The 56,842-nt window shown below is 33.1% G+C and carries 65 protein-coding genes, 1 tRNA gene and 1 pseudogene (1 of these 67 cut by a window edge); 16 read left to right on the forward strand and 51 right to left on the reverse strand.

The genetic code is table 11. The features are described 5' to 3' along the window. Both IJL02_RS08640 and IJL02_RS08645 read right to left on the reverse strand, forming a co-directional pair. Nucleotides 1-302: hypothetical protein (locus IJL02_RS08640; RefSeq protein WP_292815042.1), on the reverse strand; the 302-nt coding region annotated here is incomplete at its 3' end. Nucleotides 303-319: 17 nt separating this feature from the next. Beyond that, the gene (locus IJL02_RS08645; RefSeq protein ID WP_292815046.1) at nucleotides 320-514 is read right to left on the reverse strand and encodes a hypothetical protein; all 195 of its coding nucleotides are present in this window, start codon (nucleotides 512-514) and stop codon (nucleotides 320-322) included. Nucleotides 515-882: 368 nt separating this feature from the next. Between IJL02_RS08645 and uppS the strand changes: the two genes are divergently transcribed. Then, on the forward strand, nucleotides 883-1,647 hold the full coding sequence (gene uppS / locus IJL02_RS08650; protein ID WP_292815051.1) for a polyprenyl diphosphate synthase: 765 nt from the start codon (nucleotides 883-885) through the stop codon (nucleotides 1,645-1,647). 3 nt (nucleotides 1,648-1,650) lie between these two features. Beyond that, nucleotides 1,651-2,412: a TatD family hydrolase gene (locus IJL02_RS08655; protein WP_292815054.1), complete on the forward strand. Its 762-nt coding sequence runs from the start codon at nucleotides 1,651-1,653 to the stop codon at nucleotides 2,410-2,412. Here IJL02_RS08655 and IJL02_RS08660 read toward each other — a convergent pair. From IJL02_RS08660 to IJL02_RS08680, 5 genes are read right to left on the reverse strand one after another with little or no spacing between them, the layout of a single operon-like run. Continuing rightward, a complete protein-coding gene (locus tag IJL02_RS08660; protein WP_292815057.1) occupies nucleotides 2,409-2,777 on the reverse strand; it encodes a hypothetical protein in 369 nt (122 codons plus the stop codon). The two genes, IJL02_RS08655 and IJL02_RS08660, sit on opposite strands and share 4 nt — an antisense overlap. Further along, on the reverse strand, nucleotides 2,778-3,101 hold the full coding sequence (locus IJL02_RS08665; protein WP_292815060.1) for a hypothetical protein: 324 nt from the start codon (nucleotides 3,099-3,101) through the stop codon (nucleotides 2,778-2,780). Next, complete coding sequence (locus tag IJL02_RS08670) at nucleotides 3,094-3,480, reverse strand: carboxymuconolactone decarboxylase family protein (protein WP_292815062.1); 387 nt, start codon at nucleotides 3,478-3,480, stop codon at nucleotides 3,094-3,096. Before IJL02_RS08670 ends, IJL02_RS08665 begins: the two co-directional genes overlap by 8 nt. A 16-nt stretch (nucleotides 3,481-3,496) precedes the next feature. After that, complete coding sequence (locus IJL02_RS08675) at nucleotides 3,497-3,994, reverse strand: hypothetical protein (protein WP_292815065.1); 498 nt, start codon at nucleotides 3,992-3,994, stop codon at nucleotides 3,497-3,499. Beyond that, nucleotides 3,991-4,386, reverse strand: a complete 396-nt coding sequence (locus tag IJL02_RS08680) for a hypothetical protein (protein WP_292815068.1) — start codon at nucleotides 4,384-4,386, stop codon at nucleotides 3,991-3,993. The genes IJL02_RS08675 and IJL02_RS08680 overlap by 4 nt, the downstream gene beginning before the upstream one ends. A 95-nt stretch (nucleotides 4,387-4,481) precedes the next feature. On the opposite strand from IJL02_RS08680, the gene cobM reads away from it, so the two are divergent. Next, nucleotides 4,482-5,234 (forward strand): precorrin-4 C(11)-methyltransferase, encoded by a 753-nt coding sequence (gene cobM, locus IJL02_RS08685; RefSeq protein ID WP_292815071.1) that lies wholly within the window; start codon nucleotides 4,482-4,484, stop codon nucleotides 5,232-5,234. Between the two features lie 25 nt (nucleotides 5,235-5,259). Here the strand turns inward: cobM and IJL02_RS08690 are convergent, their stop codons facing one another. The 9 genes from IJL02_RS08690 to hypA form a co-directional block, all read right to left on the reverse strand. Continuing rightward, complete coding sequence (locus IJL02_RS08690) at nucleotides 5,260-5,799, reverse strand: zinc ribbon domain-containing protein (RefSeq protein ID WP_292815073.1); 540 nt, start codon at nucleotides 5,797-5,799, stop codon at nucleotides 5,260-5,262. A 17-nt stretch (nucleotides 5,800-5,816) separates the two neighbouring features. Continuing rightward, nucleotides 5,817-6,761, reverse strand: a complete 945-nt coding sequence (locus IJL02_RS08695) for a methionine synthase (protein ID WP_292815076.1) — start codon at nucleotides 6,759-6,761, stop codon at nucleotides 5,817-5,819. Further along, complete coding sequence (locus IJL02_RS08700) at nucleotides 6,758-7,072, reverse strand: DUF1894 domain-containing protein (protein WP_292815079.1); 315 nt, start codon at nucleotides 7,070-7,072, stop codon at nucleotides 6,758-6,760. Before IJL02_RS08700 ends, IJL02_RS08695 begins: the two co-directional genes overlap by 4 nt. Further along, the gene (locus tag IJL02_RS08705; RefSeq protein ID WP_292815082.1) at nucleotides 7,073-7,531 is read right to left on the reverse strand and encodes a DUF1890 domain-containing protein; all 459 of its coding nucleotides are present in this window, start codon (nucleotides 7,529-7,531) and stop codon (nucleotides 7,073-7,075) included. Between the two features lie 12 nt (nucleotides 7,532-7,543). Beyond that, entirely contained in the window at nucleotides 7,544-8,626 is a 1,083-nt protein-coding gene (locus IJL02_RS08710; protein ID WP_292815085.1) for a hypothetical protein, read from the reverse strand. A gap of 38 nt (nucleotides 8,627-8,664) precedes the next feature. Next, nucleotides 8,665-8,737, reverse strand: a tRNA-Ala gene (locus tag IJL02_RS08715). Nucleotides 8,738-8,788: 51 nt separating this feature from the next. After that, entirely contained in the window at nucleotides 8,789-9,820 is a 1,032-nt protein-coding gene (locus IJL02_RS08720; protein ID WP_292815088.1) for a DUF354 domain-containing protein, read from the reverse strand. Between the two features lie 19 nt (nucleotides 9,821-9,839). After that, entirely contained in the window at nucleotides 9,840-10,496 is a 657-nt protein-coding gene (hypB, locus tag IJL02_RS08725; protein WP_292815092.1) for a hydrogenase nickel incorporation protein HypB, read from the reverse strand. 16 nt (nucleotides 10,497-10,512) lie between these two features. Beyond that, nucleotides 10,513-10,890, reverse strand: coding sequence for a hydrogenase maturation nickel metallochaperone HypA (gene hypA / locus IJL02_RS08730; protein WP_292815096.1), 378 nt, complete (start codon nucleotides 10,888-10,890; stop codon nucleotides 10,513-10,515). A 187-nt stretch (nucleotides 10,891-11,077) separates the two neighbouring features. On the opposite strand from hypA, the gene IJL02_RS08735 reads away from it, so the two are divergent. Next, the gene (locus IJL02_RS08735; RefSeq protein WP_292815097.1) at nucleotides 11,078-12,226 is read left to right on the forward strand and encodes an aldo/keto reductase; all 1,149 of its coding nucleotides are present in this window, start codon (nucleotides 11,078-11,080) and stop codon (nucleotides 12,224-12,226) included. Nucleotides 12,227-12,912: 686 nt separating this feature from the next. Here IJL02_RS08735 and IJL02_RS08740 read toward each other — a convergent pair. Beyond that, nucleotides 12,913-15,099 (reverse strand): annotated as a pseudogene (locus IJL02_RS08740) (DEAD/DEAH box helicase); the annotation flags it as partial. Between the two features lie 326 nt (nucleotides 15,100-15,425). Here IJL02_RS08740 and IJL02_RS08745 point away from each other — a divergent pair. The 3 genes from IJL02_RS08745 to IJL02_RS08755 are packed head-to-tail and all read left to right on the forward strand — an operon-like array spanning nucleotide 15,426 to nucleotide 19,829. After that, entirely contained in the window at nucleotides 15,426-17,900 is a 2,475-nt protein-coding gene (locus IJL02_RS08745; protein ID WP_292815099.1) for a DEAD/DEAH box helicase, read from the forward strand. Nucleotides 17,901-17,911: 11 nt separating this feature from the next. Next, nucleotides 17,912-19,129, forward strand: coding sequence for a PD-(D/E)XK nuclease family protein (locus IJL02_RS08750; RefSeq protein WP_292815101.1), 1,218 nt, complete (start codon nucleotides 17,912-17,914; stop codon nucleotides 19,127-19,129). Nucleotides 19,130-19,154: 25 nt separating this feature from the next. After that, nucleotides 19,155-19,829, forward strand: a complete 675-nt coding sequence (locus IJL02_RS08755; protein ID WP_292815103.1) for a DUF169 domain-containing protein — start codon at nucleotides 19,155-19,157, stop codon at nucleotides 19,827-19,829. On the opposite strand, the gene IJL02_RS08760 is transcribed toward IJL02_RS08755, so the two are convergent. The 3 genes from IJL02_RS08760 to IJL02_RS08770 all read right to left on the reverse strand — a co-directional run bounded on the left by IJL02_RS08760 (nucleotide 19,821) and on the right by IJL02_RS08770 (nucleotide 23,033). After that, the gene (locus IJL02_RS08760; RefSeq protein WP_292815106.1) at nucleotides 19,821-20,474 is read right to left on the reverse strand and encodes an NTP transferase domain-containing protein; all 654 of its coding nucleotides are present in this window, start codon (nucleotides 20,472-20,474) and stop codon (nucleotides 19,821-19,823) included. The genes IJL02_RS08755 and IJL02_RS08760 overlap by 9 nt on opposite strands. A 22-nt stretch (nucleotides 20,475-20,496) precedes the next feature. Continuing rightward, a complete protein-coding gene (locus tag IJL02_RS08765; RefSeq protein ID WP_292815108.1) occupies nucleotides 20,497-21,684 on the reverse strand; it encodes a hypothetical protein in 1,188 nt (395 codons plus the stop codon). A 65-nt stretch (nucleotides 21,685-21,749) separates the two neighbouring features. Then, the gene (locus IJL02_RS08770; protein ID WP_292815110.1) at nucleotides 21,750-23,033 is read right to left on the reverse strand and encodes a Mur ligase family protein; all 1,284 of its coding nucleotides are present in this window, start codon (nucleotides 23,031-23,033) and stop codon (nucleotides 21,750-21,752) included. A 119-nt stretch (nucleotides 23,034-23,152) separates the two neighbouring features. Between IJL02_RS08770 and IJL02_RS08775 the strand changes: the two genes are divergently transcribed. Further along, complete coding sequence (locus IJL02_RS08775) at nucleotides 23,153-23,548, forward strand: nuclease (RefSeq protein WP_292815113.1); 396 nt, start codon at nucleotides 23,153-23,155, stop codon at nucleotides 23,546-23,548. A gap of 26 nt (nucleotides 23,549-23,574) precedes the next feature. Here IJL02_RS08775 and IJL02_RS08780 read toward each other — a convergent pair whose 3' ends face one another. The 9 genes from IJL02_RS08780 to IJL02_RS08820 form a co-directional block, all read right to left on the reverse strand. Then, nucleotides 23,575-26,325 carry an SMC family ATPase gene (locus tag IJL02_RS08780; RefSeq protein ID WP_292815115.1) on the reverse strand — a complete coding sequence of 917 codons (2,751 nt, stop codon included), beginning with the start codon at nucleotides 26,323-26,325 and terminating at the stop codon, nucleotides 23,575-23,577. Further along, complete coding sequence (locus IJL02_RS08785) at nucleotides 26,322-27,581, reverse strand: DNA repair exonuclease (protein WP_292815139.1); 1,260 nt, start codon at nucleotides 27,579-27,581, stop codon at nucleotides 26,322-26,324. Before IJL02_RS08785 ends, IJL02_RS08780 begins: the two co-directional genes overlap by 4 nt. A 226-nt stretch (nucleotides 27,582-27,807) precedes the next feature. After that, nucleotides 27,808-29,310, reverse strand: a complete 1,503-nt coding sequence (locus IJL02_RS08790; RefSeq protein WP_292815144.1) for an ATP-binding protein — start codon at nucleotides 29,308-29,310, stop codon at nucleotides 27,808-27,810. Then, on the reverse strand, nucleotides 29,304-30,374 hold the full coding sequence (locus IJL02_RS08795) for a DNA double-strand break repair nuclease NurA (RefSeq protein ID WP_292815147.1): 1,071 nt from the start codon (nucleotides 30,372-30,374) through the stop codon (nucleotides 29,304-29,306). The genes IJL02_RS08790 and IJL02_RS08795 overlap by 7 nt, the downstream gene beginning before the upstream one ends. Before the next feature lie 64 nt (nucleotides 30,375-30,438). Continuing rightward, complete coding sequence (locus IJL02_RS08800) at nucleotides 30,439-31,191, reverse strand: geranylgeranylglyceryl/heptaprenylglyceryl phosphate synthase (RefSeq protein ID WP_292815152.1); 753 nt, start codon at nucleotides 31,189-31,191, stop codon at nucleotides 30,439-30,441. 97 nt (nucleotides 31,192-31,288) lie between these two features. Further along, nucleotides 31,289-31,435 carry a 50S ribosomal protein L40e gene (locus tag IJL02_RS08805; RefSeq protein ID WP_292741479.1) on the reverse strand — a complete coding sequence of 49 codons (147 nt, stop codon included), beginning with the start codon at nucleotides 31,433-31,435 and terminating at the stop codon, nucleotides 31,289-31,291. Between the two features lie 259 nt (nucleotides 31,436-31,694). Beyond that, on the reverse strand, nucleotides 31,695-32,492 hold the full coding sequence (locus IJL02_RS08810; RefSeq protein WP_292815157.1) for a 4Fe-4S binding protein: 798 nt from the start codon (nucleotides 32,490-32,492) through the stop codon (nucleotides 31,695-31,697). Between the two features lie 140 nt (nucleotides 32,493-32,632). Further along, the gene (locus IJL02_RS08815) at nucleotides 32,633-33,166 is read right to left on the reverse strand and encodes a DUF367 family protein (RefSeq protein WP_292815160.1); all 534 of its coding nucleotides are present in this window, start codon (nucleotides 33,164-33,166) and stop codon (nucleotides 32,633-32,635) included. Between the two features lie 2 nt (nucleotides 33,167-33,168). Beyond that, nucleotides 33,169-33,825: a hypothetical protein gene (locus IJL02_RS08820; protein ID WP_292815163.1), complete on the reverse strand. Its 657-nt coding sequence runs from the start codon at nucleotides 33,823-33,825 to the stop codon at nucleotides 33,169-33,171. Between the two features lie 129 nt (nucleotides 33,826-33,954). Between IJL02_RS08820 and IJL02_RS08825 the strand changes: the two genes are divergently transcribed. From IJL02_RS08825 to IJL02_RS08835, 3 genes are read left to right on the forward strand one after another with little or no spacing between them, the layout of a single operon-like run. Next, nucleotides 33,955-34,662 (forward strand): hypothetical protein, encoded by a 708-nt coding sequence (locus IJL02_RS08825; RefSeq protein ID WP_292815166.1) that lies wholly within the window; start codon nucleotides 33,955-33,957, stop codon nucleotides 34,660-34,662. Nucleotides 34,663-34,671: 9 nt separating this feature from the next. Beyond that, entirely contained in the window at nucleotides 34,672-35,205 is a 534-nt protein-coding gene (locus tag IJL02_RS08830; protein ID WP_292815169.1) for a nicotinamide-nucleotide adenylyltransferase, read from the forward strand. A gap of 50 nt (nucleotides 35,206-35,255) precedes the next feature. Next, nucleotides 35,256-35,693: a molybdenum cofactor biosynthesis protein MoaE gene (locus IJL02_RS08835; RefSeq protein ID WP_292815172.1), complete on the forward strand. Its 438-nt coding sequence runs from the start codon at nucleotides 35,256-35,258 to the stop codon at nucleotides 35,691-35,693. A 157-nt stretch (nucleotides 35,694-35,850) separates the two neighbouring features. Here IJL02_RS08835 and IJL02_RS08840 read toward each other — a convergent pair whose 3' ends face one another. From IJL02_RS08840 to IJL02_RS08850, 3 genes are read right to left on the reverse strand one after another with little or no spacing between them, the layout of a single operon-like run. Beyond that, nucleotides 35,851-36,057, reverse strand: a complete 207-nt coding sequence (locus IJL02_RS08840) for a molybdopterin-binding protein (protein WP_292815175.1) — start codon at nucleotides 36,055-36,057, stop codon at nucleotides 35,851-35,853. Between the two features lie 24 nt (nucleotides 36,058-36,081). After that, a complete protein-coding gene (locus IJL02_RS08845) occupies nucleotides 36,082-36,288 on the reverse strand; it encodes a molybdopterin-binding protein (RefSeq protein WP_292815178.1) in 207 nt (68 codons plus the stop codon). A 24-nt stretch (nucleotides 36,289-36,312) separates the two neighbouring features. Further along, entirely contained in the window at nucleotides 36,313-36,519 is a 207-nt protein-coding gene (locus IJL02_RS08850; RefSeq protein WP_292815179.1) for a molybdopterin-binding protein, read from the reverse strand. A 413-nt stretch (nucleotides 36,520-36,932) separates the two neighbouring features. Here IJL02_RS08850 and tsaA point away from each other — a divergent pair, with 413 nt between their 5' ends. Then, nucleotides 36,933-37,418, forward strand: a complete 486-nt coding sequence (tsaA, locus tag IJL02_RS08855; protein WP_292815181.1) for a tRNA (N6-threonylcarbamoyladenosine(37)-N6)-methyltransferase TrmO — start codon at nucleotides 36,933-36,935, stop codon at nucleotides 37,416-37,418. Between the two features lie 34 nt (nucleotides 37,419-37,452). Here tsaA and IJL02_RS08860 read toward each other — a convergent pair whose 3' ends face one another. Then, nucleotides 37,453-38,481, reverse strand: a complete 1,029-nt coding sequence (locus IJL02_RS08860) for a M42 family metallopeptidase (RefSeq protein ID WP_292815184.1) — start codon at nucleotides 38,479-38,481, stop codon at nucleotides 37,453-37,455. A gap of 150 nt (nucleotides 38,482-38,631) precedes the next feature. Here IJL02_RS08860 and IJL02_RS08865 point away from each other — a divergent pair, with 150 nt between their 5' ends. Next, nucleotides 38,632-39,390: a ferredoxin gene (locus tag IJL02_RS08865; RefSeq protein ID WP_292815186.1), complete on the forward strand. Its 759-nt coding sequence runs from the start codon at nucleotides 38,632-38,634 to the stop codon at nucleotides 39,388-39,390. Here IJL02_RS08865 and IJL02_RS08870 read toward each other — a convergent pair. Both IJL02_RS08870 and IJL02_RS08875 read right to left on the reverse strand, forming a co-directional pair. After that, on the reverse strand, nucleotides 39,385-40,890 hold the full coding sequence (locus tag IJL02_RS08870) for a HEAT repeat domain-containing protein (RefSeq protein WP_292815188.1): 1,506 nt from the start codon (nucleotides 40,888-40,890) through the stop codon (nucleotides 39,385-39,387). The two genes, IJL02_RS08865 and IJL02_RS08870, sit on opposite strands and share 6 nt — an antisense overlap. Nucleotide 40,891: 1 nt before the next feature. Continuing rightward, nucleotides 40,892-41,938 carry a ribonuclease H-like domain-containing protein gene (locus IJL02_RS08875; RefSeq protein ID WP_292815190.1) on the reverse strand — a complete coding sequence of 349 codons (1,047 nt, stop codon included), beginning with the start codon at nucleotides 41,936-41,938 and terminating at the stop codon, nucleotides 40,892-40,894. Between the two features lie 311 nt (nucleotides 41,939-42,249). Here IJL02_RS08875 and IJL02_RS08880 point away from each other — a divergent pair, with 311 nt between their 5' ends. The 3 genes from IJL02_RS08880 to IJL02_RS08890 are packed head-to-tail and all read left to right on the forward strand — an operon-like array spanning nucleotide 42,250 to nucleotide 43,934. Beyond that, nucleotides 42,250-42,633 carry a hypothetical protein gene (locus tag IJL02_RS08880; protein WP_292815193.1) on the forward strand — a complete coding sequence of 128 codons (384 nt, stop codon included), beginning with the start codon at nucleotides 42,250-42,252 and terminating at the stop codon, nucleotides 42,631-42,633. Between the two features lie 12 nt (nucleotides 42,634-42,645). Then, complete coding sequence (locus IJL02_RS08885; RefSeq protein WP_292815196.1) at nucleotides 42,646-43,383, forward strand: 4-phosphopantoate--beta-alanine ligase; 738 nt, start codon at nucleotides 42,646-42,648, stop codon at nucleotides 43,381-43,383. Between the two features lie 11 nt (nucleotides 43,384-43,394). Next, entirely contained in the window at nucleotides 43,395-43,934 is a 540-nt protein-coding gene (locus IJL02_RS08890; protein WP_292815198.1) for a nucleoside monophosphate kinase, read from the forward strand. On the opposite strand, the gene IJL02_RS08895 is transcribed toward IJL02_RS08890, so the two are convergent. The 16 genes from IJL02_RS08895 to IJL02_RS08970 all read right to left on the reverse strand — a co-directional run. Further along, nucleotides 43,935-44,615 (reverse strand): diphthine--ammonia ligase, encoded by a 681-nt coding sequence (locus IJL02_RS08895; protein WP_292815201.1) that lies wholly within the window; start codon nucleotides 44,613-44,615, stop codon nucleotides 43,935-43,937. 6 nt (nucleotides 44,616-44,621) lie between these two features. Then, on the reverse strand, nucleotides 44,622-45,428 hold the full coding sequence (locus IJL02_RS08900) for a hypothetical protein (RefSeq protein WP_292815204.1): 807 nt from the start codon (nucleotides 45,426-45,428) through the stop codon (nucleotides 44,622-44,624). 77 nt (nucleotides 45,429-45,505) lie between these two features. After that, the gene (locus tag IJL02_RS08905) at nucleotides 45,506-45,934 is read right to left on the reverse strand and encodes a class III signal peptide-containing protein (protein ID WP_292815207.1); all 429 of its coding nucleotides are present in this window, start codon (nucleotides 45,932-45,934) and stop codon (nucleotides 45,506-45,508) included. Beyond that, nucleotides 45,934-46,800, reverse strand: a complete 867-nt coding sequence (locus IJL02_RS08910) for a prepilin peptidase (protein ID WP_292815210.1) — start codon at nucleotides 46,798-46,800, stop codon at nucleotides 45,934-45,936. The genes IJL02_RS08905 and IJL02_RS08910 overlap by 1 nt, the downstream gene beginning before the upstream one ends. 93 nt (nucleotides 46,801-46,893) lie before the next feature. Beyond that, nucleotides 46,894-48,531: a CTP synthase gene (locus IJL02_RS08915; protein ID WP_292815339.1), complete on the reverse strand. Its 1,638-nt coding sequence runs from the start codon at nucleotides 48,529-48,531 to the stop codon at nucleotides 46,894-46,896. A gap of 65 nt (nucleotides 48,532-48,596) precedes the next feature. After that, entirely contained in the window at nucleotides 48,597-48,998 is a 402-nt protein-coding gene (locus IJL02_RS08920) for a hypothetical protein (RefSeq protein WP_292815213.1), read from the reverse strand. A gap of 9 nt (nucleotides 48,999-49,007) precedes the next feature. Then, nucleotides 49,008-49,784 carry an alpha/beta hydrolase family protein gene (locus IJL02_RS08925; RefSeq protein WP_292815216.1) on the reverse strand — a complete coding sequence of 259 codons (777 nt, stop codon included), beginning with the start codon at nucleotides 49,782-49,784 and terminating at the stop codon, nucleotides 49,008-49,010. 8 nt (nucleotides 49,785-49,792) lie between these two features. Beyond that, a complete protein-coding gene (locus IJL02_RS08930) occupies nucleotides 49,793-49,960 on the reverse strand; it encodes a hypothetical protein (RefSeq protein WP_292815219.1) in 168 nt (55 codons plus the stop codon). Nucleotides 49,961-49,970: 10 nt separating this feature from the next. Next, a complete protein-coding gene (locus IJL02_RS08935) occupies nucleotides 49,971-50,378 on the reverse strand; it encodes a GNAT family N-acetyltransferase (RefSeq protein ID WP_292815223.1) in 408 nt (135 codons plus the stop codon). Further along, nucleotides 50,378-51,733 (reverse strand): MATE family efflux transporter, encoded by a 1,356-nt coding sequence (locus IJL02_RS08940; RefSeq protein WP_292815228.1) that lies wholly within the window; start codon nucleotides 51,731-51,733, stop codon nucleotides 50,378-50,380. The genes IJL02_RS08935 and IJL02_RS08940 overlap by 1 nt, the downstream gene beginning before the upstream one ends. 3 nt (nucleotides 51,734-51,736) lie before the next feature. Next, nucleotides 51,737-52,375, reverse strand: a complete 639-nt coding sequence (locus IJL02_RS08945) for a flavodoxin family protein (protein WP_292815231.1) — start codon at nucleotides 52,373-52,375, stop codon at nucleotides 51,737-51,739. Then, complete coding sequence (locus IJL02_RS08950) at nucleotides 52,376-53,587, reverse strand: cofactor-independent phosphoglycerate mutase (protein ID WP_292815236.1); 1,212 nt, start codon at nucleotides 53,585-53,587, stop codon at nucleotides 52,376-52,378. Between the two features lie 28 nt (nucleotides 53,588-53,615). Continuing rightward, nucleotides 53,616-54,635 carry a homoserine dehydrogenase gene (locus IJL02_RS08955; protein ID WP_292815240.1) on the reverse strand — a complete coding sequence of 340 codons (1,020 nt, stop codon included), beginning with the start codon at nucleotides 54,633-54,635 and terminating at the stop codon, nucleotides 53,616-53,618. An 8-nt stretch (nucleotides 54,636-54,643) separates the two neighbouring features. Next, nucleotides 54,644-55,129: an amino acid-binding protein gene (locus IJL02_RS08960; RefSeq protein WP_292815243.1), complete on the reverse strand. Its 486-nt coding sequence runs from the start codon at nucleotides 55,127-55,129 to the stop codon at nucleotides 54,644-54,646. A gap of 12 nt (nucleotides 55,130-55,141) precedes the next feature. Further along, nucleotides 55,142-55,357, reverse strand: coding sequence for an Asp-tRNA(Asn) amidotransferase subunit GatC (gene gatC, locus IJL02_RS08965; protein WP_292815245.1), 216 nt, complete (start codon nucleotides 55,355-55,357; stop codon nucleotides 55,142-55,144). A gap of 117 nt (nucleotides 55,358-55,474) precedes the next feature. After that, nucleotides 55,475-56,842: the 3' portion of an asparagine synthase-related protein gene (locus tag IJL02_RS08970; protein WP_292815250.1), read on the reverse strand. The gene runs 27 nt beyond the window's last position; only the last 1,368 of its 1,395 coding nucleotides appear in the window; its start codon lies off the right edge, out of view; its stop codon occupies nucleotides 55,475-55,477.

The following is a 56,842-nucleotide window of genomic DNA, read 5'->3' on the forward strand; positions in this document are numbered from 1 at the left end:
AACCATCTGCCATTTTCTTTTAAAAGTGTTGCTTCTTTGATTTTACCATCAATATCCCGTTTATATTTGACTTCAAGATATCCGAGTTTGTTTAACCTTAATCGATTATCCTCCCACCTGATGGTACCTTTAATACCATCTTTGGTTGAGTATTCGTTGTTTCTAAGTGTGATGGATCGTACTGGATTTTTTTTAAGTGATTTGAACTTGGGAAATCCGGTTCTTCCATCGTTGTATCCGTCATGTGCTTTTATTAAATGGTCTGTAGATGCTTGAAGGCATGTGGAATCTGCTTTTTTCAAAAAAGGTTTGCGTTTTATTAGATGTTTAATGATTTTTTGGTGTAACTGCGATTTACTTTAAATTGGTTGCCAATATTGAATTCTTTGACTAGGTTTTCACGGTAAATACTGTATTCCAATGTTTTATTGAATACATAACCTGTGGCACGCAAATTGAAATTCAATGCCCTTTCTAAATCCTTATCAGGAACAAATTCAATTTTATCAGTCAAAATAAAACTCTTATCAACCATAAAACTCAAAAATCCACACAAATTAATTTTTTAGACAAAGAAAGAACAATCATCATATCCCCCCCTAAAATACATTTAGGATCCCATAATAAGAACCTGCATTTTTACCCTGAAGAACTAAAATAACTGTTCTTTTCTATAACTATAAGTATATACACTTATAATAAAAAGAGATTATCCAAGAGAGCATTTGAAAAGTAATAATTTTTTTAATGAAAAAAAATTCTAATACTCATTAAAAGTGCAATTCATCTCGGCTTTAAGAAGCCGGAGAATTCTTGGACAAAAATGTTAAAAACATTAAGTTACATAATATATAATACTATAAACTTTAAAGGGATAATAAAATGGCAGAAAATATACTTTATAGATTATATGAATGGTATATCTCAAGAGATTTGGTTCCAGAAAAGATGCCAAAACATGTGGCAATAATTATGGACGGAAACAGAAGATATTCCAAACTTCAAGGCAATGTCGATGTATTAAAAGGCCATGAAATGGGAGTTGACACTTTAGAAAACGTTCTGGACTGGAGTGTCGAACTTGGAATAGAAATAGTAACTGCCTATGCTTTTTCAACAGAAAACTTCAACAGATCAAAACACGAAGTCGACGGACTGATGAGACTGTTTGTAATTAACTTCAAACGATTGGTTGACCATGAAAAAATTCATAAAAACGAAGTAAGAGTGAAAGTTGTAGGTAGAACAGAATTATTACCTGATGACGTGAGAGAAGCTATAAGAGAAGCGGAAGAAGCAACCGCACACTACAACAAAAGATTATTCAATCTTGCAATAGGATATGACGGCCGGCTGGAAATCATTGATTCATTTAAAAAGATTATAGAAGACGTTCAGGCAGGCAAAATCACAATAGATGATGTTGATGAAGACCTTGTAAGCAAAAACCTCTATACTGAAGGATTAGATGATCCAAACCTCATTATCAGAACCAGCGGTGAGGAACGTTTAAGCGGATTTTTACTTTGGCAGTCTTCATACTCCGAGTTGTATTTTTGTGAAACATTATGGCCAGAACTTAGAAAAGTTGATTTTATAAGAGCAATCAGGTCTTATCAGGCAAGGGACAGAAGATTTGGAGTATAAAATATGATAGATACTCATTGCCACATTGATTTTGAAGATTTTGACAGCGACCGTGAAGATGTAATCGCAAGAGCAAAAGACAAACTTGACTGCATTATTGCATCAGGTTTCAGTAAAGACAGTAATCAGGATGTTTTAAAACTTTCAAAAGAATATGAAGGTTTTATTTATCCTACTTTTGGTTTTCATCCAGTAAGCTCACAGAACTGCACATCTGAAGAATTGGATGATGCGCATAATCATTTGATTGAAAATTTAGACAACATTGTTGCTGTTGGGGAAGTCGGGATGGATTACTATTACGTTACAGACAAGGCTCTGCGTGAAAGGCAAAAAGAAATCTTCACCAGTTTTTTAGATATTGCAAATGAGTATAAAGTTCCTATTGTAATGCATGTTAGGGACTGTGAGAAAAAAGCTGTAAACATTATCCAGGATTATGATAATATCCCTTATTTTGTTTTCCATTGCTATGGAGGCAGTTTCAAAACTGCAAAAAGAATAATGGATATGGATAATGCATATATGAGTTTTTCTACAATGCTTTGTTATTCAAAACAGCACCAGGATTTAATTGAAAAGATAGACCTGGATTATATTTTAACTGAAACCGACAGCCCATATCTTGCTATGACTAAAGATGAGAGAAACGAACCGGTTAATGTCGTTAATGCAGTTTATAAAATAGCTGAAATAAAAAAAGTTGATGTCAGTGCTGTTGATGAAGTGACCACCAGCAATGCACGTAACATATTTAAAATTTAGAAATGAAGAGTGAAATTCAAATTAATCAGGACATCCCTATTTTCTTTAACAGCTTCAATTTCCAGTTCAAAATCTGTAAGATCCTGCATCACCAAATTGACTAAATGCCAATCAAGAAGCGAATCATTCAGAAATATTGTAAACTGATTTTGGTTAATGACAACACCTTTTCTGCAGAACAGTTTAAATGCATAGAAATACAGTTCCAATCTAAAAATCAAATCCTCTTTATCACCGTTTCCATTGATGAAATATTCCTTTAAATCTTCCTGTAGAATTTTACCTTCATCACCTACATCAGCTTTGAAAGTCTCCATTTCCTTTAAATCTTCCATCAGTTGCTTTTTTTCTTCATCACTATACATCTAATCACTTAACCTAAATTTCAATTTCAAAATGTTGTATGGGTTAGACATGAAAGTTATCTGGAATTTATCAAAAGTTTCATCCAATTTTTTTAGAAGTGAAAATTCCAAATCATCCGGAATAACATATAATATGAATGAGTCATCGTCAATTTCTACACCCAAATCCTCCTGAAGAGGTACCTTCAACTCACTTATGAATACATATTTGTACACAATTAATTCATAATCGTTTACCTGCTTATTAGTTCTTATAATGTCTGCCAGTTGTTCCTGTAATTTCAAAGCTATTGTGTCAAATGTTTTCTCAGTAATTCTAATCACCGGTTAATGGAAGTAAGTCTTTTTCTTCAAACACCTCTTTTGCGCCAACCATCGCATTAATTGCTTTTGGAAAACCGCAATAAGCACTCATCTGCATGATTATCTCAACAATTTCGGTTGGAGTATTTCCAACATTTAAAGCTGCAGAGATATGGTCTTTAAGCTGAGGTATTGTTCCTAAAACTGTCAGAGCCGCAACAGTACATAACTCACGAGTTTTTAAATCGACTTCAGGGCGAGTATATATTTCAGAATATGGGAATTCCAAAACAAATCTTGACAAATCCGGAGCAACATCTTCCAAATCTTTAAAAATTTCTTCAACAGTTCTATTTTGAATACCTTCCAAAACTTCTTTTCCTTTTTCATATCTAGACATACTATAATCTATATCCCTAAACCCATTTAACATTAGCTGTTGTGAAAACATAATGTGGAGAAAAAACCGGATTGTATAATTTGTTCGTTGCAGAGGTTGTATTAAAACTGACTGCAAGAGCTTTTCTTAAATTATAGTTAATTCTATCACCAATCGAAACCTGCTGCTTTTTGGAAAACTCCTTTGTAGAGGTAACATAAACCTTAAACTGAATCTCCTTTTTTCCGTAATTGTTATCATAACCCAATTCATAATAAGTTACATTAACTATTTCAACCGAATATGGTATTAACAAATCTGATTTTGATGTTTCATAATCGTTGAATGTCTGTTTGGGATAAATTGCAACTGAAGACGTTCCAATACCTTCATTAGCACCGTTTCTTGCAGCAGCCATTGCTGTATTCAATTCACTTTCATCTGCAATAAATACTGCTGAAATCATTAGAATCAATATTAAAACACCTGCAAGCAGCAAATATTCCCCGCTAACCTGTCCGGAATTGCCGATCATGTTATCACAATTTTTCCTTCACCATTTTTGGTGACTGTATAACTTTTTCCGCTGTGTAATTTATATTTTGAATCGAAATTTGAAAGCGGAAGCAAAATTTCTCCCTTTTTACCATCATAATCTATAGTTATCTTACCGTTTTCAGCAGTAATTTCATAATATCCCTTATCGGAAGGCAGATAAATTATTTTGGAGTATCCTTCGCCATTGGAATTGACCTGACTTATTGAGTTTGAAACATCATCCAGAATAAGTCTATGTGAAACACTATCTTCAATATTGAAACTTGATTCTATTGTTGATTGAATAAAAAATAACAATGAAACAGATATTATTAAAATAACAAAGATTGTAAACAAATATTCTATTGAAATAAAACCTTTATTGTCCATGTTTTTTAGTTATTTTAATTATTAATAAAGTTTATATGATTAAAAATCAATTTTGACACATAATTATTAATAGAACTTGAAATAAAAATTTAATCATGAAAGGAAAAGTTATTTTCATTGGTGCAGGTCCGGGAGATCCTGATTTAATAACAGTTAAAGGAAGAAGAGTAATTGAAAAAGCTGATGTAATTATTTATGCAGGTTCACTAGTAAATAAAGATGTTTTAAGCCCTGCAAAAGAGGATTGTGAAATTCACAACAGTGCTTATTTAAATTTGGAAGAAACTGACGGGATAATTACTGAAGCCGTTAACGAAGGAAAATTAGTTGCACGTGTCCATACAGGGGACCCTTCAATTTACGGTGCTATAGGCGAACAGATTCGTGAACTAAAAAAACATGACATTGAATATGAAATTATTCCAGGAGTAAGTTCATTGTTTGGAACAGCAAGTGTTTTGGAAGCTGAATTGACACTTCCTGAAATTTCACAAAGTGTAATTATTACTCGTCCTGAAGGTAGAACTCCAAAGCCTGCTGGAGAAAGCCTGGCTAGCTTTTCAAAACATCATGCAACAATGTGTATCTTTTTGGGAATAGGTATGATTGATAAAGTTGTAGATGAATTGCTTGAAGGTTACGAAGAAACCACTCCAGTTGCAGTTGTCAAAAAGGCAACCTGGCCAGACCAACAAATAATTAGAGGAACCCTCAAGGATATTGCACAAAAAGTAAAAGATGCCAATATTACAAAGACTGCAATGATTGTAGTGGGAGATGTGTTAGACCCTGGTGATTTTAATGCATCCAAGCTATATGACAAAAACTTTAAACATGAATATCGATAGGGAATTATTTTTCCCTTAACTTTTTTTAAACTATGCCAAGAACTTTAACATCACCAAAAGCATCATAATTTGAAACATATATCATACATACCTCATCTTTCAGGCCAAAAACAAAAGAATAGCTATTTTCGTCATGCTTTTGATAATATCCTGAATATCCAAACATTTTTGTTGGGGTTCCGCCTATACTGGCTGCAACCTCGTTACTGTTTATACCCGAACCTGGCATTCTGGTAACACCTATTTCAATGTAATTTTTATCATTGCTCCATCCCATAGCAGACGATTTGACACCCTCATCAACACTTACTTCAGTTCTGGATGGTTCATTAACGTAATCAGATGGAATTTCAAATTCCACATTGTCAACTTTAACAGTTTGGGTTTGGCTAGTAATAATCATAGCAGACAAAACAATAGTGCCAAAAATTAAAATAATTACAATAATAATAAGATATTTGTTAAAAAAAGGTTTGTTTTTGCCTGGAACCTTTTCACCGCAGTTCTGGCAAAATTGAGCATTTTCTTTTAATTTTTCGCCACATTTTCGACAGTGTTCATCCATGGCAAACCCTCAAAAGATTAACTGTATTTATCTTTGATTTCATTCATCAATTTTAATTTTTCAAAAGCAACATTTTTTGGAGCCCTTCTAAGTCCGCAATCAGGATCAAGAAGCAGATTATCTTTTCCAACTATTTCAATAGCTTTTGTGACTAACTCTTCAATGTCATTAATGTCATCGACTTCATTTACTGATGAGTCAACACATCCAAATCCTAATTTTTTATCAGCAATCAATGAGGCATTTTTTTCTAAAACACCTAAATTAACGTTATTTCCTGCAAATTCAAAGTCAAGAATGTCCACGTTGAATTTTGAAATATCCTTAAATGCATCTTTCAAGATACCACAAACATGCATTCCCAAAGGCACTTCAAGACCATCCTTAATAATTCCAATGGCTTCACGTGCTGTTTTCATATCTACCATACCTGTAGATAAAAACGGCTCATCCACCTGAATATAAATAGGGTCTACTTTTTTGGCAATGGCATCCACTTCAAATTTTAGGCTGTGTGCCAAATCGATGATTGCATCTTCCTTGGTTTTATAAAAAGACTGTATTCTTGATGAGTGGACAATGGTATTTGGACCTGTAATAATTCCCTTTATTCCTTTACCTTCAGGAATTTTACCACCATAATACTCCTTCATTACCTTTTTGGCATATTGCATATCTTTAATTGAGATTTCCTGAGTTGGATTCCTGATTTTTGAAACTATTACTGTATTTCCATCCTCAATTTTCATTCCAGGAATATATTTTGTAAAAATAGAAACCATATCCCCTCTAACCTGACCGTCAGAGATTATATCTACTCCAGCGTCAAGTTGAGCTATTACACTACTTTTAATAGCTTCTTTAAAAGGATCATATGAACCTAAACTATTAAGCAATTTATCTTTAAAACTAGAAGGAGTACTTTCACTAGCCGGAAAGCTACCTACAACAGTTGATTTCATTTTTTATTACCAGTGTCTAATTTTCTGATATTTTCAACTTCTTCTTCATCAATTGGTAACTCAACAACAGATGTTCCATGACAAGGTTTTGTGTATGGCAACAATACTGTTCCTTTTTCATGGTCAAATCCAATTGGGATTGGAGGTATTCCAATTACTCTAACACCTAAAACCTGATCTCCAGGTTTAATATAAACTATATCCTCAGCTTTAAATCTGATAATCATAGCACAATCTTTGAAACCTGCTTTTGAAGCATGGATTTCATAGTTATCAGATTGCTGAAGGTAAGTATCTAAACAGAATGACATTTATTCAAACTCCTTAATTGCTTTGTCAAATTTAACTTTGATTGGTGAAGGATTGTGGAATGCTCTAACAGGTACGATTTTAGCATTGCTTTGGCTTTCTTCAATCATATTTACAAATTCTTCCACTTCATCGGCATCCCTTGAAAATACTAATGCGAGTGACTTGCACTGCAGTATCTGTTCAAATGTTACGAAAAATGATGCTGCTGCATCTTTGTGAACAAAACCAACTAGTAAATCGTAATCACCTTCGTTGATTTCACCTAAAGTTCTCTCCAAATCAACGAGATTTAAATTGTAATGACCTTCAGGGTCGGAAATTTTAACTAATTTTGAAGCTGCAGGATTTGCAGCAATTGTGGTATCATAACCCATTTTTGTTAATCTGTTAAATACATAAACTGCCATAGGAGTCTGTGATGGAGTTTCAGGACATCCCAGTAAAACTAAAGCTTTCATAAAATTACCTCATCATGATCTTGTTTTAAGTGTGACCGCATTAGCCAGAATCAATGCTCCTATAAATATGAATGTTAAAAGTGCCATACCATTAATTGTTCTGTTAAATACAAACATACCAATTAAAGCCTGTGCAGAAAATGCAGATAATGCTCCCATCAACAATACTTCTCTTCCCAGATATTTCTTGTTGTTTTTCTCTCTTCTTTCTCTGTAAATGGTAAGTATTTTAAATCCGACAAGGAGTGTACCGAGAACAAATACCATCAATCCGATAAGACCTAAATATCCGAAGTCAAATCCATATCCGAAAATACCCGGTAGCATATAATCGATTGTATCTTTTTGGTTAACCAATATACCGAAAAACATCGGGAAAGGCAGACCAAAGAATAAAACCAGTTGCATCGGCAATGTAATATATCCTTCTGCAAATGCCGTTCCTTCAGCGCCCCAATACGAAGCATTAGCACTATGCCCAATCAGCTGAATGTTATTCAATACCGTTTTAATACTTGACAAAGAGTACTGTTCAATCCTACCTAATCTTAAAAGTGGAGAGAAAATTGTCATTCCAGATACTCTTGCAATTACTTCCAATAAAACAAATCCGACACCGGCAGCACCTAAAAACATTAAGATTCTTTTACCGGTTAAAATGGATTTTTCTCTAAATGATTTGGAAATAATCATGTATCCTATGAATAAACCTAAAATCCATAAAATTAAAAAGGACCTGTGCATTAATCCACCGAATACTGTAATACCTGCAATAAATAGAATTACAAATCTTCTAAGTGGCCGTATGTCAACACCCGATTCCTTCATCACTTTCAGCGACGCTAAAGCAGTTACAGCACCTAGAAGCGCAATTGGCCCGAACGGGTGAGTGAATTCCGCTTGACTTGACGATATAATCAAAAGAACAATATCTGCTCCAAAAATAAATGTGAAACCACCTATAATAAATAATGATAAAAAGGTAACAACACTTAAAGATAGTGGAATCAAGTTAAGGCAGAATACCATTGTAACAAATAACATTAAGCCTACTTCTACAATTAATTGTAAATGATTCTGAGCAATTAATAACATATTATAATCACAATTCTATTTAATTTTAAAATTTAAAGTGGACTGACCGGGATTTGAACCCGGGGCCTCCGCCATGCCAAGGCGACGATCTACCATCTGAGCTACCAGCCCAAAAAATAATTATATCAAATACATTATAATATTTGATATTAGTAATATAAACTATTTACCATTTTTGGCCAAATCATATAAATTATCAATGATGACTTGGAACAAATCATCTGTTTTCAAATCAATTTTTTCATGGGGATTTACAATAAAGTCAAGAGCTTTATCGATTACCTCATTAGTATCGATTGACCTGTACATCAAACCATGATTAATGTAGAATTGGTCAACAGATAATGTTTCTCCAGGATAACATGAGATTACAGGAGTCTGCAGTAAGGCAGCTTCCCTATTCATAGTTCCGCCAGCACCAATAACCAAATCACATTTTTTAATTAAACTGGATGTATCGACAGGGGGCTTTAGGATTGAAACATTATCAATTCCTTCAAATATTTCAGCCTGTTCTCTGAATCTTGGTAAAATTAAAATATTTGCGACATTCTTTAACTCATCAACAATCGGAGAGAGAACTGATTTTCTACAGTCTGCATCAAGATATGATGCTAAAGAAGGTTCCGGCCTCATCAATATTGTTTTTTGATGTTTTAAATCCAAATCCAATTCATTGAAAACATTATCATTATATTCAAAGCTTTTAAAGTGCATTATTTCTGAAGTTCCATTATATGAAATAATTGTATTCGGGTCAGCTCCGAATTTCATCAATTTCCACATGTCGATTATTTTTGGAGTAATAATCCTGTCACATAATGGAAGTGTCAATTTGTTAGCTGCAAGAGCATGTTCGTTGTCTAAAACGTACAAACTTGGGATCCCTAGACCAAATGATATTCTAGGAAGCTCAATAGAATGCTTGCTAAGGGCAACATCCACCTTTTCATCATGTATAATATCAACAAGATTATAAACTCTTGATGTACTTTCTCTTAGCTTATCATATAAACTGACACCATGCTTTCCAACGGAAATAAAATCGATGTCATACATTTCCATCAATTTATGGATATCACCAAATTGTCTTGCGGTAACAATTACATCTTCACCTTCGGCTTCCAAATACTTTATTACATCTTTAAAAAACCTTACGTGAGGTGCATTTGATATATCAATCCATACTTTCATCAAACCACCTTATAAACATTTATAAACTTTCTTTTTTATCTTTAATAACCTGAATAATCTCATCCAATCCAGTTCCTTCTTTTAAATTGGAAGTAATGATTTTAACATTTGGATTTAATTTTTTAGCATCAGCCACCATCTTATCTACATCAGCGCCTACTGCATCGGCCAAATCTATTTTGTTAATAATAATAACATCGGAAGTCTGGAAGATAATTGGATGTTTTTCTACAGTGTCGTCACCTTCGGTAACGCTTATTACAACCATTCTCATGTGTGAGCCTAACTCAAAGTCGACAGGACAGATTAAATTACCAACATTTTCAATAATAACCATGTCCAAATCATCCAACGGCAAGTCTCCAAGTCCATGACCTACCAAATGTGCATCCAAATGACATTCTTTTCCAGTATTTAAACCTGCAACTGGAACATTGTGAGACTTGATACGTTCAGCATCAAATTTTGAGATGACATCTCCTGCAATAACACCTATATTATAATCAGTATTGTCAATAATTTCTTCAATTAAAGTTGTTTTACCAGAGCCTATAGCTCCTACAAAATCAACACAAAAAATTCCTTTTTCTTCTAAGTTTTTCAAGTTTTTTTCTGCTAATTTTTTATTAGCGTCCATAATATTTTTTTCCACTTCCACATCAGCTATCATATGCATATTTTAGTCTCCTAATTTATGTATCATCAGGTTTTTCGATTACAATGTTTTTAACAACAATATCTTTACCATTTAAAATTTCTACTTTTAAACTGTCGCATTTAGGACATTTAACAAGCGGTGCATAATGGTCACTATCATCAAGAATAGCTACGCCCTTAAAATCACAATCCCCACAATCAATTTCTGCAGGAATATCTTCAATATTGATTTTTGCATCTTCCATAATGGTGTTTTCAACCAAGACACCTAACATAAATTGCAATTGTTCAGGATTTATCATAGCCAATCTACCAATTTCAATAGTAACTTCAGTAACTTCAGTTGCATTATTACTTTCAGCAGTCTCTAAAACTGCATTAATAATACCTTGAGCCATAGATAATTCGTGCATTTTACAACTCCTAAATAAAACTTAATATTATAAATTTAGTTTTATTTATTAATAAAGCTATTTAATATTTGAAATATATTAGAGTAATACTGAATATTAAAAAAAATTAACTGTATGTTGCAATCAACAACATTTAAATAATTTAGCAGTATTAAATAGTATTACTTATTACATTTGGAGATACATTATGACTTACAAATCTAAATTCGGTTTTGGATGCATGAGACTTCCACAAACCGATGAAAATGACCCAACAACTATCGACCAGGAATTATTTACTGAGATGGTCGACATTTACATGGAAAAAGGATACAACTATTTCGATACTTCCTATGCATATCACAATGGCGCTAGCGAAGTAGCAATCAGAAAGGCAGTAGTTGAAAGATATCCCAGAGAATCATTTAAAATTTGTGATAAGATGCCGACCTGGGCATTGACATCCGAGCAGGACAATGACAAATTCGTCAATGAGATGCTTGAAAGACTTGGAATTGATTATTTTGACGTGTTTTTCATCCACAATATTAATGTTCCATGGCTGGAAAATGCAAAGAATGCCAAAACTTTCGAATACGTTAAAAAAATGAAGGAAGACGGAAAAGCAAAACAGATTGGTATAAGCTTTCATGACAATTCCAAATTATTAAAAGAAGTTTTGGACGAATACGGAGACATTTTAGATATCGTCCAGCTGGAGCTTAACTATCTTGACTGGGAAGATCCGGCAATCGAAGCACATAAATGCTATGACTTATGTGTTGAACATGGACTTGACGTTTATGTAATGGAACCATTGAAAGGCGGAGTTATTGTAAACACAAATGATGAAATTAAAAATGAATTTAATGAATTTAATCCGGATAAGTCAATAGCCAGCTTTGCAATAAGATTCTGCGCTTCCCTTGAACATGTAAAAATCGTTTTAAGCGGCATGAGCAAAATGGAAGATTTGCTTGACAACTGCGACACATATGACAATTTTGAGGTATTAAGCGATGAGGAATCTGCATTTTTAGAAAAAATGGCACTGAAACTCAAAGAAAATGTTGCAGTACCTTGCAGTGAATGTGGATACTGCATAGATGCATGTCCTGAGATGATTCCAATTCCAGAATATTTCAACTTATACAATACAAGCAAAAACCAGCCTGAATCAGACATCTACAGATTATACTACGATAAATTAGGCGATGAAAAAGTGCCTGCAGACGATTGCACTTATTGCGGAACCTGTCTTGACCATTGTACTCAAAAAATAGACATTCCAGATAAACTTGAAGAAGTTTGCAGTCATTTTGAAAATGGATTCAGTCCTTATGCTGATTTCCCTTAAGAAACTCTCATTTTTAATTCCTTAACCATTTCACCATTTTTATTTATTTTTGATGCTTTTCTATAGTATTCAACTGCTTTTGGAAATATTCCCGAATGATAATATATCAATCCCATCAATGCAAGTGCATCGGCATTTCTATCATCAAAATTAAGCAGTTTTTCCAGTATTTCTGCAGAGGTATCCAAATCCCCCTGCACATACAAATCGTATGCCTCTTCATACATTACATCAATATCATCTAAAGAATCTATTTCAACATCTTCTTTTGCTTCTTTTTGATTATTTGAAAGAAGTACATCCAATTCATTTGCCATTTCATTAGTTCTGTCAATAGCCAGAGCTTTTTTTACAAAATAAAGAGCAATGTCATTCTGCTGTTGGTCATACAATATTTGACCCATCAGGGCAAGTGATTTAACATGTTTTTTATCTATGGCTAGAATGCTGTTTAGAATATCTTTGGAAGCAGAGTAATCCTTATTATTAAACAACTCCAAAGCCTCATCAAACAGTCCTTCAACATCATCATCTTCATCTTTCTTGACAACTTCCTCAACGATTTCCTTTTCGCCAACACTCTTTTTAGAAATTAGCTGAGTCATGTAGTTGAGAATATATTTTGTTGCATTTTTGTGAAGGGGCTTGTTATCATTTCCGCATTTTGGTGAGTATATACAGGCAGGACACCCGCTTGTACAATTACAGTTTTCAAGCAAATCAACTGTAGATTTTAACAGATCAACAAATACGTCCACTGCCTTTTCACATATTCCTATTCCGCCTTCATAACCATCATAAATAAAAATGGTTGCTTCCTGAGTGTCTTCATGATAATTTGTTGAAAGTCCACCTATATCAAATCTGTCACACATCGTATGAAGCGGAAACAGTCCAATCAATGCATGTTCAGCGCCGTGAAGACCTCCTGCAAAGACTTCCTCTTCTGCAAACATGTCTTCCAAAGTATCCTTAACCTGTTTTGGAATTGTAAACCACAATCCTTTAGTTTTAAATTTTAAAGGAGGCAAATCCAAAGGATATGTTCCGATTGATTTGGAAAACTGCATTTTTTTATATTTATAATAATCTTCACGTACTGTAAGCTCTCCAAAATGAATTGTCAAATTCCCATATTTTGTTCGAGACAGTTTCTTTTCTATGTTGATTTCAGTTTTATTTAAAACCATAGTGTGATAATCTACGGTTTTTTGGACTACATTAACAAATCCTGACTTCAGATTAACGCTGTTTACAACATAAGTGTCTCCTTTGTTAATCAAAATCGCACCTTCGTGAGCTTCCCTATAAACCTGAGAGCGCTCCATTGTCTCAAGAAGTCTGCCATTGTTCATAACTTTAAATTCCTGACCTGAAATCTGGTCAAGTGAATGGTCCAAAGCGGGATTATCATCATAAGGATACATATAATCTCCACGGATGTTTTTATGCAGGTCCTTTTTGGAAACTAACACATCCAATATCTTGTCATCAACACCAAAGTATCTTGAAACTTCACCTTTTTTAATTGGCAATTCCTTGGCTGCACAAAGTATATGTGCTTCCTGCAATATCGGATTGGTTAAATCAATTATTGCATTTTCATGAGGCTTATCAAAGAAAAATGATGGATTGTTCATAAAATATTGATCAAGCTGGTTTTCAAAAGCAATTAGAACAGCCAAAGATTTCTGATTGCTTCTTCCAGCCCTTCCTGATTGCTGCCATGTTGATATCATGGTTCCGGGATAACCTGAAATGATTACAGCATCAAGAGAACCTATATTGATGCCCAATTCAAGCGCATTTGTACATGTTACGCCCAGATATTTTCCACTTTTAAGGCCGTCTTCAATTTCCCTTCTCTCTTCAGGCCTGTAACCTGCCCTATAAGCAGCAATTCTATGAGCCAATTTTCCCTTAATTTGTGTCATGTCCTTTTTAGCCCACATAGCAATTAATTCTGTGGTTTTTCTTGAAACAGTGAAACATAATGTCTGAATTCCTTTAAGCATCATGTAAATAAAAATATTTTCAGTTTCCATATGAACTGAAGGTGCATTTTGCATATTAACCTTGTTTCTTCTGTAATTTTTAAAAGGATTATACATTATAAAATCCTTCTCGCCACTTGGAGAAGCATCCTCATCAACCAGACTGAACTCCTCACCAGTCAATCTGTTTGCAAGTTCCAAAGGATTTGCCAAAGTTGCTGATGACAATATAAACTGAGGATTGGAACCGTAAAAATTAGCTATTCTTTTCAATCTTTTAATTAAAAATGCAACATTTGACCCGAATACACCTTTATAGTAATGTGATTCGTCTATTACAATATATTTTAAATTTTTATAAAATCTGGTCCACTGATGGTGCCATGATAAAATCAGATGAAGCTGATATGGATTTGTCAGTACAATCCGAGATTTGTCCCTGATTCCTTTTTTGTCTTCTCGGGGAGTGTCTCCATCATAGGTTCTTGGTTTAATATCAATTTCAAGCTCCTTTTCAAGGTTTTCCAAAACATGCAACTGATCATTTGAGAGAGCTTTTGCAGGATAAATGTAAATAGCTGTTGCTTCCATATCATCAATCATGGTTTCCATAATTGGTAAATTAAAAGCCAGGGTTTTACCGGAAGCTGTTGGAGTGGTAATAATAACATTTTCATTATTTTTAATTGCCTCATAGGTTTCTGCCTGGTGTTTATATAACTTGACACCCCTTGAATCCAAATACCCTATAATTTTTTCATTTAAATTGTCAACTTTTTTAAAACTGGCTTTTTTTGCTGGTATTGTCTCAACATGAGCAATATTATCCCTATATCGGACATCATTTTTAAACATATCAATATTGTTGGGCTCAGACATAATATCAGCTTAATTAAATTAACATTTATATTTTAAATGACTATAATATTTAAAATATTCGTTATTTTCAAAATTAATATTATTAGAAAAATAGGATTATGATAAAAGTTAGGAATATTTCATTCCCAACTTATTAATACATATTATGGAAGAATTTTACCCCCATAGATATATATTTGAATTTTTATAATTTATAATGTTTATTCATGTATAAATTGAAATAAAATCAATCAAGCTTTATAAATATTACTTTTCACACGCTCTCTCATTTATTTTATAAATGGGGAAAACAAATAAATTAATTATTATACACCAAGAGGGAAAAAATGATTTCATATGAAAAATTTGAAGACATAGTAGTAAATACACTTAAGAGAGATATTTCTTCAAATCAGGACCAAAAAAAGGCCATACTATCAAATAGCGATGAATCCCTTTTTATTGTAGCCGGACCAGGATCAGGTAAAACAACCGTAATGGTTTTAAAAATATTAAAATATATTTTTGTTGACGGAATAGACCCAAGCGAGATACTGGCTACAACATTTACAAGAAAGGCAGCTGATGAGTTATACTCAAGAATTTTAGGATGGGGGGATGAAATCAAAAATCATCTAACCGGTGAACTGGATGAAGATAACTTTGATGATATTGCAAAAATACTTGAAATCGAAAGAATTGACTTTAACCAAATCAACATTGGAACAACAGATAGTGTAGCTGAAGAACTATTAAGGGAATATAAAAATCCCGGAGAAACACAGCCTGCTGTTATTGAAGACTTTGTTGCAAACTCAGCAATGATAAAAATCCTAATAAAAGACGAAAGATATCTCAATAAGAATCTTGTGGAATATCTTAAGGAATTAAGTGGAAGAGGCAAACTCGAAGAACCATCACGAATGAGTGAAATCCTACTTGAAATTAAAAACAGAATATATTATGACCAGGTAGACTTTGAGGAGTTATACAATAATGCAGAAAAAGAAAGCGGCATCAGACTGGCGCTTGACTGTATTAAAGAATATGAAACTACTCTCAAAGAGAGACATACCATTGACTTTACAATGCTTGAGTCAACATTTCTTAATAAATTAAAAAATGGCGACTTGGATTTATTTTTAGAAGATATCCAAATTGTTTTGATTGATGAATATCAGGACACCAATCTGATTCAGGAGGACATTTATTTTACAATTGCAAAATCTGCCTTAGAAAACAACGGCAACATCACTGTTGTAGGTGATGATGACCAATCACTTTATCGCTTTAGAGGCGCTACAGTTGACTTATTTACAAACTACAAACAGCGTGTAAAAGACAAATTGGGAATTGATGTTGAAGAAATCAATTTGAGAACAAATTACAGGTCAACTGAAAATATAATCAACCATTGCAACAGATTCGTTGAACTGGATTCTGACTATCAGTTTGCAAGGGTGGAAAATAAACCGAAAATCATTGCCCCCGACTTTGAAAAAGACAAAATGCCAATTTTGGGAATGTTTAGAAACAATCCTGAAATGTTGGCCAATGATTTATCACTGCTTCTTAACAACCTTATTAACAAAGGAGAGGCTGAAATAAAAGTTCTGCAAGTTCTGGATGAAGATTTTTACAAAAGCATGAATAATGAAATAAGCATAGCCAGATTGCAAGAAATGAAAAGAGAAAAAATACAAAAAGGCAAAAAGATTGATAAAATCAGACTTAAACTGGATAGCGAATATGGTTCGGCATCGGATTTGGCTGTCCTTTCATATTCTCCAAAAGAAATTTATTATGGAAACAGAACGTTTCTCTATTATTTAAGAAAAAACTTAAGACGCCTAAGACAGCCTATCGACATGTTCAATCCTAGAGGACTTGACCTGCAGGAAATTGACAATGTAGCTATTTTTTGCGGTTTGATTTTGGAATGCATTGATCCGGAAGGAAGCATCCAGAAAACAGATAAAAGCATTCCTAATCTTGCAAAAAGAAACATGCTAAGATGGAGACTTAAAGCAAAGGAATATATTAAATTAAATCCAGAACCCACACAACCAATGTCACTTAATTCATTTGTTACACGTTGGCAGCTTAGAAGACCATATCCTGAAGTTGATGAAAAAGGAAGGGAAGTTAAATGGCCTAAAACAGCCAGTTTAATGGAACTGGCATACAAACTAACAACATGGATTGAAGATTTGCAGGCAGATGTGGAAGGAGTAGTCTACTTGGAAGCCATTACCAAATCAATTACACAAACCGGATTTTTCAATGAATATCACTCAAATATCTCTTTTGAAAGTCCGCAATCAGAGCTGGAATCTGTTCTGGAAGCAATATGGAATATATTTATACCTATATCCACAGGAGGAGTTAAAATTGACGAGTCCCTTCTTGAAACATTACCCGACAATAGAGTGAATGTTTTATCAATCCACCAGTCAAAAGGACTAGAATTCCCAATGGTTATTGTTGATGTGGGATCAAAATTCAAAACAAATGACATTAAAACACAAAGATTAAGATTTCCTAAAAAATTAAAAGATAAAACATCTATTGAAGATAGTATTAGGCAGCATTCAACCCTAGGTCAAAGCGATAGAAGCGAAAAGGACAGGTCATTTGATGATTTGACAAGACTTTATTTTGTAGCATTTTCAAGAGCGGAAAGCGTTTTACTATTGGTTGGACTTAATTCAGCTATTGAAGGATATAACAAGAAAAATCAGCATTTCAACATACCAAACATTGCTCTTGGATGGAGTCGTGATGAAAATTATATAGGATTTGAAGAGATTTATTTAATTTAAGGAGATTTATTATGAAATTACCATCAAGATCAAAATCATATATGATACCCGAATACAGTCTTACTGGAGACTTATTATCATTCATCACATGTGGCCTTCAATACAGATACCAGAATAAAGGAACCCTTCCCCCTTCAAAACCCGTGCAGAGATGGTTTGGTGAATTTATCCATGGCGTGATGGAAGAGGCATATCTCGACTGGAAATACCAGCAGAAAAAATTCCCATGGGATTGGAAAACAGACATAAGACCAATAGAGGATGAAATCGATTTGAGATTACAGGTAAGGGGCCTTTATCCCCATGATGAAGATTTGTTCTTCAGTATCAACAGACCCGGAAACACATTGACTCTAGATGATTTAAATGAACATGACCATAAAAAGTTGGCCAGTGCCCGAGCCGAAAATGCCATAAACATCTGGGGAAAAGATTTGTTTCCATTAATTGATGCATCCGAACTTTTAATAAAAGGAATTCGGCAAATGCCAAATTATAATAAGAACATCAGCAGATCCAATTATTACGGAATAAACGGCGTTGTTGACGTGTTGACTTCAACAAAAATAAATAATACACATGAACAAAGCACTTTATACAATTTCGACAACAATATTGTTAATTTCATTAAGAAAAACCTTGATGAAAGTGACATTGAAGATTATGAAATAATCATCGACTACAAAGGAATGAAAAGACCTCCGATTAAAGTTTCAAAACCTAATGCTGAAGACAAATGGGAACATCACAAACAGCAAATATTAACTTATTCATGGCTCAGGTCCAAACAGGAAGACTCTAAAACAATTTCTGCCGGAATAATTCTTTATTTGAATGAACTTGTACCTTCAAAAGAGGATTTAGTTTTAATTAAGGAAGAGATTAAAAATGATTTAACAGATATTCCTCAGGAAAACGAATTTGAAGATGATGTGCAGTTAATTATGGAGTGGGAAGAGGATGATAAGGCTCCAAATTTAAGTGATGAATTTAAAAGAGCAAGGTCAATTAGATTTATTGAAATCAATGAAAAAGAACGTGAAAAAGCTCTTAAAAAGTTTGATGATGTAGTCTGCAATATTGAAAATTCATTAATTCAGGAGATGAAAGGCTGTAAAATTCAGGATGCATGGAAAGCTGAAGCCGATGAGAGAACCTGTTCGGCATGCGATTTCAGGACATTTTGTAAAAATAACACTGACATAACAAAAGACTTTAAAATTCCATAATACTAATATTAATTAAGGCGATACTATGACAAATTTAGAGACAAACAAAAAATACTGCGAAGTCATCGAAAGTAAAATCAAACTTGATGCAAAACCGGTTGCTATGAAGCTAATCAAAACACAGGAAGAGCTTCCTGAAGGCTATGATTTAATTGATGAAAAAATCAGACATTGTGAAATGGTTAGAAAAGCATCTTTAGGCAATAAGTTTTACTCCACAATCGATGAACAAATGTGTTTAGGCGGAGCCGGAGCAATTGGACTTAGAGATATGCCTGAAAAATTGGCCAATGGTGAAAAATACTTCTCACTTGGAAGATTTAAGGACTTGGAAACTGCAAAAAATCTCACAGCAAAACTTTCCATTATCAAAGATATATCATGGGGAATAATTTATGCTCCTTTAGATGAAGCTGACTTTGAAGCTGACGTTATTCAAGTCATCACAGAACCAGTTGGTGGAATGCTGCTTGCACAAAGTATTGTTTACAAAACCGGTGAAAAAATCGAACCTTCATTTGCAGGCATCCAGTCATTATGCGGAGATGCATTTGCAAACCCGTATCTTTCAAAGGGTGTTAATTTCACATTAGGTTGTGACGGTTCTAGAAAAGCGGCAGACATTAAAGATAATGAAATGACTGTTGGAATTAGTTCTGATATGATTGAAGAAGTAATTTCCGGTTTAGAATCAATCTAGGAGATTTAAATAATCTTCATAATGATTAATATTTAATAATTCTTTTTTATTTTTTTCTTTTATTCCGTAAAACGTATAACCATCAGCAAAAATCTTTCTTAAAATTGGATTTAAATTATCATCTTCCTTTTCAAGATATTTCATGAGATTCACTCTGGGAGCAACAAAAGGCATTCCAAGTCCTTCTGCCGTATCCAAAAGCCCTGTTTTACGTCTTCTTAAAATGGATATAGTATGGAATGGATCTTCACTATTTTGGCTTACTTCAATCATCTTGTTAAAAGTTTCAGTTGATACAGTTGGTTGGTCGGCTGTAATGCATAATGCAAAATCAGATTCAATATTTGATAGACCATTGTATAGAGATACTGATAAACCTACATCAACAGGATTGTTTTCAATGAATTTAACTTTATCTTTATAATTATCATAGATAGCTTCTTTTATTTCACCGGAATAATGACCAAGTACGACAATACATTCATCAATATTTGCTTTAAGGGCATTGTCAATTGTGGTCCCTATAACAGTTGAATCTTTAAAAGGTAAAATAAGTTTATTTTTTAAATCAATGTTTAGGGCCAATTGATCTTTTCTCATTCTGGAATTTTTTCCAGCTGCAGTTATAATAGTTGAAATTGTCATAAAAAAGTAAAAAAGAATATATTCACTCATTTGGAATATATCTTGTTATTTTTGCATAAATACCCATTCCAGTACCTGAACCTTCAGTCCACATGGTAATTTTTACTGGGTAGTCATGATTATTTGTAACGGTAATATCACTTGCAGGATTATAACCGAATAATACTGCATTTTCAGAACCGTCCATACCAACAGGCAATCCAAATCCTTCAGCAAGTACTGCTGCTCTTAATGCTCTAGCTGATGGGCACACACCGTGTGCAGCACTTCCACCCGGAGCTTCTGAATCACTTGCTGATTCAAAGTAAACATAATCTTTACCGGAACTGGTTGAATTAGGCGGTATAATAGTGCCGTTCCATGCTTCTACGAATTGTCTAGCATTAACTTCCCTGATTGAATCACCATATTCAGGGTGAGAACCTAAAGAAGTACCATAAACTTCACCATCTTCTGTAGTATAGTTACCAGAATACAGCAATATCGGCGAACCTGTAGGATACTCGGAGGCATAATCAGTTACCTCTTTTCCAAATATTTGTGGAACTAAATTGGAACCAATATCAGATCTGCCATCTGAAAATCCGACAATACCTTTTTCTAATGTAAATGTGGACCCAACATCCGCATCATAATTATACCAGCTTACGATAGTATCATTATTGTAATAATCACTAGTGAAATTTAAATTCTTAATCTGATCGGTAGGAACTGACTGAACAACTTTATCTCCTTCAATCACGTCAACTCCAGATTCTGTTTTACATAAGAGTTTATAAGGTGCACTGTACCCCCATACATAGGTATCAGGTCCTCTAACAGCCAATTTGTCTCCTTCATATGTCAAATATCCCGGTCCTTCTATATCTTTTGCATTTCCATATGAATCTATACCTTCACTTGAAACTGAATTGAAATCAAACGGAACAACACCGGTACTTAAAGTCATCAGAATCCCCTGAAGATCAAAAGCCATAATTTGATGAGCAATAAATCCAAAGTTATTCAACAGAGGAACTTCAATTGTTTTATTTATCCCCACTATTGATTGTCCTTCAAAGATTGATTGACCGACAGATATATTGTATTCATCAGCAACAGATTGTCCAGTGTATGAGGTACTGCTTACAAATGAAAAAGCAAATAAAAGAACACATGCTAAGAATAATGCTAAAAATATTGTAACTGATGTCCTTCTCCAACTTTTCATTTACTCCACCTATAATTTATAACATTTGTTTATATATAGTTCATATTATAAAACATTTGTCATTATTAGAACAATTTTTCTGAAATTAATTTGATTCTTTCCTGAATATCAATAATGGTATCCTGACCATTTCCTCCAATCAGAATAGCATCTTCATGTGAGTATTCGGCCACCAGTTCAATAATCTGGTCTAAAGAATTGACAGTGATGATGTTTCCAGCATAACCAAGAGAATTAAGCCTATAAATTGCAATATCTAACGTATCATCCAAACCTGGGAACAATACAATTACTTCAGGATTATATTTGACTGCCACATCAAGAATATCCAGTCTGTGTTCTTCATTATGGCGAGGAGTACCTATAAAAATAGCATAGAAATCCCTTTCAGATAAAATTGATGCCAAAGCATCTGAATTATCTGTTTTTCCAACATAAACCGATGCATCATTTATTTTATATACGTCCAATCTTCCTTCGACTGCCTTAAACTCAGCCAAAGTTGATTTGATAGTATCTTTAGGTATTTTTAATTCTGTTGCAATGGCTGTAGCCAAACCTGCATTAAGCAAATTGAATTTTCCAAACAACTGCAATTCATCCTGATATTCGAAGTATGGAATAGTTTTACTTGCAGATTCCTTAAAGTCAGCGTTGAAATCCTGGTTAAAAGCAGTGAAAATAAGTTTATCTTCAAAAAATCTTACTAAAGAATTTTTATAGTTTGCAATGGTTTTATGAACATCCATATGATCATTACCAATATTGGTTAAGCCAATCATATCAAAATCAAAGCAGTATCTGCAGAAATCTAAAGTCATGTCACAGACTTCCACAAGCAGTATGTCATAATCATCTTCATTAGCTTCAAGAATCAAATCATAATAGCCTGAAAATCCTCCTCCACCATTTCCTCCAACGAGTACTTTTTTACCTGCATTTTCCAAAATGCTTTTTATCATATGGACAGTTGTTGTCTTTCCGTTTGTTCCTGTGATTCCGATTGTGAAAATATCCTTATGTTTATTTAAAACATCACTTAAAAGTTCCCCATCCATCAATAATCGTGTAGCGAAAGGCCCACCATACATACTGGGACTAATTGCTATTGCATCACATTGCTCAATTGCATATGGATTAGTAAAACCCAAATCCAAAGTAATATTCTCGCCCACAATTGAAACAGTTGAATCACTGTCCATCATATTCATGGAAAGCATTGGCAAATCCAAACCATCCAAATCAACATTAATATTTAAATCAGTAGCATAAACTTCCCAACCATGTCTTAAAAGGGAATTGACTGCTTTTTTACCTTCTACTCCTAAACCTATAACCGCTGCCTTCATAAAAAACTAATCCTTAAAAAAATATTTATATAAATAGTTATTATTTTAGAATTAATAAACATTTTGCAAAAAGAAATAGTTTTATATGATAATAAAAATAATTAAAGCAAGGTGATTAAATGTTTGAAGATGAGCGCGATGATAAGATTTATAATTTAATAATTTCAAACGGCATTGATAAAAATAATGAATATGGCCAATTTAGCGAAAAATTATTTTCAAAAGTGGAATTCTTATGGAAAGAATTAATATCTGGAGATTACTCATTAGCTGGTGAAAGCTTTTACAGCAAAGTCGACAGAATCATACTGCTCGCTGGTCTTTACAATGACAATAAAGAGTTATTTGAAACATTAATAGATGCTGGTAAAAAATATGACATTCCTATTGTGCTAGTTAGACCATTAGGCCTTGAAGAAGTTCCGGAAATCCTTGAAAAAAATGCTGCAACCATAGTTGGATGGAATGCAAACTGCATTATCGATTCTGTTAAAGACGCTACAGAGCTTATGTAAAAAAAAGAAAAATTGAAAAATGATATTTAACTTACAACGTTTGAAATACCATTTTCTTTTTCAACTTTGATTAGATTGTCAGCTGCATTTTCAAGCTGACTTTCATGAGTCACGATTATCATCTGCGGCAATACTGACATGTCCTTTAACAGATTAATAAGTTCATGTCTCCTTGAACTGTCCAAATGAATTGTAGGCTCATCCAGTAAAATTGTATCCAAATCCCCTTTAGACATTGCTTTTGTAATACCAAGTCTTAAAGCAAGGGCAATAGCTATTTTTTCACCACCACTGACCATACTCATTGAGGATTCACCTTCAGGACCATACACAGTAACATCATATTCATCATCGAGAGTCAAATCTGAATAATTGAAGTTGAATTCATTGAAAAATTCTTTAGTATACTTTTGGATTAACGGTTTTGAAATTCCCCTTAAATCCTTTTGAATACCGTTTTTATCAAATAATCCCCTGATATGTTTTAATGTTTCAATATACTCAGAAACATTATCATGCTCTTTTTGGAATTTATCGGCAGTTTTAATTTTTTCTCCCAATTCCTTAAGATGAACAATTGACTCACGGGCCTGACCTTTAAGCTCTGAGAGATTAGAATTGAAAGTGTTTAACTGTCTTTCATACATTTCAAAGCGGAACAAAATATTTTCATATTTCTCCTTGTCATAGGCTGATGCTTCAATCTTGTTTTTTATAATGTCTTTTTGGTTTATGCTGACACCAATTTCTTCTTTAATGGAATCATGCTGAGTCATTAAATTGTTTTTGTTTTTAACAAAACCAATCATCTGATTGTATTCCTCATTCTTCTGTTTTAAGTCAGTTATTCTGTCCTGAAGTTCACTGGCACTGATATCACCGCTTAAATGAGGATCTTGCTCTATGGCAAGCTTAATGTTTTTGACATGATTGTCTATTTCATTTTTAACCTGCTTTAATTTATATTGAGCATCAGTTTCATCACCTAAAACTTCAAGTGCACCTTTTGCCTGATTATAAGCATCATGGAACTCTTTATTTGATTCACGCTCAGTTCTTTTTTTAGCAATCACTAAAATAAGTTCACCAAGCTTATTGCTTATGAACTCTTTGGATTCAAGTTCACTGTCAATTTTATTTAATTTTACCAGCTGATTTTCCAAATGATTAAACTTATGTTTATATTCAATTATTCTTTTAGATAATTCATCAATTATTTGAAGTTTATCCTCATAACTTTCCTTATTTTTAGTAAGTAAACTAACATCCTCTTCATATTTAGAGATTAACTCATTATTCTCCTTAATACTAGATGTATACTGATTGATTAATTCTTCCTTTTTAGCATCATCAATATCTGACTGGCAAACTGGACATTTATTGTTGTCAACAGTTTCCAGCTCGTCCAATGGTTTTTGTGAAGACTGGACATTCTGTTTGAACACAACAATCTCTTCATTTTTAGATATTATATCATCAGATATGTCACTGATTTTTTTAGAGGTTTCAGTTAAAAAGTTATTAGTGGCCTCTTCCAAATTATTGAAATCATCAACCTTAGCCAATTTATCCTGGGACAAACCACAATCATCCAATTTATCTTTGGCATTTGAGAAAAATTCTTCAATTTCGTTTCTCTCCTTTTCAATTGCTTTTAAAAGATCTTTTTTGTCCTGTTCCAATTTGGCCATAGCAGCCAAATCTTTTTCATATTTAATTTTTTGACTGTCAAGTTTTGCGATTTCCTCATCGGAAGCTAAAAATTTATCATAACCTTCCTTATTATCATCAAGAATAGTTTTCTGTTGACTTATGGAATCTAATTTGTCTGTGATTTGTTTTTCATCACCTTTAAGTTTTTGAATACTTACCACAGACTTTTCGAAATCAAGATAAACATCCAATTTGGAAACATATTTTTCCAAACGTGTAATCTGCTCTTCAGCTTCCCGGATTTTATCCAAATTCTCTTGAACTGAACGTTTATCAGCTTCCAATTTCGCTAAATTTTTCTCTTCAATTTCAAGGTTATTTACCTGATGATCATATATTTCCTTTTCTCTTTCCATATCCCGTTTACCTTCGGATATTTCGTTTAAAGACTCAGTAACATCTTTGATTTGACCTTCAAGTTCATAGCCTTTCCCTTTAAGTTCAGTTAATTCCTCTTTTTTCCTTTCATATTCCTCTTTTAATTCAACTGAATTGAACAGTTTACCTTCAAGTTCAGCAAGTTTCTTTTCATAGGAATTAATGAAAGGAAGCAGATTTTTCCATGCCTTTTCAAGAGAATCAATACCTAATAATTTAGCTATCAAATGTTTTTTCTCGGCAGGAGTCTTATCAACCAGCTCGGCAATTTCACCCTGCCTTATATAAATCGCATTAAGGAATAAATCTGAGTCCACATCTAAAATTTGTCTGATTTCTTCATTTACTTCCTTATCACCAGTGCATAAATGCATGAAACCACTATCGGAAGATGTTTTGGTGAAAAGTGATGATTTAAGTGAAGATTTCTTTTCACGGACTATCTTATATTCTTTTCCATTTGAAACAAATTGTAATTCTATAGACATTGAATTTGCATTATTTCTAACCAAATCATCAATTCTTTTAGCGGTGTGTTGTTTGAATAAAGCAAAACTGATAGCTTCCAGGATTGTTGATTTACCAGCACCATTTTCACCAACAATAACACTTATCCCTTTATTAAAATCAATTGTTGTGTTTTTGTGTGATTTGAAATTATTTAATTTTAATCTTGTGAAAATCATTCTAATGCCCCCTTAAAGGTTACTTGAACATCTTTTTTCTCCTCTTCAGAGGTTTCTTCGCTAATTTCAACTTCTTCATCTTCAATTTCATCAAGCTTAATGTCTTCATTTTCATCAACAGCAGGATAATGTTCTATGAAATACTGATCAATCAGTTCTTCACAATCCTCTGTTTTGTCTTTTGACAGTAGACTATAGATATCTACAGCCAGCTTTTTAACATCATCATTTCCATATTCTTCTAATTTTTCATTGATTAACTGTTCAGGACCTATCGGAGAATCTTCACGTTCAATAGTTATAATTTCCTCGTCAATCGGATGGAATTTAGGTCTAATCATTAAAGACAAATCTCCAAGCTCCCTATTGATAATGTCATAAATTACACTGGTATCTGAGTCAACATTATTTATATCCAAAATTAAAATCGGCTCTTTTTCAAAATCTTTTATGGTTTCTTTGATTCCTAAAATACCGCTTTCCAAGTTATTATAATCTAGAGACCTTTTAATAAATTCACGAGGAATATCAACTTTAACTCTTTTAATGACTGGTTTTTGACCATCCAAATCAACTACAACAAAACCTTTGCCGTTTTCACGACAATCATCCAACTCATCAGTTTTCCAAACTTCAGTAGACCCAGGATAAACTAATTTTCCATTACCAAAATCAGATACGGTATACTTGTGAATATGACCCAATGCATAATAAGTAAAATTATCCGGAATATCTCCGGTTTCCAATTCATATTGATAGTCAAAGTAATTGTCAATACCCTGATGCAATACTAAAATTGATTTTTCATAATCGGCTGCTTTTTTGGACAATTCAGCTAATTTGGATTTTAAGACTTTGCTTTTTGATGCTGGAAAATATGGAAGTCCTGCAATAAATATATCCCCTTGCATATAATTAGTATTTATTGGGCTAATTACCTTCAAACCCATCTTTTTAAATATTACTTGAGGAGGTATTGAACCTTTACGAATTGCAGAGTCATGATTTCCTGCAATTGCATACATAGGAATTCCTGCTCCTTTTAGTTTCAGTAATCCTTTCTGAAATTCCAGAAGCGCTAACGGAGATGGTTTTGCGGTTTCGAATAAGTCTCCACTATGTATTACAAAGTCTACTTTTTCTTCTATTATTTTATCTATAACCTTTCCAAATACTTCATAAAAGTCTTTTTCACGCTCAATTAAACCAAATTGGCGATAACCTAAATGAGTATCTGCTAAATGTGCAAATTTCATTATATTACCTTTTTTATTCAATTGTATATAACCAATTTAAACACTATAACAGTATTTAATTGAATAATAATTTATTCAAATGTATATTTAACTGTTTGCCAAGAGAGCATTTGAGAAGTAATCAATATTGTTTTGAAAATAAAATAATAACACTTATTTGAAAATAAGAACAATTCTCAACGATAATATTTCTATAATCAAAAATGCTTTAAAAAAAAAATTGGGATTAATAATCATATCCCATATCCAAAGTTTCCTGCTTTTGATTTTCAAGTTCTTCAGCCTGCTTTTGTTTAATGTTTTTAAAATGAGAAACGATATCCATGTCATCACCATGGCGACGGCCCTTAAACTCATCTATTTTAACAAGAGTAGGTACCTTGCTCATTAAACCAAGCACAATAGCTTCACCAACATTTAATGAAGGCAGCTGATTAACCAGATCCTGAGACAAACTTTCACTTGCTGATTGAACATGCCTCTGGTCTTCAGGCTCAACAAGTCTTAAGATAATCATATTGTTCATTTGAGATAATGCATCATGGTCAACTGTTTTAGGTGACTGGCTTACCAGACAAAGACCCAAACCAAATTTACGACCTTCCCTTGCAACTCTCTGAATCCATCTTTTAGAATCAGATTCACGTTTGTTTGGAGCCAATATATGAGCCTCTTCCAAGATGAAAAATACTGAATTATCCAATAATTCATCCTTGTTTCCACTATGGGCTGCATTTTTAGATCTCTGAAGTGAATTTCTCAAAATATGACTTACAAGAACGCTGGCTACAGACTCATCGACCTGGCTTAAATCCAGAACATTAACATGACCTGGTTTGATATTTGATAATATGTTCGCAGCATTTTTGTCGAACAAATTGGAATATCTATCCATCGAATCGTCAATCTTATTCATCACATCAACGATTTGTCTATCTGAACCTTCCTCAAGAGATTTCTCATGCAAAACATCATACATAATCTGTAAAAAGTTATTGGAATTTGCCCTACCATCTTTAAGCATGGCTTTCGCAGTTCTGAAAGCTTTTCTGAAATGCCTTTCCTGAATGTATCCGTTTGTCGGAATATTGACCAATCTTCTAATTTCATGAAAAGCCATATAATTAGGATTGATTTTAGGTCGGATAATATTTACATCACCGTTTGGAAATTCCGCATCCTTATACTCCCCGTGCATGTCAAAAACAAATACCGGAACGGAATATGTCAATAACTGATCTATCAAAACAGAAACTGTATTGGATTTTCCAGCACCAGTCATAGCTAAAATCGCCAAATGCCTTGACAGTATTGGATTTGCATCAACATTAACATCAACATCAGCCTGATTAACAAGGCAACCTAATTTCAACGGGTTTTTGACTTTAAAAATTTCCTTTAAAATGTCCTTATCGGCAAGATGGATTTCTGTTCCTGGAAGTGCAGGTGTTCTCGGCAACTTCAGATTGTCATTGACATCACCCAGAATCTTTACTTTACCTCTAATGTAGTTGTCTTCAACGCCAATTTTTGAGATTTTTTGAATAGCTTTAAAATCGTTAATGTCAACATTTAAAGCATCGTTTCCACGAATGAGATTTTCAATCATTCCCAAAACATTTTTGCCATCATATTCTATAGTGACATATTCACCAACCTTTGGCATTTTATCAGAAATAAATGTTACTTCATTTAGGGATGTTTCCCCTACACAGATTCCTACTACCATGACATCACTTCCCTGTTAGTTGTTTCATAAATCTTAGCTATCTTTAATAATTCCTTCATGTTTCTATCAGTTATTACAACATCGTTATGTGCTTTGTTAAGCAAATATGGATAACCCTGAACTGATAGGACGTTAATCTTTTCTACTATATCCAGCACTTCCATTTCAGAAGCCTTATACGGCAATTCCACCTTTAAAACATTTTTATTGTCCTGCAGCCTCACATAAAAAATTGTGAATTTTAACTGCTTGAAAAAATCATTGAAATATGGAAAAGCAGCATTTTTGAATACTCTTCGATATTCAATTTTGGAAATGCCCTGCTTTTTTGTAAACTTATCCAGAAATGCAATATCCGGTATGTTCCATCCAAACAGATTATTGTCAGATGAAGTTTTAGCAATTGAAATTATTTTAGTCTTATTTTCCAATAGTTTTTTAAGCAGAATTATCTTTTCTACAGAAGCCAAATGCAAATCAAAGTCTTCCCTGTTCTCATATTCCTTTTTAACACTTACATCAGCAAGTATCCTGTCTTTTATTTGGGGAAATACAAAACCGTATGGAGTTAATTTTAATCTTCTGTCAAACTCATTTAAAAGACTTTCATCCAAATTATCTTTAATCTTTGATGGTAATTTTGCACCTTTCGGAAAAGCGTTTTCCAAATCTCCCAATATGGACCCGTCGAATAAGTAATAATCCACATCATATTCTTCAATTGATCTCAATGCACATTTCAGCTCATAGATTGACATGTAATTTCCCAGAAGTTCATCTAAAAATGAAATATGGGATATTTCAAATATATCTGCATCATCAATCTTTTTTATTTCACCGTCATAGATTATTGACTCGGCACCGACAGCGCAGAAATTGGTTGTGAGAAATTTCTTTTTGTTAAAGCTCCCGTCTCCGGCCGCTATTGAAAAGTCTTTAGTGCTTTCCTTAAATGGCCTTTCAAACCAGTTCCATTCAAGCTGAGAATCAACATTATTTTCTGATTCGATATTTTGAATATTTCCTCTTTTAGCGATGGCTTTTTCATATAGTGAATTTAACATAATATCTCCTGATTTATAATTATGTTAAAGTTAATAAAAAAAGTATGGTAAGAGCAGTTGATAACTACTCCATTGAAGCTTTTTTAATAGCTCCAGTCAATTCTTGAATTTTAGATTGGACATTTTCAACTTCTTCAACGACAGTTCCGGTTACGATAATGTCCCCACCGGCTTTTGCTGCCATGTAAGCTGATTTGCCGTCACGAATACCTCCACCAACAACAAGTATGTTTTTAGGAGCGGCTTTTTTGGAATAAGCAATCATTTCTACTGGAATAGGTTCATCTACACCGGAACCCGCTTCAAGATAAAAGAATTTGATTCCGAACAGTTCAGCAGACATTGCATATACTGCAGGTATTTTAGGTTTGTTTCTAGGTACCAAGTTAGCGTCTCCAACCCATCCAACAGTTCCTCCAGGTGCAACAACCATGTAATGCATGGATAAAATTTCCATTCCGGAAGCTTTAACTGCAGGTGCAGCTATTGCCTGAGCACCGTTAATCCAGTGAGGATTTCTTGAGTTTACATAACTCATATAAAAGATTGCATCAGCATATTTACTTACACTACTAGTATTTCCCGGGAAAATAATAATTGGTACTGCAATGTTTTCAGACAATATTTTACATGTATTGTCCACATCATCACCATTTACAGTAGATCCCCCAATCATGATTCCGTCAGTTCCGCCTTCAATAGCCTGAGTAGCTATTTCCAAAGCCTCTTCAGGAGTCTGTTCATCAGGGTCAATTAAAGTAAAATGAATTTTCCTTGTTTTCAATATATCTCTAATATAATTTTCTACGTCCTTCATAAAGATTACCTAAAATAAGTTTTATAAAAAATGATATATTAAATTAATTGTTTAAAAATTAGAAAAAATAAAAAAATAGTGAAAAAAGAGAATATGTCTATCCTCTTGGTTCTTTAGCTTTGTATCTTAAACCTTTGTAACCACATTTTCTGCAAGTAGTTGCACCAGCAGGGTTACGAGCATTACATTTTAAGCAGATTTTTACATTGAACATTCTGTTTTCTGCTACTTCGAATCTTGCCATTAATAACTCCTCCTATAATCGTGAAAATTTAATAATAATAAAATTGTTATGAAATCAATCAAAACACAGTCTTCATAACTATTAATTAATTATTTTAACTTAATAGTATTTAAAGGTTTAGTTAAAATGAGTTAAAATAACAAAAAAAGTTTAGATGAAAAAATTAATTAATGAAAAAAGTTAATTTCAACTAGAATAATAATTGACTACTTCCCATTAATTTTCTTCACAAATTGCTTTAAATTCATATCTTCATATTCTATTTCGAAAATTTGTTTTTTCTATAATTCTTTAATTTACAAATTGCCTGAGTCATTGTACCCATAGGACAGTATACACACCAAGATCTAGGCTTGAAGAGCACCATTGTCACCAAACCCAATATTGTTGATGTAAGCATTACGCTGTAGAAACCAAATGCATATTGTGAAATCCATGGAGCTATCACATTTCCATGATATGCCCATGCCCAAGGGACATTGAATGCCCATAAAAGTGTAATAGCCTGTGTGAGGCCTTTTGTTCCGGCAAATACCAAATAAGTATTCCAAAGCATGACAAAAAACATAGCAAAGAAGAATATTAAAAACCCATAACGGAATGCTTTTGAATACATCCATTTAGGAACATCACTTTTTCTTGAAAGACCTATGCGCCCCCCTAATAATCCTAAAAGCTGACCCCTATCACAATATTTATTGCAGAATGCCTTGTTTCCTTTAAATATAGCAAACAGTAACGGTAAAAGAAAGCAAATCATACCTAGCCATGCGAATATTATGTTAAAGAATCCCAATGCGAAATAAGCAATTGAAAATATCCACAAATAATCGTACCATTTTTTGAAAGTAACCTTATTGTCCCTTTTAGGATTTTTCCCATCAATAATTGATGCAGGACATTCCAATACACATTTACCACATCCGATACAGGATTCCTGATTTATTACTGCACATATTCCATCTTTAACTTCAATGACATCATTTGGACAAACTTTAATGCAGCATCCGCAAGAAACACAAAGATTTTCATTAACTACTGATTTCAATTTTACCATATACTCACCAAAAACAATGAAAACTCCTATTTTTAAATAAATATTTAATTTTTAAATTATTTAAATCATTTTCATCAATAACAATTGTTAAAATCCCAAAATAAAAAAAAAGAGTGTAAATTAAGAAAAAACAGCTGAAATCAACTTTCTGAATTTATACCTTTTTCAGAAAGTATCTCATTTTGAACTTTAACAACTTCAGAACTTGTATCCACTTCACTGTAAGCTTCCAGAAGTTCATGATTTAACTCTAAAAATGTATGGCCCCATTTAAAACCATCCATAAGCTTACGAGCTTCATCCTTAAAACGAGTAATATATAATGTGGCTGAAACAGCTTCAACAGTCGATAGTATACATGGTTTTCCATAATTTACAGGATTGGTGGCTACCAGAAAAGGCAATGATCTGTGGTATTTTGATAAAGAAAAGAATTTTTTAGAGCTTGTCACTTCATTCCAAGAACAGTCAAGCCCTACAACACCTCTCCTTTGAACATATCTGTAGTCTTCATAGGAAACAGCTTTTTCAGCATATGGATTTAAAACGATTGCACCTGAAGGGATTTTGTTGATATTGTAGACTAATCTGCATTTGCCCTGTTTTTCCATTTTAATGGAAGTGCATTTTTTTCTGTCGCATTCATCCGCATGAAAAACTGTTATCCTAACCATATTTAACCTTCTAAAGCTGAAACATTACCTGCCTTATACTGATGGACGAGTTCCATCTGCTGAGCAAACTGCTCTTCTGTAAGGCCGAATTCATCATAAATAGCCGGAACATCACTGCTCTGTTTTAATGTGATTGATTTGAGTAAAGGTTCGACGTATACTTTGTAGGTATCACCGAATACATTTCCGGTTGAGTTTACATCACTTTTTGCACCGAATATTGCATATATTAAATATCCCTGTTTTTGGCCTTGTGATTCACATATGACGATATTCATTGTGTTATTTGCTGAAGAGCTTGCATTATCTCCAGGTACTGCCTGAGTGAAGTAAATATTCCAGTCATTACCGTTGAAGTTTCTATGTTCAGGGTTTGTTACACCTTGAAGCTCATATATTTCCATCAATGCTGTAGAATTGTCAACAGTTGAAATATTATAAGTAATATCATGTTGCTTATCTTTATAAGAATGCATGAATTTCTGAGTGTCATTTTCTAAACTAACATTTCCAACAAAGTTACCTTCCATAAAATCAGTTTTGAATGGAGATGTAACCTGACTTTGGTTATTCAATATTCCAGTAGCAAAAATAACACCGACAATCGCAATGATTACAACAATTGCTACTGCAACAATAATTAAATTTTTATTTTCCATTATGAAAACTCCATAAGTTAATCATTAATATTTAAGTTAAAAGTCTTTTATATACTTTAGTTTGATTAACAAACTATTTTAAATATTAAAAACTAAAAAAACTATAATATAAAAAAATACGGTCAACTTATGAATAAAAAACAACAATATCAAATATTAGTAGCGGTTCTGATAGTTATTGTGATATTCAATGTAGCAGTTATATTTACTTCAAACAGTCCCCATGATAACATTTATAATGTCACTACTGTTGGAAAAAATGCTAATGGTACAGTATATAAAATTATAGCCGGAAATCCCTCTTCCAATGAGACAGTCGGCATAATTTTAGGCGTTCATCCAAGAGAACATGAAATGCACGAAGCTGTAAATAATACAATCCACAACATCACATCAGAAAACGGAGATAGAAATCTCACCAAGAAATATGTGATTTACTACGTTAAAGTTAAAGACAATTTAACTTCCCGTGATGATACAAGAGCTGCAGGAGAGGCACTGGCACATAAATATATTGTTCCTAAAATTAAAAAGGACAATCCATTCATTGTTGTTGACGTTCATGAAATAGACCCGATCTATGAATATTCCAATTTCTTATTTAGTTTATCCAACAGAACCGAAAAAATAGACTCATACATTGATAAACTATCCAAGGATATTGGCGTGGTTGACTTTAACTTTACTGAAGGAACCAGTCCAGAAAAAGTTACAATGCCAATAGCTGAGAAAGGAATTACTACAATATTGCTTGAAACATCAATTACTGATGATTACGCACAAAAACAAGATGCAGCTAATAGATTAATTAGAAGTTTAGACAAACTAGAACCTTAACGTGATAATATGCAAAAAGTTAGAGGAATATTGATTGGTAGAATGCAGCCGGTACACAATGGACACATGCAGGTTATCAATAAAATTTTAGAAGAAGTGGATGAAATCATTATTGGAATTGGCAGTGCACAATTAAGCCATGAGCTAAAAGATCCTTTTACCGCAGGTGAGAGAATTGTTATGATGAATCAGGCTTTAGCAGAAGAGAACGTTGACCCATCAAGATATTATATCATTCCTATGCAGGACATTAATTTTAATGCAATCTGGGCATCTCATGTTAAAATGCTGACCCCTCCATTTTCAATTGTTTATTCAGGAAATCCTCTTGTCAAACAGTTATTTTCAGAAGAGGGCTATGAAGTCAGACAACCTCCACTTTATGACAGATTGCATTTATCCGGAACAGAAGTCAGACGTAGGATTTTAGAAGATGATAACTGGCAGGAATTAGTTCCAAAAGCAACAGTTGATGTTTTAAATGAAATCAAAGGTATCGAACGAATTAAAAATTTATCCATAAAGGAAATAAGTGACATATAACAATAGTTATTTATACTGATTAAATCATATAAAAAAATGGAGATGAAACAATGGTAGTAAGAGTTATTGAAGCTAAAGAAGATAAAGTTACCATGGCTGATTTAATAGCAGAATTGAAAAAAAGTACAAAAATTGATTATTCCGGGGCTATCTTTACTTTTGAAGGTATCGTGCGCGGTAAAGAAGAGAATATGAATTTAAAAAAATTAATTTTATCTACACCAGATAAGCAAAAAACCATTTCAGACATCGAAAAGATAGTTGAAAATGCCAAAATCAAATATAATGTTTTTGAAATATCTGTCGTCCATTATATAGGTGAATTTTATACCGGCGACATGCTGTTTTTAGTTGCGGTTTTAGGAAATCACAGAGGCGAAACTCTTGATGCTTTAAAAGAAGTTATTGAAACTGTAAAATATGACGTTGAATTTAAAAAAGAAGAAATTTCTGAAGAAGGTACAAAGACCATTCTTGCAGGAGGTTAGGCAATGTTAATGGGAATTAACATCATCCGTTTAATAATTTTATTTGAATAATTTTTGCAGTATTAAAAAATTTAAAAACTCTTTTAAAAGCTGCAATAATAATATTCGTTATTTTAATGTTATTAGGACTAGCAGGATTCTAATCCTACTGTCCCACTTATTTTCCAATAATTACTTCAGTAGATTTGATTATTGCAGTTACATCATCGCCTTCAGATAAACCTAAGTTTTCAGCTGACTCTTTTGTGATTACAGCAGTAATAACATTAGGTTCTGTAATTTCAATTTTGATGTTTGCCATTACAGCACCAAGATCTACGTTTGTAACTTTTCCTTCTAATTGATTTCTTGCACTAAGTTTCATTTTATAATCTCCATTAAAATTTATCTATTTTCCAATAATAACTTCAGTAGATTTGATGAGAGCACAAACTTCATCGCCATCTTTTAAATCCAAGTTTTCAGCTGACTCTTTAGTAATTACAGCAGTAATAACACTAGGATCTTCCACTTCAATTTTAATATTTGCCATTACAGCACCTTTTTCAACACTAACAACTTTACCTTTTAACTGATTTCTTGCACTAATATCCATAATTAACAACTCCATATTTTATATCTATTTTCCAATAATAACTTCAGTAGATTTGATGAGAGCACAAACTTCATCGCCTTCAGATAAACCTAAGTTTTCAGCAGACTCTTTAGTAATTACAGCAGTAATAACATTAGGTTCTGTAATTTCAATTTTGATGTTTGCCATTACAGCACCAAGTTCGACATTTGTAACTTTTCCTTCTAATTGATTTCTTGCACTAAGTTTCATTCATATCACCTTATTTTATATATAAATTATTTTATTCGAAATACATTTTATATTTTTTCAAAAGTTGATTTTCACATCAACACATGTTTTGTAATAATAAGTTGTATCGAATTGTATATAAATATTTCGGTTTTTTGGGTAAATAAGGATTTTGAAATCGATTACTTATTTTGCTTCATATCGATATAAAAAATAAAAATTAATTATAAAATAATCATTAAAAATAATTAATTTTTTATAATTCACTTTATTTTTATTTTATAATAAAAATAAAATAATAATAAAGCAATATATTTAATTTAAAAATTTATAATTCTATTATATTAAATTTTATCGAAATTCAATAAAATATCTATTGAACTTTATAAATAAACTAGAAAATTATATTAAAAAACAAATCGAAAAATAATAATATGAAAGTCGAAATGGAATCTATCGGTACAATCCATACCGAATTTAAAGAAATTGAAGGAATGCCCATACAGCCAACAGGTGCAAAAGGAGTAAAAGGAACAATTGAAATTAAAGACAAATATGTTGATGGTCTTAAGGATTTAAATGATTTCTCACACATCCACATAATTTATTTGCTGCACAAAGTAGAAGGATATATGCTTGAGGTGAAACCGTTCATGGACAATGACACCCATGGAGTATTTGCAACAAGATCACCTAAAAGGCCAAACCGCATCGGAATGAGTGTAGTCAAAGTCACAGATGTTAAAGATAATAAAGTCTGCGTTGAAAATATTGACGTTCTGGACGGAACACCGCTTTTAGATATCAAACCATATGTACCTCAATTATACGAAGATACAATTGATGAGTTAAAAATAGGATGGTTTGAAACCAAACACAAAAAAGCAAAATCACAAAAATCAGATGATAGATTCAAATAATCTATCACGACTATTTTTTAAAAAAAAATAATAGCTATAAGTTATTTATAGCTTCAGTAATCAACTGAATAGTTGATTCAATATCATCCATACTGCATACACTTACAGGAGTGTGTATGTAACGAGTAGGAACAGATAAAACACCTGTAGGAATACCTTCACGAGTTAGGTGAATTGCAGTCCCGTCAGTTGTACCTCCGTCACTTACTTCCAATTGGTATGGAATTTCATTTTCATCTCCTGCTTTTATGAGCATTTCTTTTACAGATTGCTGAGTTAAGATACCTCTTCCGCTTGCATCTGCCAGAATAACAGCAGGACCTTTACCCATTACAACAGGTGCTTCTTCAGGTTTGATTCCTGGATGGTCACCTGATAGGGTTACATCAAGTGCAATAGCCAAATCAGGGTTCAATCTAAATGATGAAGTTTTTGCTCCTTTAAGTCCCACTTCTTCCTGAACGGTTCCTACACCATAAACAGTAGCTCGGGTTTTGACTCTTTTTAAAACTTCAATCATTACATAACAGCCTACACGATTGTCTAGTGCCTTACCCATAATTAAATTATTTGGATATTCTTCAAAGAGTGCATTGAATGTCATTTTGTCTCCAATTCTGACCATTTTTTCTGCATCTTCCTTATCTTTTGCACCGATATCGATAAACATATCGTCAGCTTTAACGACTTTGTTTCTTTCTTCAGGTTTGGTAACGTGAGGTGGTTTTGAACCTATTACACCTACAACCGGTTCTCCAATAGATGAGTGAATAGTTACTGTTTGATTCATCAGCATCTGATCGTTAATTCCACCAATATTTGAGAATTTGATAAATCCGTTATCATCAATGTATCTTACCATGAGCCCAATTTCATCCATGTGAGCTGCAAGCATTACAGTAGGAGCTTTTTTTTCACCTTTTTTGGTTGCAATCAAGTTTCCCATACTGTCTTTTTCGATTTTGTCAGCTACATCTTCTAATTCACGTGTAATAATTTTAGCTATTTCTTCTTCTGAACCTGATACTCCAGGTGCTAAAGATAGCTCTCTCATTAATTCCATCGTATCACCAATAATTTTTATATATTTTAATAATATTAAATAGTTTCTAAAAATTCACAAAAAAGAAGTAGGTCAAATAACTTATTTTTGATAACAAATATTCGATATTTTTAAGATTACAGATTAATATATAATTAATAAGGTGAGAGTATGTCAAAAATCATGAAAATATATTTCAGTCCATCCGGAACAACCAAGCAGGTTGTTGAACAAGTTGCAAGCAATTTTGATAATCAAAGCGAAAATTACGATTTACTTAATTTCAGCGAAGCAAAAGAGTTTTCCGCACAAGACATTGCAATTGTTGGATTGCCTATTTTTGCAGGAAGACTTCCTAAAAGCGGCCGTGACAGATTGGCCAAACTGAAAGGTAATAATACAAAAGCAATAGCAATTACCAATTACGGAAATGCCCATGTTAGTGATGCATTGTTGGAATTAGTGGACCTGCTAAAAGAAAATAACTTTGATGTTGTTGCAGCTGCCACAACAGTAAGTCATCACTCAATATTTGACGGTGTTGCAGTTGGAAGACCAGATTCAGAAGACATAGAAAAAATTAATGAGTTTTCTAAAAAATGCGCAGATAAAATTGAATCCGGTGAAAGTTTAAAATCAGAAATTCCCGGAAACAGACCATATGTAGATTACAAGCAACTTCCATTTGAAATAAGCTGTGATGAAACAGTCTGTGCATTCTGCTATGACTGTGTATCAGTTTGTCCTGAAAAAGCGATTCCGGATGATGACCCTATAGATACTGACCTGGATATATGTTCCAGATGCAGCGCATGCATAAGTATTTGTCCTGAGGATGCCCGTAAATTTTCAGGAGAAGCATTTGAAACTAAAAAACCAGCTTTTGAAAGTGCAAATAGCGAAAGAAAAGAACCGGAGTTTTTCCTATAGGCTCATTCTTTTTTTAGCTACTGCTCTTACATATTCATTTTCATCAGAAATTGAAACTTCTTTTAGGACTTTTTTACTTACTATTTTTTTACAGGCGGCTTCACGAACTCTCCAGGAATCATCGTTTTTAACTATATCAGTCAAGTATTTCTGGTCCCTTATCAATGAAACAGCCCTGACAGATATATTTTCAGAAATACCCTGTTCATGAATTTTCATCAGACACTTTTCAACTTTAATTTTATTTAAGGCTTTAAGTGAAAATTCCTCATCCTTATTTGCAAGAACAATCTTAATCAATGTTTCAAGGTCTGTAATGTGGTCCAATGTTGATTTTCGGACGGTTTCCAATTTGGCATTTTTCAATATTTCAATGAAGTTTTTCTCTTCTTTAATGTGCTCCATAGCCTGTGTTGCAACATCATCATGTGTAGTATTGATTGCGATATATGTAAAATCTTCTTCATCAGCCAATGCTGGATTTGACAAAGCATGGTTTCTAACGAATTGGTCATCATCATTTAATGCAATATTAATCAGTTCTTTGGAATTGCTTAAGTTTTTAACTGCAATTTGTCTTACGAATGGATCTTTTTCGCCAGATATGATTTTCAGCAATGTGTCCTCGGAAGTTACTTTTTTAACGGCTTCAGCCCTTACAACACTATCAACATCATTTAAAGCAATCTGTGAAATTAAATCCTCATCATCAACTTTATTTATGATATCCAAACGAACATCCGCCTTATCAGAATTTAAAGCAATATCCTTTAAAATACCGACATTTTGGATTTTTCCAAAAATAATCGACCTGATTTTAGCATTTTCCTCATTTTTGGCAATATCTGCCAGAATATCTTCATTTTCAATCTTTTTGATGGCAGCTATCTTAACTGCCTCATCTCCATCTTGGACAGCTACTTTAAAAAGAACATCCTCATCAGTGAAATTATCTTTATTTACAGCAGATTTTCTAATTGAGGAATCCTTAGCTTTAAAAACCAGGTCATATAATATTTCTTCATCATTTATTTTTTCCAGAGACAATCTTCGGTAATTTCTGTCAATTGCATTTATAGCTATGTCTTCAAGAGTTTCCTCATCGACAATCTTTTCAAAAATCTCATCGACATTCTTACTTTTTTTGGTGTTTTTGACAATTTCAGATATCGATTTGTTGTTTTCACCAAGCCTTTCATAGGCAAAACTTCTTACATCAAAAAATTTTGAATTTTCAGCAGCATCCCAAAGCAGCCTTTCGTCTTTAAGTTTATTTGCTGCAATCAATCTGATTGCACGGTCTTTAACATTTTTTGCAATGTCAAGTGCTACAAACTGGTCTGTGATATTATCAGCTGCCACTGCCCTTTCGGTTCTGTCTTTACTGTTAATAGCTATTTCTTTTAAAATAAGCTGATCCTCATCAATTTCAACATCATCCGGAACAGGTTTTTTTTCCTTTTTGTTGTCCTTACTTTTAAATCTGTCTAAAAATCCCATTTTAATTTACTTCCTCATACATTTTCTCTAGAAAACTTGCTAATGAAATAATATCTTGACGATTATGTTCTATAATTGGAACGATTGGGCCTATATTTTTTTCGGCCAAATAAGTATTATAGTAATCAGGAATATATTGGCCTGACACATCTCCATGACGTTCTATTCCAAAGAGTTCCTTTTCAATAGTTTGAAGCTGACAATTAGGAAGCTCATCTCTCCAGAGGTTTTTTGCAAAATACATCAAATCCAGATGAGGCAAATTCAAATCAACAGATAATCTATTGTACATACACCTGTTTTTGATATATGGAACATCGAAGCTTTTTCCATTGAACGTGACATGTACTGAATCTTCATCCAAATGGGACAAATACGCTTCGATTACTGCAGGTTCCTCATAGATTTCCCTTAAAAAATATTGTGATGAAATTATTTTATTTCCTTTTATCTCAGCAACACCTATCAGTATTATCGGAACATTTGAAAGACCCAATGTTTCTATATCCATAAATTTGAAGTTTTCCTTATCTGTCAAGCTGATTGATTTGAGAATATTGTCCCTGCATTTTTTGCTGTATCTGTTATTGTCGAGCAAATCAACAATTTCTGCAAATGATAGATTGTCCAGATTATCCATGAATTTGCATGCCACATCACAATACTTGTCATGATTTTTAAGAGAATCAATAGTGGAATATCCTTTATTTTTAAGATTCTGTTCTGTCTTAAGACCTATTTTAGGCAATAATTTAAGATTACTGTTCATCTGATTTTTAAAATCATTGTCATCAATTATGAAATTAATCTTTTGTTTTTCTGTAATTTTTAATGCATCCCCATAAGATGTAGAAATAACACGGGAGTTATCTATGTCAGATAATTTCTTGCCATCATAATCATTTAAAAGAGTTTCCTTATAATCCTGAAAATAGGAGTAATATAACTTTCGAGCTTCCTTTTTTGCTTTTTTGGATGGATTTTGAGAGCCTATTGAATTTGAAATGACCCTCTGCAGATACATTTCATGTTCATCATAGTTTGTCATTCAAGTAAACTTTATATAATCAATCAATATATAGTTTTTTAATAAAGTATACTTGAATTTTTATAAATTATAAATAACTTTATATACTATTAAAACAAAAATAATAATTGGCTACTATGTAGCCAGAGAGATAGATTAAACAGCCAAATTTTAAAATTCATTTCTCTAAAAAGCTTGTAAAAGCAAGTTGTTAGGTAGTTAATTAAAATATTACCTACCTAACCATCCCAAAATACTCTTTTTTGAAATAATTAGAAAAACTTATTATATTTTCAAATCAATATAATAATATCATTAAACAAGGTTTGAAAATGAAACTAAAGTTAGCAATTACATTTGGAATACTTATCTGGATTATAACTTACATTTTAACAGAAATATTCAATCCGATATTTACAAATAACTTACCCGGCATTAATATAACCGTTCCAATAATATTAATCATTACAACCGGATTTTTTGGAATATTATACATCAGGAATGTTGATGAAAATGAAGTTATTGAAGGATTGGCAGTCGGACTAGTATTTATAGCAATTGATATAATTCTGGATATAGTCTTTATCATATATCCTAATGTTAAAACATTAATGTTCAGCGATTATAATCTGCATTTATTCTCAATGATTGTTTTAACTATATTAATTACAACATTTTTAGGATATTTAGCTCAAATGAATATTGATTTAAAATAAGGAGATTAATTAATGATACCTAAATCCCATCCACGTTACGAATCTTTATTGTTAAGAGATAAGATTGTAAAAGCTTCTGAAAAAGGTTATTTGGCAGACTCTGCAATGATAGCTCATGGCAGAGGAGAAGCTTTCGACTATTTAATTGGAGAAAAAACAACATATCCCGCAAAAAGAGCAATGTATGTTGCAGTTGCGGCTTTACTTTTATCAAATAATCCTGTCATTTCAGTTAATGGAAATGCAACAGCACTGGCCATTGATGAAATTATTGATTTTGCAAATGCCATTAATGCAAAAATTGAAATAAATCTGTTTTATAGAACCGATGAGCGAGTGCAAATCATCACAAAACTGTTCAAGGATCATGGCTATAAAGATATTCTTGGATCATTGGATGATGAAATCGAATATTTAAACGACATCAAAAATAATAGAGCATCAGCAAGTAAGACAGGAATTTATTCTGCCGACACAATATTAATACCTCTCGAAGACGGTGACAGGGCAGAAATCCTTAAAAAAAGCGGTAAAAAAATCATTACAATCGATTTAAATCCGCTTTCAAGAACTTCAAAGATGTCTGACATTTCCATTATGGACAATATCGTAAGAGCCGTTCCATTCATGACAAAAATAGCTGAAGATTTGAAAACTCAGGACAAAAAAGTTTTGGTTGAAATGGTAAATGAATTTGATAATGAAGAAAATCTTAAAGAATCAATTGAACAGATAAAAATTAAACAATAGTGAGGAATAAAATGCAAATAATGGGAGTATCCGGACTACCTGGTTCCGGAAAAAGTTTTGTTTCAGATATGGCCATTGAAAGAGGAGCAATCATGGTCAGTATGGGAGACATCGTAAGAGAAGAAGCTAAAAAAAGAGGAGAACCTAGTAAAGAAACCGCTAAAAATTTAAGAAAAGAATTTGGAGAATATATTATTGCAGAACTGACAATTAAAAAAATCAAAAAATTGGAAGAAGACGGAAACACAAATCCCATTATTGTTGACGGCATCAGAAGCCTTCACGAAGTGGACATGTTTAAGGAAAACTTTGATAATTTCATTGTTGTTTCAATATTTGCAAATCCTGAAATACGCTTTAACAGATTGCTTGAAAGAATGAGAGAAGATGATTCTAAAGACTATAAGGAATTTGAAAAAAGAGACAGAACAGAACTTGGTTTCGGAATAGGTAATGTCATTTCACTTTCAGATAAACTGATTATTAACGAAAGCGATTTGGAAAGCTATAAACAAGAAATAAATGAATTTTTAGAAGAACTTAATCTATAATTATTTTTCTTCTAAAACGGCATCTTCAATAATATAAACACCACTGTCACGGTGCCACTCTTTTTTATCTTTTAAAATTTTTAATCTCTTTTTAAATATAGGTCCATCAACAGCCAATGTTTCTGCTTCGCCGCCTTCAAATGCCAAATCGACATAATATTTTTTATTGATTTCAATAAGCTCATCAATCGTTTCATTATCTATTACTCGACCAAGCCATGATTCATCCAAACCCCATGCTGCAACGCCTGAAATGATAATTTTAAAACCAAGTGAAACTATTTCCCTCATATATTCCTCTTCATCAACATGCCAATATGGTGAAATAATTTCCAATCCCACTTCAGAGCCCAATTTTTCAATTCTTGATTTTTGATAAACTGAGTAAAGTGCACCTGTGTATATGCATTCCACACCCAAATCTTTTAGATTTTCAAAGCCAACCTTTAAATCTTGGAGTTCCTCTTCTTTAATTCCATCAGTTTCAATAGACATTATTGGAATATCAATGGCTTCTGCAAGCAAATCAGTTACATGAATATTTGGAACATGAAACATGTATGACTCATCATTACGGGATTTAATTGAAAGAAGATATTTAACATTGGCTCCATTACTTAAAGCATAATATAGAGCCATTGTACTATCTTTTCCGCCTGAAAATAAAACAGCAGCATTCATTAGAAATTACCTTTTTCGTTTTTCTCTTACGAATTTTCTGAATTTTCTAGTAAATACACCAAATGATTCATAATAAATACCCAATACAGCAACAATAACACCCACAACACCTGTAGCTAGTACAAAATAGCTAGTAGGCAACATGGTGGAGTTTGTTTTATTATAACTATTATGAACTGGTCCCTCTTTACTGCTGGCCACAATTCCTTTATCAAGCAAATTATGTTCAAATGTATCTAAAGAAGATGATTCTATAACCAATTCAGCATGCACCTGAGCATATGAAAGAGAACCACCATAAACTAATTTATACCAATCAGAAAAAGATTTTAAAGCTTCATACGAAGAATAATTATCTTCGAGTTCAATTTGAAGTTTACCATCTTTAGTCACATTATAATGTTTGTAATGAGAGTCGATATTGCCTAAAATACGATTGAAATATTCATACTCCCTATCATTAAATTTCCACAGAGGAATTGTAATTCCTGTTTCTTTAAAAGAAATAAAACCGTCTGTTGCTGTTAAATTCTCTTTTAAATCATTTATATTTATTGAAGAAGACAAATCCAAGTATAAAGTTTCTTCATTACCTGGTACGTTTTTTTCAACCATACTCATAACTGAAGGCAATTCTTCATATATGGGTTCCAGAAAGAATGCTCCTCCTATTGAACCAATTAAAAAAGCAACTACAATCACTAAAATGATTTCTTTTTTTGGCATGTAATTTCTAAGCATTCCAATTGAAAAAACGAATACCATCATAATTATAAATAAAATGATATAGATTATTGCTATTATCATATCCATAAGTTCACACAGCCGTTTAACTATTAATTTTAATATTTATAAATTATACAGTTAAATAATTTTGTATGAAACTTAATCTATTTTTGATATATTATCATGTTTTCACTGTTCATTGGCCATTCGACTACAAATGTATAGTAGCCTTTTTTTAAATTAAACGAGTCTGTTTTTAAACTAGATTTAACATTAATCTTAATATTCTTATTATCGCCGCTTTTCAGTTTAATTTTAGATGAAGCATATTTATTGGATACAGTAATCTTGACCGGTTTGTCAACATCAAGCTTTACTGTTTGCTTTGATCCCTGGCCCTGACCGTAAACCTGTTTAATGGCCTGGACCATTTTAGACAAATCTGCCTTTGTTTTGATACTGTCTGATACATCAAAAGTATTGTCCATGCTTTCATGCAGAAGAGGCATCGTGAAAACTACTAAAATTATTAAAGATATGGAAAATATCAATAAATATTCAAGAGAAATTTGACCGGTACTATCCTCAATCATCAAACCACCAGCACCAGATGTTTTGTTATCAGCATCATCAAATCACCAAAGCTTAAAGCAATAATTAAACCAACTAGTATTGCCGGAGTAAATGGAAATGATATTTTTACAGACAGCGAATCTGAAATAAATTTTTGAGCGTACATGATTTTCAAAAGATACATGTCATTTTTTGTTATTCCTCCGGCACTTTGGGATTTGAAATAATACTTAAAGCCTTTATCCTTACTTTTATAAACCTTCAGGTTGCCGTTTAAATCAGTTATAAGATTGCATATATGCTCATCGTTGAAGACATAATCATTAACTATCATTCCCTCCTTTAAATCATTAATGTGCACTGTTTTATTCAATGTGGAATTGATAACAGCCTTTAAACTTTCATAATTTAATATATTCACCAGAAAATCCACATTATTTTTAAATATATTATTTTTTAAAATCAGATGCACCGTAAACAGAACCAAAAATGGAAAGGATACCAGAATACTATTGAAGATTACGCTGAATATGAATGGGTATACAGAAAGTTCGGGGAAAATATTTAAAAAATCAATATTGAGACCAAATGGTATAGCTGTAGCAATTGATGTAAATAATTTAACATCACCACCACCCCACATATTAAGTTGCCATAGCAAATAAGCTACATAATACGTTACAACCATTAAAATAATTGACCCTAAAATGTATTTAACATTACTTGTAATTAATGATAAAATTAAATTCGATGTCAGTCCAAAAAGTATCAGCAAAAAATTTAACCTGTCGGGAACAATACCCTTTTTAACATCAAAAATTGATGCCAAAATAGCAAATAAAACTGTTACGATAATTTGAACTAAAAAAATCACACTAATATTCATAGTTAAAGATTAAACAAACTAGAATATTAATTATATAGAAATTCAACTTGTTAAATTGTTTTTAACTTGTAATATTGTATAAAAAAAGAAAAATTAATTTTTAGAAAACTCATAAATAGCTTCTAAAAATGCTTTAAATAAAGGATGTGGTCTGTTTGGTCTTGATTTAAATTCCGGATGGAATTGACAACCAATTGCCCATGGATGATTTGGGAATTCTACAATTTCGACTAAAAAATCATCAGGACTAGTTCCGGAAATTATTAAACCTTTATCTTGTAATTCCTGTCTGTAATCATTGTTGAACTCATATCTGTGTCTGTGACGTTCTTCAATATCGATTTCACCATAAGCTTCATAGGTTTTAGTACCTTCAATGATTTTACAGTCATAAGAACCTAAACGCATGGTTCCACCCATGTTTTTGATTTTCTTTTGCTCCTCCATCATGTCAATGACAGGATATTGCAAATTATCATCAAACTCAGAACTGTTTGCATCCGCATAACCGTTTCTTCTTGCAAATTGGGTTACCATGGACTGCATTCCAAGACAGATTCCAAATAAAGGAACATTATTTTCAATTGCATAATCTACTGCATCTAGTTTTCCTTCAAATCCTCTTTCACCGAATCCTCCAGGAATCAGAATACCGTCAAATTTAGATAATTCATCCTTGTCAAGCTCTTCAACATCAGAACTTAAGTATCTGATATTAGCTTTAACACCAATGCTTGCAGCCGCATGAAGCAATGACTCCCTAATACTGATGTATGAATCTTCAAGCTCAACATACTTACCTACAATACCAATAGTGACTTGAGGATCATTGATTCTTAGAGATTTTACGATTTCTCTCCATTCATCCAATTTAGATGAATCTGGTTCAATGTCTAATCCGATTCTGTTTACGATTAGCTCACCAATATTATTATCCTCCAAAACCAATGGCACTTCATATATTGTGCCTGCATCAGGAGTGTTTACTACTGCATTTACATCAACATCACAGAAGTGAGCGACTTTTGCAAGTAGTGCATCATCAATGTGCTCCTGTGATCTGCATACAATAACGTCAGGATTTATACCTACACTTCTCAATTCCTTAGTGGAGTGTTGGGTCGGTTTAGTTTTAAATTCTCCAGCTGCATTTAGGTAGGGAATAAATGTAACGTGGACAAACATGACGTTTTCGCGTCCTTCTTCATTTCTAAGTTGTCTTAAAGCTTCAAGGAAAGGCTGGCTTTCAATATCTCCAACAGTACCACCAAGTTCAATTAAAACCACATCATAATCATCGCCTTCGGAAGTGACCCTAATCATTTCTTTGATTCTGTTGGTAATGTGTGGAATGACCTGTACACATTCGCCCAAGTATCCGCCTTCCCTTTCTTTGGCAATAACTGATTCATAAACTTTTCCAGTAGTAATGTTAGCTAAACCTTTTAGTTCAACATCCAAAAATCTTTCATAGTGGCCTAAATCCAAATCTGTCTCCATACCATCACTAGTGACAAAAACTTCACCGTGTTGATAAGGATTGAGTGTTCCAGAATCCCAGTTTAAATACGGGTCTATTTTAATAGCTGAAACTTTTAAACCATAAGATCTTAAAATTCTGCCCATAGATGCGGAGGTAATACCTTTACCTATGGAACTAACTACCCCACCAGTTATTATAATATATTTTGTCAGATAAATCCTCTCCTTAAAATTTAAAACTACATTTATAATTTTAGTATTTTATGATATATAAAAATTTAATTTCGCTTATAAATAACTGTGTAAAAAATAGTCTACCTGCTGTTTTTCCAGTAATACAATTTATTTGAGATATGCCTTGCGGTTTCATTGAACTGGAACTGACCCTCATCGCCATAATTTGCAAAGTAATGTTCCTGGATGAAATCCATGCAGGAATCTCCGGGCCCCTCGGTAAAGTTGCCTCGCCTGCAGATCATCCCGTAAGCTGAACCATATGGACTTACACTCCAATAAGTGCAGTTAAGACATATTGCTTCACCATTATCAACTCTTGAATCAAAGTCTACATCCTCATCTTCAAAAGAATAATCATCTGAATCATCAAAAGTGGAGTATTCACTATCATCATCCGTATCAGATTCGTCAAAAAACTTCATGCATTCGAAACAGAAATTGTCTTGATCCAATTGGTTACCGCATTGAGGGCATTTCATTAAAAACACCTAAATTAACGTTTTAATGAATTCTTTAATGTATTTATCGCAAAATTCCCAGGTATGCTCACCGGGAGCTTCAATGAATTCAGCTTCAATATTTTTGGATTTTAAGAATTCATGAAAATCAACATTTTTATCATATAAAAAGTCATCAACTCCACATGCCATGAAAATCTCAGGTAAATCTTTACAAGCATCAATCAATGATTTTGGATCCATATCAGAACCTTTAAGATTATCCAAATTGCCAAAAACAGATTCATAAAATTGTCTTGAACGCAGCACATTATCGTCACTGGTATATGTGACAATATCATCAGTTATCAATGCTGCTGAAATCATTCCAATTTTTGAGAAGTTTTTATAGTATTTAAGCCCATTTCTAATAGCTCCATAACCTCCCATCGAAAAACCTGCAATGAAAGTATCTTCTCTCTTATCAGATAATGGGAAAATATTTCTAGTAATGTCTAAAAGTTCCTGACCGACATATTCACCAAAATAAGCATGGGCGTTGACATTATCAACATAAAAACTGTTTTCCCCACACGGAATTACAACAGCTATCCCATTGTCTTCAGCGAATTTCTGAATGGAAGTGTTGGCTAAAAATATATCATCACTTCCGTATAATCCGTGGAGCAGATACAGAGTTTTATAAGGCTTCGGAACTATTTCCTCCGTGTCCTGTAAAAAATGAATATTATCAGATGGAAGTATCACACTGATAGATGTTCTTCTCTGTAAGCTTTTACACTTGACATCCCCTCTAAATAATACCATCAAAGCACCTATTTTTGTAAATTATCCAGTTTTTCATTTATTTCAGTTATTTGTTTTGATAAAATTTCCTGATTTTTTAAAATTAAATTCTGATTATCGACAATAACTTTAAAATGTGCATCATTTAAATTTACCAAACCAACCAATTTATTAAAAATATCTTCATTATCAATCATATTTACACCTCTAAGTCCACAGGTCAGTTATGAAAAGAGGACTAGCGTCTTCAGCCTTTTCAAATCCACAGTTTTCATAAAAGCCGACTTCATCATCATATCCGACAACGACTATTCGAAGATAATCATTATACTTATCTTTAATTTTCTCTACTAAATGTTTTCCGATTCCTTTATCCTGATAATCCGGCCTTACCAAAAGATAATGCACATATGCTGTCATAATGCCGTCATCCATAGCACAAATCATACCCACCAATTTATCACCATCCCATGCAGAGAATACTGTTTCGAAGTTTCTCATTGCAATCTGGAGTTTTTCCGGAAAATGACCTGAAGACCACTCTACAGACAAAAACAAATCCTGCAAATCTTTCTTTTTGAATTCGTGAATATCTTTGTATACAATTTCTGGCATTAAACCACCCTATATTCTGTCCATTTATTTGAAAAATATCTGTAAATATAAATCGCCGCTCTTACATACCAGTCAATAAACATTGCAATCCATGTTCCAAACACTCCAATACCCATCCAGTCAGCTATTATGTAAGATAGACCTATTCTACATGCAAACATTACTGCCAAACTAATATACATTACTGATTTTGAATCACCGGCCCCTCTGAATGTTGCAGGAATAGTAAATGACAAAGGCCATATAATTATTGCAAATATTCCATGCCAAATAACCATTTCAGTTGTCATTGCTGCTGTTTGAGCTGATAAATTGTAAATGCCCAAAATTAAAGGCAATAGTGCAAATATTGCAATGTTAATGACAATATGGGAAACGAATACTATAATAAGGCATTTCTTATTATAATATCTTGCCTGTTCATAGTCATTTGCACCTACACAGTTTGAAATGACTGCAGTCAGACCCAAATTAATTGCAAAACCCGGAAGCACTGAAAATATTCCGATTGCATATCCGACGGAGTTAGCAGCTATTGCCATAGTTCCGAATGTCGAAACAATACTTAAAACCAATACTCTACCCAATTGGAATAATCCATTTTCAATTCCATATGGAATACCTACATTTAGGACTTTTTTAAGAATATAAAAGTCAAATTTATGTTTTAAAGTCTTTTTAATGTGGAGTTTATAATTATCATCAACAGCGAAATACATTATAACAAAAGCGGAAATTGCTCTGGAAATTACTGTTGGAATAGCCACACCGCGAACATCCCATCCCAAATAATAAATGCAAAATGCATTACCTATAACATTTAAAACATCACAAACAAGCATTATTTTCATTGGCAGACTTGCATTATTTGTTGTTCTGAAAATAGCTGCTCCAGCATTATATATTGCAATGAATGGAATCGACAATGCAATGATATACAAATACATATCCGCATTTGCCCAAACGTCCGCTTCTATTTGACCAAAAAGCAATCCTATCAAAAATTGCCTTAAAATTATAACTGCAATCATCAACACTGTAGACAGAATTGTTGAAAACCAAACAAGCTGTGTAGCAGAATCCTGCGCTTTATCCAATTGTTTATCGCCCAAATACTGTCCTGCGACTACAGCACCACCCGTTGCAAGAGCTGAAAAAGAAAAAATAAGAAGTTGAACTAGAAAGTCAACTAAAGAAACCCCTGAAATTGCAGCTTCACCTAAAGATGCAACCATTATGGAATCTGCAAAACCTACAAAAAATTCTAAAGCATATTCTACCAAAAGTGGAATAAACAGGTAGAGTAATGCCTTATTTGTATACAAATAACCTTCAGGAGTTTTAAATATATTCATAAGTTATCTTATAAAGTTTGTACGTGGTTTAGCCTCAGACATGTCAGGTTCAAGGCCTTTTTCACGACCAGCTTCAATACATTTTAAAAAGTATGCGAGATTTTTACCAATTTGTCTCATGGTAAACAATCCTTCTTCATCCTGCATTACTTCTTCAGGAGTATTTCCGTGTACTGCATTCCAGTAAACAGATGAAATGATTGGCATTTGTGTTATTGTCATATATTTGTTTAGCTGGTCAAAAGTTGCTGTAGTCCCTGATCTTCTTGCAGACACTATACCTGCAGCAGGTTTGAATCTGAAAGCGTCAGCGCCACTTCCATGACCGTTTGAGTAGAATGCACGGTCTAAAAATGCAGTTGTTGCACCGGTAGCAGCGGCGTAGTGAACCGGACTTCCAAATACAAATCCGTCAGCATCACGTGCTTTTTCGACAAATTCATTAACTTTATCATCACCAAAAGTACATTTTCCAATCTCGCTGCATTTTCCGCAAGCCATACAGCTTAAAACAGGTTTTGTTCCAACCCAAAATATTTCAGTTTCAATTTCGTTTTCGTTTAAACTTTTTGTAATTTCTGTTAGGGCAGTGTAAGTGCATCCGTTTTTATGCGGACTTCCGTTGAATAATAAAACTTTCATTTAATAATCTCCATCTATTAATCTTTGCATTAATTTGTAACCTTCTTTTTTAGCAATTGACCCTTTTAAGACACCCTGTTCATCAAATGACTCACATTCATCACCTGTTTTTTGTGAATCATATATTACGATTGGCACGTCATCTCTTGTGTGTGTTCCAATATCAATCGGTGTTGGATGGTCAGGCAATATTGCAGCTTTAAAGTCTTCACCTTCCAAACTTTCAACAATAGGTCCGACAATAAACTCATCAATTCTCTCAATTGCCTTAATTTTCTCTTCAATGTTTTGAGCATGACCTGCTTCATCGGGAGCCTCTATATGAATCAATAATACGTCATGATTTTTTAAGGCCTCAATTCCATATTCTCCTTTTTGTTTATAATCTGTGTCAAAGTACCCGGTAGCACCAGGAACATCAATAATGTCCATTCCTGCAAAGTTTCCAATACCTTTAAGCAAATCCACACCTGTGATTACAGCTGCAGTTATACCGTAAGTCTCTTCGAAATTAGGCAAACTTGGAGTCACACCCTGACCCCATAACCAAATCATATTGGCAGGTATTTCCCTTTTTTGGTTAACTTCATGGTCTTTAAGGAATTGCCTTGATTCAAACATTATGTTTTGAATTTCTTCAGCAAGTTCACAATCGCCGAATAAATTATCTGTTAATTTTTCGCCTGAAATATCATGTGGAGGCATTGTTTTAATGCCGGATAAGATTTCTGCATCTTCAAGGTTATCGCATGAGTAGATAAATAAGTGCCTGTAGCTAACTCCAGTGTAGAATTTTCCCTTAAAATCAGGATATTTTTCAGTGAAATATTCATTTAAACCTTTCATCAGTTTGTCTGATTCTTCAGTGGAAATATGGCCTGCATTAAAGTCATCCATTGAATCTGTTTGGCTGAATACAGTATTGCATCTGAATATTACATCGCGCGGAGTTGTTGGAATACCTTCACTGCCCGCTTCAAGAGGTCCACGGCCGGTGTAGTAATCTGCCGGATTATATCCGAAAATGCTCATATTAGCTACATCTGAACCTGGAGTGTATCCTTCAGGAACGTTGTTTGTCAGTCCACCGAAACCACCTTTAGCTAATTTATCAATATTTGGAGTTTTTGCAACCATTAAAGGAGTTTTACCATCTAATTCATCAATTGGAAGGTCGCTAGACCCATCTGGAATAAAAATTACATATTTCATGTTATCAAAAAAAGTAAAAGAAATTTAATTAGTTTTTATTTTTTAAAATACTAATTAAATCAGTCAACATCGCAGAAGCAGTTTCAAGAGATCCTGCTCCAAGTCCCATTACAGTTATATCTCCGGCCAAATCAGTGTGGATTGTAGCCATGTTTAAAGTTCCGCCTACATCATAGGAACTTCCTTTTTTAACCAAACGTGGAGATACACGTAAATTTTCACGAGATACTTCAGCTATTAACTTAATCAAATAATCATCTTTTTTAGCAAGCTCAATTGCATCAGAGTTAATATTTGAAATACCTGAAACTATCACATCACTGTAAGTAGCATCGATTCCTAAAAGTGAATTTGCCAAAATTACAGTTTTACATGCTGCATCTATACCTTCAACATCCTGAGTAGGATCAGTTTCAGCAATACCCAATTCCTGTGATTCTATTAAAGTAGCTTCGTAATCAGTACCTTCAGTTGTCATCCTTGATAAGATGTAATTTGTAGTACCGTTTAGGATACCGATGATTGATTTGATTTCACAGGATGAAAGTGTTTCTTTTGTGAAATTAATTATCGGCATTGCTCCACCAACACTGGCTTCATATTTAAATTCAACACCTGCTTTTTCAGCTGCACCAACTACTTCTTTAAATTTGAGTGCCAAATGTCCTTTATTTGATGTCACTACATCTTTTCCCTGTTCGAAAGCTTTAAGAGTTAGTGAAAATGCAGGTTCCGCATCAACGATATTGGTAGGAGTTGCTTCGATAAGACAATCATAATCCACAGCATCCAATACTTCTTCACCGGATTTCTCACAACCGAACTGAGGATAAGCTGATAATTTTCCTTCATTATTTTTTGTTTCCACAAGCAGTTTTTCATCAAGACCATCAGCAGATATTGCAGAGGTTGATGAATCAGCAGCAGCGACAACCTTTACTGCCACACCTGTTTTTTCTAAAATTAAATCCTTTTTCATGGAAATCGCATTGGCCACACCCTGACCTACTGCACCGAATCCCATTATAATGACTTTACATTCATCCATAATAATCCCTAAACTTCATTAATCATTACTAAATCTTTTTCTTCTGCAATTTCTTTGATTTTATCAAATACAAATTGTTTTTTACCGTAATCAGTTTCAACAGTAACAAGTGCAGTTGATTCCCTTTCACCATCTAATTTAATGTCGAATCCTGCAACGCAAACACCCTTTAGTGCGTTGATTCTATCCATGGTGTCTCTTACATCCTTATCGACAATATGGCCGTATAAAATTGTACTGACCATTTCTTTTTTTACAACACCATCCATTTCAACAATGGAAAATCCCAAATCATCGAATTTTTGGATTACATTGAAAAGATTTTCACGTTCTCCTTCGATTGTAAGGTGAACCGGAACCATACCCTGTTCATTTTTCAATTCCCTTTTGTGGATAACTGTAACCAAGTTTGCACCAAGACTGCCGATTGGCTCCAGTACAGAAACCAGTTGACCAGGAATATCCAAAAGTTCTAAAACTAAGTTCATTTTCATTTAAATCCCTCTTTAGTTTGTCCAATGAGCTTTTTTAACAATTAAATTTCCTTCTTTATCAATGCGAGCATTTCTTAATATTTTTTCCGGATTTTTCTCATGAGATACATCATCACGTGTTAAGTTTAAATTATCTGTAATGTACCATGTTTCATCTGAATCCGGAATGTCTTCCAATATTTTTGAAAATTTTTCTATAATGTCTTCTGCATCTTTTTCGATTGTCATAAATTAAAAACTCCTATAATAATAAAATATATTAATAACTCTATTTTTTTATATTAATAAAGTTAAAGATTTTAGGTAAAAAAAATCTAAAAAAAAGGCCTTAATAAAAAAAAATAATTATAAGTATTGTGAAATGTCAGTGTCTTTAACTATCTTTTTTCTCAATATCTTATCAATTCCAGTGCCGTATTGAGCTGCTTTTTTAGGTCTGTAAGCTATTTCATAGTTTAAACCACCCTCAAAAGCCAATTTCCTCAAAATGCTCTTTCTCATATCATCATGCATTGAAACAATTTTTTTGTTATCCGGAATGTTTAAAACCAATTCCACCAGTTTTTTATCTAAGAAAGGCAATCTCAACTCTACTGAATTAAGCATTGAGCAGGCATCATCACGCTCGAGATTAACATGATACATGTTGGACATGTCGACTCTCAAATCATAATTTAAAGTCCCATCAACAAAGCTTTGAAGATATCTTTTATATCCTCCAAAAAGCTCATCGGCGCCCTGGCCTGAAATTGCTACTTTTAAACCGTCCTTGGCAACTAATTTTGTTGCAAAATAAGTTGTAAGACCAACACCCACCTTCATCAGATTATCATCACCGATAGCTTTAACAACCTGAGGCAAGGCTTGTCTTACCATATCTTCAGTCACATTACAGATTTCCAAATCTAGATTTAAGAATTTTGATGCGTAAATAGCCGCTTCAACATCTTTTGAGCCTTCAGCACCTACTGCATATAATTTGATTTTAAGTGGAACATTGTCTGAAATTTCTTTTAAAAGCAAAGCCAGATAAGAGCTGTCAACTCCACCTGAAAATATAACTCCAACATCTGTTAGGCCTTCCACTCTTTTCAGGACACTTAATCTCAGCATCTTTTCTATTTTTGCAACGTCCCCTTCAAAGACTTTTTCATAAATTGGCTGAGCGGGAGCAATATCCTGCCAGTTAAATAAAATGTGTTCGGGTTTAAGAGTGTTAATATCTGTTAGGCCGACTTCTTTTAGGGATTGTCTTGAGGATGCAAAACCTTTTAGGTTATCATTTTGAGCGTAGAATAAAGGTTTGACTCCCAAAGGATCGCGTGCAATTGCCAGATTTTCACCATCGAAGACTGCAAATGCATAATCTCCATCGATTAACCGGATAGCTGACTGTATGGCCTTAACCAAATCAAGTTTTTTTGCGTAAAAATCAATTAAATAAAGTAGGACTTCTGAATCAGATGTGATTTCTGCTTCAACGCCAACCTTTTTCAAGAAATTTCTCATAGTGTAGAAATTATATAATTCTCCATTGAAGACAACTGTAAGGTTTCCATTGGAAACCGGCTGCGGTTTTGAAACTCTATCATTTAAATCATAGATTGAAAGCAGATTATGTCCAAAACCAATGGAATATGTGTTTTCATCTTCAAATTCATCCAGAGCAATATTTTCATGAATATTATCTAACCAAACACCGGAAGAATCAGG

The organism is Methanobrevibacter sp., assembly GCF_017427765.1.
Lineage (GTDB): Archaea > Methanobacteriota > Methanobacteria > Methanobacteriales > Methanobacteriaceae > Methanocatella.

What these genes read in the sequence shown, in the direction of transcription:
- uppS (WP_292815051.1), top strand. Translation starts at nt 883, where the DNA reads ATGGCAGAAAATATACTTTATAGATTATATGAATGGTATATCTCAAGA.
- IJL02_RS08655 (WP_292815054.1), top strand. Translation starts at nt 1,651, where the DNA reads ATGATAGATACTCATTGCCACATTGATTTTGAAGATTTTGACAGCGAC.
- IJL02_RS08660 (WP_292815057.1), bottom strand. Translation starts at nt 2,777, where the DNA reads ATGTATAGTGATGAAGAAAAAAAGCAACTGATGGAAGATTTAAAGGAA.
- IJL02_RS08670 (WP_292815062.1), bottom strand. Translation starts at nt 3,480, where the DNA reads ATGTCTAGATATGAAAAAGGAAAAGAAGTTTTGGAAGGTATTCAAAAT.
- IJL02_RS08675 (WP_292815065.1), bottom strand. Translation starts at nt 3,994, where the DNA reads ATGATCGGCAATTCCGGACAGGTTAGCGGGGAATATTTGCTGCTTGCA.
- IJL02_RS08680 (WP_292815068.1), bottom strand. Translation starts at nt 4,386, where the DNA reads ATGGACAATAAAGGTTTTATTTCAATAGAATATTTGTTTACAATCTTT.
- cobM (WP_292815071.1), top strand. Translation starts at nt 4,482, where the DNA reads ATGAAAGGAAAAGTTATTTTCATTGGTGCAGGTCCGGGAGATCCTGAT.
- IJL02_RS08690 (WP_292815073.1), bottom strand. Translation starts at nt 5,799, where the DNA reads ATGGATGAACACTGTCGAAAATGTGGCGAAAAATTAAAAGAAAATGCT.
- IJL02_RS08695 (WP_292815076.1), bottom strand. Translation starts at nt 6,761, where the DNA reads ATGAAATCAACTGTTGTAGGTAGCTTTCCGGCTAGTGAAAGTACTCCT.
- IJL02_RS08700 (WP_292815079.1), bottom strand. Translation starts at nt 7,072, where the DNA reads ATGTCATTCTGTTTAGATACTTACCTTCAGCAATCTGATAACTATGAA.
- IJL02_RS08705 (WP_292815082.1), bottom strand. Translation starts at nt 7,531, where the DNA reads ATGAAAGCTTTAGTTTTACTGGGATGTCCTGAAACTCCATCACAGACT.
- IJL02_RS08710 (WP_292815085.1), bottom strand. Translation starts at nt 8,626, where the DNA reads ATGTTATTAATTGCTCAGAATCATTTACAATTAATTGTAGAAGTAGGC.
- IJL02_RS08720 (WP_292815088.1), bottom strand. Translation starts at nt 9,820, where the DNA reads ATGAAAGTATGGATTGATATATCAAATGCACCTCACGTAAGGTTTTTT.
- hypB (WP_292815092.1), bottom strand. Translation starts at nt 10,496, where the DNA reads ATGCATATGATAGCTGATGTGGAAGTGGAAAAAAATATTATGGACGCT.
- hypA (WP_292815096.1), bottom strand. Translation starts at nt 10,890, where the DNA reads ATGCACGAATTATCTATGGCTCAAGGTATTATTAATGCAGTTTTAGAG.
- IJL02_RS08735 (WP_292815097.1), top strand. Translation starts at nt 11,078, where the DNA reads ATGACTTACAAATCTAAATTCGGTTTTGGATGCATGAGACTTCCACAA.
- IJL02_RS08745 (WP_292815099.1), top strand. Translation starts at nt 15,426, where the DNA reads ATGATTTCATATGAAAAATTTGAAGACATAGTAGTAAATACACTTAAG.
- IJL02_RS08750 (WP_292815101.1), top strand. Translation starts at nt 17,912, where the DNA reads ATGAAATTACCATCAAGATCAAAATCATATATGATACCCGAATACAGT.
- IJL02_RS08755 (WP_292815103.1), top strand. Translation starts at nt 19,155, where the DNA reads ATGACAAATTTAGAGACAAACAAAAAATACTGCGAAGTCATCGAAAGT.
- IJL02_RS08760 (WP_292815106.1), bottom strand. Translation starts at nt 20,474, where the DNA reads ATGACAATTTCAACTATTATAACTGCAGCTGGAAAAAATTCCAGAATG.
- IJL02_RS08765 (WP_292815108.1), bottom strand. Translation starts at nt 21,684, where the DNA reads ATGAAAAGTTGGAGAAGGACATCAGTTACAATATTTTTAGCATTATTC.
- IJL02_RS08770 (WP_292815110.1), bottom strand. Translation starts at nt 23,033, where the DNA reads ATGAAGGCAGCGGTTATAGGTTTAGGAGTAGAAGGTAAAAAAGCAGTC.
- IJL02_RS08775 (WP_292815113.1), top strand. Translation starts at nt 23,153, where the DNA reads ATGTTTGAAGATGAGCGCGATGATAAGATTTATAATTTAATAATTTCA.
- IJL02_RS08780 (WP_292815115.1), bottom strand. Translation starts at nt 26,325, where the DNA reads ATGATTTTCACAAGATTAAAATTAAATAATTTCAAATCACACAAAAAC.
- IJL02_RS08785 (WP_292815139.1), bottom strand. Translation starts at nt 27,581, where the DNA reads ATGAAATTTGCACATTTAGCAGATACTCATTTAGGTTATCGCCAATTT.
- IJL02_RS08790 (WP_292815144.1), bottom strand. Translation starts at nt 29,310, where the DNA reads ATGGTAGTAGGAATCTGTGTAGGGGAAACATCCCTAAATGAAGTAACA.
- IJL02_RS08795 (WP_292815147.1), bottom strand. Translation starts at nt 30,374, where the DNA reads ATGTTAAATTCACTATATGAAAAAGCCATCGCTAAAAGAGGAAATATT.
- IJL02_RS08800 (WP_292815152.1), bottom strand. Translation starts at nt 31,191, where the DNA reads ATGAAGGACGTAGAAAATTATATTAGAGATATATTGAAAACAAGGAAA.
- IJL02_RS08805 (WP_292741479.1), bottom strand. Translation starts at nt 31,435, where the DNA reads ATGGCAAGATTCGAAGTAGCAGAAAACAGAATGTTCAATGTAAAAATC.
- IJL02_RS08810 (WP_292815157.1), bottom strand. Translation starts at nt 32,492, where the DNA reads ATGGTAAAATTGAAATCAGTAGTTAATGAAAATCTTTGTGTTTCTTGC.
- IJL02_RS08815 (WP_292815160.1), bottom strand. Translation starts at nt 33,166, where the DNA reads ATGGTTAGGATAACAGTTTTTCATGCGGATGAATGCGACAGAAAAAAA.
- IJL02_RS08820 (WP_292815163.1), bottom strand. Translation starts at nt 33,825, where the DNA reads ATGGAAAATAAAAATTTAATTATTGTTGCAGTAGCAATTGTTGTAATC.
- IJL02_RS08825 (WP_292815166.1), top strand. Translation starts at nt 33,955, where the DNA reads ATGAATAAAAAACAACAATATCAAATATTAGTAGCGGTTCTGATAGTT.
- IJL02_RS08830 (WP_292815169.1), top strand. Translation starts at nt 34,672, where the DNA reads ATGCAAAAAGTTAGAGGAATATTGATTGGTAGAATGCAGCCGGTACAC.
- IJL02_RS08835 (WP_292815172.1), top strand. Translation starts at nt 35,256, where the DNA reads ATGGTAGTAAGAGTTATTGAAGCTAAAGAAGATAAAGTTACCATGGCT.
- IJL02_RS08840 (WP_292815175.1), bottom strand. Translation starts at nt 36,057, where the DNA reads ATGAAACTTAGTGCAAGAAATCAATTAGAAGGAAAAGTTACAAACGTA.
- IJL02_RS08845 (WP_292815178.1), bottom strand. Translation starts at nt 36,288, where the DNA reads ATGGATATTAGTGCAAGAAATCAGTTAAAAGGTAAAGTTGTTAGTGTT.
- IJL02_RS08850 (WP_292815179.1), bottom strand. Translation starts at nt 36,519, where the DNA reads ATGAAACTTAGTGCAAGAAATCAATTAGAAGGAAAAGTTACAAATGTC.
- tsaA (WP_292815181.1), top strand. Translation starts at nt 36,933, where the DNA reads ATGAAAGTCGAAATGGAATCTATCGGTACAATCCATACCGAATTTAAA.
- IJL02_RS08860 (WP_292815184.1), bottom strand. Translation starts at nt 38,481, where the DNA reads ATGGAATTAATGAGAGAGCTATCTTTAGCACCTGGAGTATCAGGTTCA.
- IJL02_RS08865 (WP_292815186.1), top strand. Translation starts at nt 38,632, where the DNA reads ATGTCAAAAATCATGAAAATATATTTCAGTCCATCCGGAACAACCAAG.
- IJL02_RS08870 (WP_292815188.1), bottom strand. Translation starts at nt 40,890, where the DNA reads ATGGGATTTTTAGACAGATTTAAAAGTAAGGACAACAAAAAGGAAAAA.
- IJL02_RS08875 (WP_292815190.1), bottom strand. Translation starts at nt 41,938, where the DNA reads ATGACAAACTATGATGAACATGAAATGTATCTGCAGAGGGTCATTTCA.
- IJL02_RS08880 (WP_292815193.1), top strand. Translation starts at nt 42,250, where the DNA reads ATGAAACTAAAGTTAGCAATTACATTTGGAATACTTATCTGGATTATA.
- IJL02_RS08885 (WP_292815196.1), top strand. Translation starts at nt 42,646, where the DNA reads ATGATACCTAAATCCCATCCACGTTACGAATCTTTATTGTTAAGAGAT.
- IJL02_RS08890 (WP_292815198.1), top strand. Translation starts at nt 43,395, where the DNA reads ATGCAAATAATGGGAGTATCCGGACTACCTGGTTCCGGAAAAAGTTTT.
- IJL02_RS08895 (WP_292815201.1), bottom strand. Translation starts at nt 44,615, where the DNA reads ATGAATGCTGCTGTTTTATTTTCAGGCGGAAAAGATAGTACAATGGCT.
- IJL02_RS08900 (WP_292815204.1), bottom strand. Translation starts at nt 45,428, where the DNA reads ATGGATATGATAATAGCAATAATCTATATCATTTTATTTATAATTATG.
- IJL02_RS08905 (WP_292815207.1), bottom strand. Translation starts at nt 45,934, where the DNA reads ATGATTGAGGATAGTACCGGTCAAATTTCTCTTGAATATTTATTGATA.
- IJL02_RS08910 (WP_292815210.1), bottom strand. Translation starts at nt 46,800, where the DNA reads ATGAATATTAGTGTGATTTTTTTAGTTCAAATTATCGTAACAGTTTTA.
- IJL02_RS08920 (WP_292815213.1), bottom strand. Translation starts at nt 48,998, where the DNA reads ATGAAATGCCCTCAATGCGGTAACCAATTGGATCAAGACAATTTCTGT.
- IJL02_RS08925 (WP_292815216.1), bottom strand. Translation starts at nt 49,784, where the DNA reads ATGGTATTATTTAGAGGGGATGTCAAGTGTAAAAGCTTACAGAGAAGA.
- IJL02_RS08930 (WP_292815219.1), bottom strand. Translation starts at nt 49,960, where the DNA reads ATGATTGATAATGAAGATATTTTTAATAAATTGGTTGGTTTGGTAAAT.
- IJL02_RS08935 (WP_292815223.1), bottom strand. Translation starts at nt 50,378, where the DNA reads ATGCCAGAAATTGTATACAAAGATATTCACGAATTCAAAAAGAAAGAT.
- IJL02_RS08940 (WP_292815228.1), bottom strand. Translation starts at nt 51,733, where the DNA reads ATGAATATATTTAAAACTCCTGAAGGTTATTTGTATACAAATAAGGCA.
- IJL02_RS08945 (WP_292815231.1), bottom strand. Translation starts at nt 52,375, where the DNA reads ATGAAAGTTTTATTATTCAACGGAAGTCCGCATAAAAACGGATGCACT.
- IJL02_RS08950 (WP_292815236.1), bottom strand. Translation starts at nt 53,587, where the DNA reads ATGAAATATGTAATTTTTATTCCAGATGGGTCTAGCGACCTTCCAATT.
- IJL02_RS08955 (WP_292815240.1), bottom strand. Translation starts at nt 54,635, where the DNA reads ATGGATGAATGTAAAGTCATTATAATGGGATTCGGTGCAGTAGGTCAG.
- IJL02_RS08960 (WP_292815243.1), bottom strand. Translation starts at nt 55,129, where the DNA reads ATGAAAATGAACTTAGTTTTAGAACTTTTGGATATTCCTGGTCAACTG.
- gatC (WP_292815245.1), bottom strand. Translation starts at nt 55,357, where the DNA reads ATGACAATCGAAAAAGATGCAGAAGACATTATAGAAAAATTTTCAAAA.